This window comes from Telluria sp. GW821-FHT07G12, from assembly GCF_059418525.1.
In genome coordinates this window covers 284,231-341,901 of sequence record NZ_JBWKQA010000005.1, presented here as the reverse complement: position 1 = coordinate 341,901, position 57,671 = coordinate 284,231, and the positions used below count along the sequence as shown (strand labels likewise).

The window sequence follows — 57,671 nt, the reverse complement described above, 5'->3', positions numbered from 1 at the left end:
AGCGGCAAGGTCACGCCGGACATCATCGACAAGCTGCAGACCAATTCGCCGCTGGGCGCCGTGCTGGCGGCTGCGCTGCGCAACGTCGACGCCCCGCGCGACGTCATGAAAGAGTCGATCGAAGAGGCGGGCAGGGGCGTGGCCCACGTGCTCGAGCGCTTCCTGACCACGCTGGGCACCATCGCTTCGCTGGCGCCGCTGATGGGCCTGTTCGGCACCGTGGTCGGCATGATCGAGATCTTCGGCGCCCAGAACGCCTCCGGCACCAATCCGGCCCAGCTGGCGCACGGCATCTCAGTGGCCCTGTATAACACCGGCTTCGGCCTGGCGATCGCAATGCCGGCCCTGGTGTTCTACCGCCACTTCCGCGCGCTGGTCGACAGCTTCATCATCGACATGGAGCTGCAGGCGGTGAAATTCGTCGACGTCGTCCACGGTGCCCGCAAATGATCGACTTTCGCCGCGGCCGCAAGCGCGAGGATCCGGAGATCAACCTGATCCCGTTCATCGACGTGCTGCTCGTGGTGCTGATCTTCCTGATGGTCACCACCACCTACAGCAAGTTCACCGAGCTGCAGATCACCCTGCCGACCGCCGACGCCGAGAAGGCGATCGACAAGCCCTTCGAGATCAACGTCACCGTCGATGCCAAGGGTAATTACACCGTGAACAATGTGCCGGTGTCCTTCCACGGCGTGGCCGGCCTGGCCGAGGACCTCAAGCATGCTGCCGCGACCGGCCCGGACGGCCAGCCGCTGGCGAGCCCGGCCAAGGATCCGGTGATCATCGTGAATGCCGACCAGTTCGCCATGCACCAGATGGTGATCAATGTGCTGGAAGCAGCACGGATGGCCGGGTATGACAAGCTGACGTTTGCGGCGCAGAGCGGCGGGCAGAAGTAACAAGTGACTCGTCAAGCCGGGCATTGCCCGGCTCGACTTCCCGCGAAGGCGGGAATCCATGCTGAGTGTTCGAAGTTCGTACGTCTGAAGCGTTAAACAGCTTCCGACATACCGAATTCTGTTGCTCAGTATGGGTTCCCGCTTTCGCGGGAACGACGTTTACAAGCTAACGTTTTTCTCATGGCTTCATCCCTCGAATCCACACTCACCCGTGCCTGGCTGCGCCGCGGCCCCCTGGCCCTCGCCCTGTGGCCGCTATCTCTGCTGTTCCGCCTGCTGGCGGCCCTGCGCGTAGCGCTGTTCCGCACCGGCATCCTGAAGTCCGAGCGCCTGCCCGTGCCGGTCATTGTGGTCGGCAATATCTTCATCGGCGGCACCGGCAAGACCCCACTGACCATCTGGCTGGTCGAGCAGCTGCGCGCCGCCGGCCTGAAGCCGGGCGTCATTTCGCGCGGCCACGGCGGGGAAGGGGACAGCGGTCCGCGCGAAGTCGTGCCAGGCGCGAGCGCGCGCGAGGTCGGTGACGAGCCCCTTCTCATTGCAAACCGTACCGGCTGCCCGGTCGTGGTCGGACGACGCCGTGCCCAGGCCGGCCGCCACCTGCTGGAACGCCATCCCGAGGTGAACGTGCTGGTGACCGACGACGGCCTCCAGCACTACGCCCTGCAGCGCGACGTCGAGCTGGTGCTGTTCGATGGCCGCGGCGTCGGCAACGGCTGGACCCTGCCTGCCGGGCCGCTGCGCGAGCCGCCTTCGCGCCGGCGCGACTTCACGGTGGTGAACACACCCGAGCTGACGCCTGCGCTGGCGCTGGCGGTCGGCGGCCGGCCCTACCGGATGCAGCTGGCGGGCGAATATGCCGAGCAATTGCGCGACCCCCAGCAGCGCCTGCCGCTGTCCGCACTGGCCGGGACGATGGCGACGACAATCGCCACCAAGCGCATCGTGGCCGCCGCCGGCATCGGCAACCCGTCGCGCTTCTTCGCGATGCTGAAGGCGGCCGGCCTGCAGTTCCAGGAACTGCCGCTGCCAGACCACCACGACTTCCTCGACGACCCGTTCAAGGGCCTGGATGCCGAGCTCATCCTGGTGACCGAGAAGGATGCAGTAAAATGTCGGCAACTTGAACATCTGAACAACGACCCGCGCCTGTGGGTCGTCCCGGTCACCGCGCAAATCGATCCTGCGCTGGCCGCTCAAATCGTGGAGAAATGTCGTGGACGCCCGACTGCTTGATATCCTGGTCTGCCCCCTGTGCAAGGGACCGCTCGAATATGACAAGAAAGCGCAGGAACTGATCTGCCGCCCGGACCGCCTGGCCTATCCGATCCGCGACGGCATCCCGATCATGTGGGCCGACCAGGCCCGCAAGGTCGAGCCGTCGATCTGACGCCATGAGCTTCGTCGTCATCATCCCGGCGCGCCTGGCTTCGACGCGGCTGCCGAACAAGCCGCTCGCCGACCTGGGCGGCAAGCCCATGGTGGTGCGCGTGGCCGAGCGTGCGAAGGAATCGGGCGCGGCCCGCATCGTGGTCGCCACCGACCACGCCGACATCCTTGCCGCCTGCGCCGCGCACGGCATCGAAGCCTGCATGACGCTTGCCTCCCACCCGTCCGGCACCGACCGCATCGCCGAAGTCGCGCGCACCCTCGGGCTGCCTGACGACGCGGTGGTGGTCAACCTGCAGGGCGACGAGCCGCTGATCGACCCGGCCCTGCTGTCCGCCTGTGCTGCCCGCATCGGCCTCGACGTGCCGATGGCCACCTGCGCCCATCCTCTGCACGATGCCGCGGACGCCTTCAACCCGAACGTGGTCAAGGTCGTGCTCGACAAACTGGGCCGGGCTCTCTATTTTTCGCGCGCCGCTATTCCCTGGCACCGCGACGCTTTCGCACAAAACCGCGAACAATTGCCGTCTGGATATACTCCGCTGCGTCACATCGGCCTGTATGCCTACAGCAACGCCTTCCTCCAGCAATACCCCCAGCTGGAACCGTCGCCGCTGGAGACGATCGAAGCGCTGGAACAGCTGCGCGTCCTCTGGCATGGCGTGCCGATCGCCGTGCACGTGACCGACAGTGCGCCGGCCGCCGGCGTCGATACCCCGGAAGACTTGGAGCAGGTGCGTTCTTACTTCGCGTCTTGATCCGGTTAGAAATATCCTCGGATACGGTCTGCGCCAGCTCAAGCAGCCCCTGCGATCGCTCCCCCGCAGTGGCGTTGGACGCTGCTTTTGTGGTAACTTTCGTATCCAGCTAGTCAAATATGCATCAACACCTTTTAGGAAATCCTTCATGCGTCTCATTCTGTTAGGAGCCCCCGGCGCCGGTAAAGGCACCCAGGCGAATTTCATTAAAGAAAAATACAACATCCCCCAGATCTCCACCGGCGACATGCTGCGCGCCGCCATCAAGGCAGGCACCGAGCTGGGCCTGGCGGCGAAGAAGGTGATGGACGCAGGCCAGCTGGTGTCGGACGACATCATCATCGGCCTGGTGAAGGAGCGCCTGAAGGACGCCGATTGCGCCAACGGTTACCTGTTCGACGGTTTCCCGCGCACCATCGCGCAAGCCGACGCCATGAAGGAAAGCGGCGTCAACATCGATTACGTGCTGGAGATCGACGTGCCGGACGAGATGATCGTCGAGCGCATGACCGGCCGCCGCACCCACCAGCCTTCGGGCCGCGTGTACCACGTCAAGTTCAACCCGCCGAAAGTGGAAGGCAAGGACGACGTCACCGGCGAACCGCTGATCCAGCGTGACGACGACCAGGAAGAGACCGTCAAGAAGCGTCTGGCCGTGTACCACAACCAGACCGAAGTGCTGCTCGGCTACTACAACAAGTGGGCGCAGTCGGGCCTGCCTGGCGCACCGAAATACCGCAAGATCTCGGGCGTGGGCCCGGTCGATCAGGTGCGCGAAGCGGCCTTCGCTGCGCTGGCCGAGTAAGCCATTTCAAAGGAGTGCCAGAGAAACCCTCAGGGCAAGGCGCATCGTCGAAGACAGTACGTTAGTACGGCGAGACGATGCAACGCAGCCATGAGGGTTTGTCAGGCTCTCCTGGCGGCCTGCGGGCCGCCGCGAGTTATCGGGGCGCCGCACGTCGCGCCGCCCGTTGGCTCCGGATGACACATAGCCATCCGTCCAGGTTTTTGGATCAAGTTCGCAGGTTTGCGTAGTTCTGATCGAAGGACAAGGGGGGAGACTATATGGCATCCACACAGCTGGGCTTCGCCGTCGCTTGCGGCGTCATCGCGGTACTTTATGGATTGTGGTCACGCAGTTGGGTCCTGCAACAGGATCCCGGCAACGGCCGCATGCAGGAAATTTCGCTGGCCATCCAGCAGGGCGCGTCCGCCTATCTGGCGCGCCAGTACCGCACCATCGCGATCGTCGGCGTCGTTCTGCTGATCGCCATTTTCTTCCTCCTCGGCGGCATGACGGCGGGCGGCTTCCTGGCCGGGGCCGTGCTGTCCGGCGCCTGCGGCTTCATCGGCATGAACGTCTCGGTGCGCGCCAATGTGCGCACCGCCCAGGCCGCCTCGCACGGGCTGGACCAGGCCCTGCACGTCGCCTTCCGCGGCGGCGCCATCACCGGCATGCTGGTAGTCGGGCTGGGGCTGCTCGGGGTCTCGCTGTTCTACTGGCTGCTGATATCGCGGGCCGATCCCACGTTGACGCCGCACGACACCATACAGCCGCTGGTCGGCCTGGCCTTCGGCGCCTCCCTGATCTCGATCTTCGCGCGCCTGGGCGGCGGCATCTTCACCAAGGGCGCGGACGTCGGCGCCGACCTCGTCGGCAAGGTCGAGGCCGGCATCCCCGAGGACGATCCGCGCAACCCGGCCGTCATCGCCGACAACGTGGGCGACAACGTCGGCGACTGCGCCGGCATGGCGGCCGACCTGTTCGAAACCTATGTCGTGACCCTGGTCGCCACCATGCTGCTGGGGGCGCTCATGGGCGACGGCACTGCCGGAGCACGACCGGGCAGCGCGGCGGTCATCTTCCCGATGCTGCTGGGCGCGGTGTCCATCATCGCCTCGATCGTCGGCTGCTCGCTGGTCAAGAACCGGCCAGGGAAAAAAATCATGTCGGCCCTGTACACTGGGCTGTGGTGGTCGGCCGGGCTGTCGCTGATCGGCTTTGTCGCGGTCACCTGGCTGGTGTGGCCGGACGACGGCATGCGCTGGCGCATGCTGGGCTGCGCCCTGGTCGGCATCGTGCTGACCGGCTCGATGGTCTACATCACCGAGTATTACACCGGCACCGAGTTCAAGCCCGTGCAGCACATCGCCGAGGCCTCGACCACCGGCCACGGCACCAACATCATCGCGGGCCTGGGTGTGTCGATGAAGGCGACCTCCTACCCGGTGCTGATGGTCTGCGCCGCGATCCTGCTGGCCTATGCACTGGCCGGGCTGTACGGGATCGCGATCGCCGCCACGTCCATGCTGTCGATGGCCGGCATCATCGTCGCGCTGGACGCTTACGGCCCGATCACCGACAACGCCGGCGGCATTGCCGAGATGAGCGGCCTGCCGGACAGCGTGCGCGCCGTCACCGATCCGCTGGATGCGGTCGGCAACACCACCAAGGCCGTCACCAAGGGCTATGCGATCGGCTCGGCAGGCCTGGCGGCGCTGGTGCTGTTCGCCGACTACACGCATGCGCTGGAGGCGGGCGGCACCCACATCAGCTTCGAGCTCTCGAATCCGATGGTGATCGTCGGCCTGTTCATCGGCGGCCTGGTGCCCTACCTGTTCGGGGCGCTGGCGATGGAGGCGGTGGGGCGGGCCGCGGGCGCCGTGGTGGTCGAGGTGCGGCGCCAGTTCCGCGAGATCGTCGGCATCATGGACGGCACCGGCAAGCCGGAATACGACAAGGCGGTGGACATGCTGACCGCCTCGGCGATACGCGAGATGGTGGTGCCGTCGCTGCTGCCGGTGGTGGTGCCGGTGGCCGTCGGCATGCTGCTGGGCCCGGTGGCGCTGGGCGGCATGCTGATGGGGACCATCGTGACCGGCCTGTTCGTGGCGATTTCGATGACCACCGGCGGCGGCGCCTGGGACAACGCCAAGAAGTACATCGAGGACAACCACTTCGGCGGCAAGGGCTCGGACGCGCACAAGGCGGCCGTCACCGGCGACACCGTGGGCGATCCCTACAAGGACACAGCCGGACCGGCGGTGAATCCGCTCATCAAGATCATCAACATCGTCGCGCTGCTGTTGGTGCCGCTGTTGCCGGTCGGCGGCGGCTGGCTGGCGGTGAAGGCGCCGGAGCTGACGCCGCAGATGTTGCGCGCACCCGGTGCACCGCCGGCTGCCGCGGTGGCCGTCCGGACGCTCAGCGCCCCAGTGCCGCCGTCAGCGCTTGCCGCAGCGACGCCTGGTCCGAATCGCCCTGGTAGCGAACGCCGTTGATGAAGAAGCTCGGCGTCCTGGCGGCGCCGTCGTGGTGGGCGCGCTCGAGGTCGCCCTGCACGCGCGGGCGGTGACGGCGCTCCAGGACCTCGGTGCGGAAGCGCTCGATGTCGAGGTCCAGGCTTTCGGCCAGCACGGCCAGGTCCTGCTTGTCCATGACCGTGCGTTGCTGCTCGAACAGGATGTCGTGCATCTCCCAGAACTTGCCCTGGCTGGCGGCGGCTTCGGCCGCTTCCGCCGCCAGCTCGGCGAGCGGGTGGAGCTCGGCCAGCGGCAGGTGGCGGAACACGAGCCGCACGCCGCCCAGTTCGTCACCGAGCTCGGTCAGCGCGGCGTGCGCCCGGGCGCAGTAGGGGCACTGGAAGTCGCCATATTCGATCAGCGTCAGCGCCGCATCCTCGGCGCCGCGCACGTGTTCATCGGGGCCGATCTGGTCTACACGGTCCATCATTCCTCCTGTGTTCTCGACGGAGGAATGATGGCATGCGTGGGCTATCGCCGCCGCGAGTTTCGACCAGGAAATAACGAGCTTTCAAGAAGCCCTCAGGGCAAGGCGTATCGGCGAAGACAGTACGCTAGTACGGCGAGACGATGCAACGCCGCCATGAGGGCTTATTGGAAGCTCTAGAATACGCACATCTTGTCGGCTTCCTCGCGCAGCCATGGCCGGAAATCCGGATGCGCAATCGCGATCAGCGCCTGCGCGCGCTGTTTGGCCGACTTGCCGCGCAGCTGGGCCACGCCCCATTCCGTGACGACGTAGTTGACGTCGTTCTTGCTGGTGGTGGCGTGGGTGCCGGGCGAGAGCGTCGGCACGATGCGCGAGACGGTGCCGTCCTTGGCGGTCGAGGGCAGCACGATGAAGGACTTGCCCCCGCGCGAGCGGTTGGCGGCGCGCACGAAGTCGACCTGGCCGCCGGTGCCGGAATAGGGCAGGTGGCCGATGCTCTCGCTGCCGCACTGGCCCAGCAGGTCGACCTGCAGGCTGGCGTTGATCGTCACCAGCTTGTCGTTCTGGCCCGCGATGTAGGGATCGTTGGTGAAGTTGGACGGGTGCATCTCCAGCATTGGGTTCTGGTGCATGAATTCGTACAGCTTGCGCGAGCCGAGCGCGAAGGTGGCGACCATCTTGCCCGGCAACATGGTCTTCTTGCTGTTGTTGACGGCGCCGGATTCGACCAGGGTGAGGATGCCGTCGCCGATCATCTCGGTGTGGATGCCGAGGTCGCGCTTGCCCGTCAGCTGCATCACCACCGCGTCCGGAATGCCGCCGTAGCCGATCTGCAGGGTCGAGCCGTCCTCGATGTGCTCGGCGACGAGGGCGCCGATGGCTTCCTGCACCGGGCCGATCTTCGGCAGGCCGACTTCCAGGATCGGCTCTTCGCTTTCGACGATGGCCGTGACCTGCGACAGGTGGACGTGGCACTGGCCGTGGGTAAAGGGCACGTTCGGATTCACCTCGAGCACCACGGCGCGCGCCTTGGCGACCGCCGCCATCGTGTAGTCGGCGCCCAGGCTGAGGGCGAAGTGGCCGGAAGCGCTCATGGGCGAAGCCATGGCGAACACGACGTCGGCGGGCATCAGGCCGCGCTCGATCAGGGCCGGGATCTCGGAAAAATAGTTGGGAATGAAATCGCACCAGCCACCCTGGCCGCCGGCGCGCGAGGCGCCGCCGAAGAACAGGGCCGCGTGGCGCACGTGGGGCCGGCAAGCCTGCTCGAAGTAGCCGTACTTGCGCATCGCTAGGATCTGCGCGACCTTGATGTCATTGAAGCGCCGGTGCTGCTCGGACAGCGCATGCAGCAGGGTGGGCGGCTCGCCGACGCCGGTCGGCACGATGATCATGTCACCGTCGAGCAAGTGATCGAGGGCGTAGAGTGCGCTGCCGCGTTTCGACTGATACATCTCCTGCAGGTTCTGCATGGTCGTCTCCTGTCGTTTTTATGTGATGCGCTGATGCTGTCCAGCATAGCAAACTACCTGCCGAAGATGACAGGGAGCTGACAGCTTGTGCTAGAGTGAATCAGTTTTAAACCGACAACTTTTAGAAGCGGAGATCGTATGAAACGGGTGACTGGCATTGGCGGCATTTTCTTCAACGCAAAAGACCCGGCGACGATGCGCGCCTGGTACAAGCAGCACCTCGGCATCGATGTGATGGACTGGGGCGGGACCGCCTTCAGCTGGAGCGACGACGAAGGCAAGCCGACCGGCGGCATGACGGTCTGGTCGATCAACGCGGCCGACACCACGCTGTACGAGCCGAGCAAGTCCTCCTTCATGATCAACTACCGGGTCGCCGACCTGGCCGGCCTGCTGCAGGCCTTGCGCGACGAGGGCTGCCAGGTGCTGGAGAAGACCGAGGACGGCGAATACGGCAAGTTCGGCTGGGTCATCGACCCCGAAGGCAACAAGGTCGAGCTGTGGGAGCCGCCACCGGGCCAGTAAGCGTCTCATGCGAGGGGAGGGCAGCCGCGCGCCCTCCGCCCCCGCCGCATCCGATAATGGGCTCATCCAGCTAAACGAGGTGAGCCATGAGACAGATCCTCCTATCCGGCGCCATGGCGCTGTCCGTGCTGCTTGCCGGGTCGGCCCAGGCGCACCAGACCCAGGTCCAGCCGCAGGTGCAAAGCCCGCAGCAGACCCAACAGGCGCAGCAGGCCCGCCAGCAGGCCGAATCCTATCTGCGCAAGGAAGAGTCCGCCGCTACCGGCCGCCAGAACCAGAACACGGACCGCGCCAACCAGGATGCCGCCGTGGCCGACGAAGCGGCCGGCCACAGCGATGCCAGCCGGCCCGCGCGCGGCACCAGCCCGAACGCGGCCGCAAGCCCGAATACCACCCGTCCCGCCGGCGGCACGCCGCCGCCCAGCTACGGTCCGGTACTGAATCCGCGCCAGCGGCAAGCCACCGACCCCACGCGCAAGGACCCGGCCGAGGTCCACGACGAAACCGACACCCTGACCCGCGACGCCCCGCCGCAGCAAGCGCCGCAATCGCAGCAGCCGAAACCGAAGCAGCAGAAGCAGGCCAGGCAGGCCCCGCGCCGGCGCGAAGCCTGGCAGCCCGCCGGCCCGCTGGCGCCGCGTCCGCTGAACGGCAGCGAGGCCGCGGCGATCGGCTATGGCGCCGTCCCGGTGCCGGCGCCGGCGCAGCCGCCGCAGCCGGTGGTGCCGAGTACGGCGCCGCTGAATTCCTGTGTCGGCGGGGCTTGCCGCGACGCTGCCGGCGGCAGCTACAACCTGGGCACCACCGGTAGCGGCGTCAACAGCAGCGGGCGTCCGTGCACCCGCAACGGCGCCACCGTCCAGTGCTTGTAAATATGGTGTTTCACGCTGAAGCTCGCTACAATCCGATGGTTGACGTTTACGTAAACGTTAAAAGCCATAGTCAAAAACCGGAGGAGACAGCAGCATGCAGATTCAGAACAATGTATTCATCGTGACCGGCGGCGCGTCCGGCCTGGGCGCCGCCACCGCGCGCATGATCGTGGACGCCGGCGGCATGGTCGTGCTGGCCGACGTGCAGGCGGAAGCCGGCGAGAAGCTGGCCGCCGAGCTGGGCGCCGGCAAGGCGCGCTTCGTGAAGTGCGACGTGACCTCGGAAGGCGACGGCATGGCCGTGGTCGAAGCGGCTGCCGCCATGGGCACGCTCCGCGGCCTGGTCAACTGCGCCGGCGTGGCGCCGGCCATCAAGACCGTCGGCAAGGACGGCCCGCACCCGCTGGACGCCTTCCAGCGCGCGATCAACATCAACCTGGTCGGCACCTTCAACATGTGCCGCCTGGCGGCCGACGCCATGGGCAAGACCGAAGGTCTGGAGCACGGCGAGCGCGGCGTGATCATCAACACCGCTTCGGTCGCGGCCTTCGACGGCCAGATCGGCCAGGCTGCCTACGGCGCCTCGAAAGCCGGCGTGGCCGGCATGACGCTGCCGATGGCGCGCGACCTGTCGCGCAGCGGCATCCGCGTGATGACCATCGCCCCGGGCATTTTCGAGACCCCGATGTTGATGGGCATGCCGCAGGAAGTGCGCGATGCGCTCGGCAAGATGGTCCCGTTCCCCCAGCGTCTCGGCATGTCGGGCGAATACGCCCACCTGGCCAGGACCATCATCGAAAACACGATGCTGAACGGCGAAACGATCCGCCTGGATGGCGCGATCCGCATGCAGCCGAAGTAATCGTCGGAAACGAGCTTGTCGTGAGCAACTTGCTCATTTGATGTAGGATGCTCTGGATATCGGGCGTGCAGCCTCGGCCGCACGCCCTGTTTTTTTCCGGAGATCCGAATGCAATTGAAGTTCAAGCTGCTCGCCCTCGCGGCCTTCCTGGCCAGCGCCCAACACCTCCCCGTCCTCGCCCAGGACTCGCTTCAGAAATCCCCCGAAGCCGCAACCGGCTATGCCGAAAAGGCCGGCTGGGCCGCGCGCAAGTACATGGTGGCGGCCGCCAATCCGCTGGCGGTCGAGGCGGGCTACGAGATGCTGAAGCAGGGCGGCAGCGCGATCGACGCCGGCATCGCATCCCAGCTGGTGCTGACCCTGGTCGAGCCGCAATCCTCGGGCATCGGCGGCGGCGCCTTCCTGATGTACTACGACGGCAAGAAGGTGCAGGCCTTCGACGGCCGCGAGACCGCGCCTTCGAAAGCCGACGAGCATTTGTTCCAGCACCCGGACGGCACGCCGCTGTCGCGCACCGAGGGTGTCGTCGGCGGCCGCTCGACCGGCGCGCCGGGCGTGCTGCGCATGCTGGAACTGGCCCACCGCGAGCATGGCAAGCTGCCCTGGAAGACCCTGTTCGGGCCGGCGATCCGCCTGTCCGAGAACGGCTTCAAGGTCAGCCCGCGCCTGAACGGCCTGCTGGCCTGGGACCCGTACATCCGCAAGGACCCGACCGCGCGCGCCTATTTCTACGGCCCAGACGGTAACCCGCGCCCGGTCGGCTATCTGCTGAAGAACCCGGAGCTGGCGCGCACCCTGCGCGAGATCGCCGAGGGCGGCGCTGAAGTGTTCTACAAAGGCCGCATCGCGCGCGACATCGAGGCCAAGGTGAAGAGCCACCCGACCAATCCGGGCCTGCTCACCGCCGCCGACATCGCCGCTTATCAGCCCAAGCTGCGCGAGCCGGTCTGCAACGACTATCGCAGCTTTACCGTGTGCGGCATGCCGCCGCCGTCCTCGGGCGGCATCGCCGTCGCGCAGATGCTGGGCATGTTCGAGACCCGCGACATGAAGGCGCTGGCGCCGACCAAGGGCATCCCGAGCGCCGATGCCGTGCACGTGTTCTCGGAAGTCGGGCGCCTGGCCTATGCGGACCGCGACCGCTACGCCGCCGACACCGACTTCGTGCCGTTGCCGGGACGCGGCGTTCCGGCCCTGCTGGACAAGAACTACCTCGCCAAGCGCGCCAGCCTGGTCGGGCCGCGCTCGATGGGCAAGGCCGAGGCCGGCAATCCGCCGGGCGTCGAAACCGCCTGGAACTGGGGCCTGGACAATTCGATCGAAGCCCACTCGACCTCGCACATCGTGGCGGTCGACCAGTACGGCGCCGGCCTGTCGATGACCACCAGCGTCGAGGATGCCTTCGGCTCGCGCCAGATGGTCGACGGCTTCATCCTTAATAACCAGCTGACCGATTTCTCCTTCGACTCGAAGGATGCCAGCGGCCCGATCGCCAACCGCGTCGAGCCGGGCAAGCGTCCGCGCAGCGCGATGAGCCCGACCATCGTCTTCGACAAGAAGACCGGGCGCTTCGTCGAGGCCATCGGTTCGCCGGGCGGCCCGCTGATCATCAACTACGTGGCGAAAGTCCTGGTCGGTACCCTCGACTGGGGCCTGAACATGCAGGAGGCGATCGCGCTCCCCAACTTCGGCAGCCGCAACGGTCCGACCGAGCTGGAAGCGGGGCGCTTCCCGTCCGCGACCATCGAGCAATTGAAGGCACGCGGCCATGCCGTCCGCGTCTTCGAACAGACTTCCGGCCTGCAGGGCATCGAGCGCATGAACATTCGTGGCGTGTCGCTGTGGTTCGGCGGCGCCGACCCGCGCCGTGAAGGTGTGGCAAAAGGCGACTAAAGCCTTGGCAAAAGCCTAATTATTCCACTCGGTAGGGTCAGAGTTTGTTACTCTTGCCGAGTGGATATTAAACATGACTTCATAGGGCGCTCGCGGCAGCGCCTTTGCGCGTTGTTGATGCTGGCGCTGGCCTGCCTGCTGGGCGGGATGGCGCACGCCGCGCCGGCGCCGACCCTGCGTTTCGAGCATCTGTCGGTGGAGGACGGCCTGGCCCAGGAATCGGTGCTGGCGATCGTCCAGGACCGCGACGGTTTCATGTGGTTCGGCACTCAGTCGGGCCTGTCGCGCTACGACGGCTACCGCTTCACCAACTTCCGCAACGTGGTGGGCGATCCGAAGTCGCTGGCCAACAACTGGGTGCGCGTGCTCTACGCCGACCGCAAGGGACGGCTGTGGATCGGCACCGACGGCGGCCTCGCGCTCTACCATCCGGAGAGCAGCAGCTTTTCCAACTACGTGCCCGACGAGCCGGCCAAGCGCGGCAACGGCAACCGTCACATCCGCGCCATCGTCGACGACGGCAAGGAGGGCCTGTGGCTGGCCACCGGCGACGGCCTGCAGCACTTCGACATCGCGACCAGGCGCTTCGCCACCTGGCACCACGTGCCCGGCGTGGCCGACAGCCTGGTCTCCGACAAGCTCACCTCGCTGGCGCTGGCGCCGGACGGCCGGCTGTGGGTCGGCACCACCAGCGGGCTGGACAGCCTGGCGCCGGACCTGATGCGCTTTACCCACCACCCATCGCCGCAGGGCGGCAAGTTCGACGCGGTGCAGGCCCTGCTGCTGGACGCCAGCAAGCGCCTGTGGATCGCCAGCCAGGGCGGCCTCGAGCGCCGCGCGCTCGACAAGCCGGACAGCGTCGCACGCTTCGACGAGGCGGAAGGCATGCCGCATGGCGATGTCGGCATCCTGTACCAGGACGCCGCAGGCCAGATCTGGGTCGGCACCCACGACCGCGGCCTGTACCGCTGGCTGCCGGCGGCCGGCCGCTTCGAGCATTATCCGCACCGCATCACCGACCAGTACAGCCTGGGCGACAACCAGGTCTCGGCCCTGTACGGCGACCGCGTCGGCACCTTCTGGGTCGGCACCTGGTCCAACGGCGTCTCGCGCGCCGACCTCGGCGGCGGCGGCTTCGCCCGCATCAAGCGCGGCCCGGACCTGCCGTCCACGCTCAACGACAACAAGGTGCGCGGCATTGCCTGGGACGGCGCCGGCAAGCTGTGGCTGGCCACCAGCGGCGGCCTCCATCACTTCGATCCGGCAAGCGGGCAGGAAAAGACCTGGCGCTTGACGCCGGGCGAGTCCGATGTAGCGGCCGAAACGACAGCCTACGCCGTGACCACGGCGCCGGACGGCACGCTCTGGCTGGGCGCGCAGAACGGCCTGATCCGCTTCGATCCGAAGACCGGCAAGATGACGCGGCGCCAGCTGGTGCCGGGCGACATCGACGCCAACTTCGTGCGCAACCTGATGGTGGCGCATGACGGCGTGCTGTGGATCGCCACCCGCGGCGGCCTGCACCGGCTCGACCCGAAGACCGGCAAGCTGGACACCTGGCAGCACGATCCGGCGGTGGGCGCGAGCCTGGCCGACAACGTGGTGCGGCCGATGCTGGAAGACCGCCAGGGCCGGCTGTGGATCGGCACCTTCGATGGCCTCGACCTGCTCGACCGCACGACCGGCAAGTTCCGCCACTTCCGCCACGACCCGAACGACACCACCAGCCTGAGTCACGACGAGGTCCACTACCTGATGGAAGACCGCCGCGGCACCCTGTGGGTCGGCACCGCCGTCGGCCTGAACAAGATGGTGATCGGCAGCGACGGCACCCCGCGCTTCCAGCGCTACACCAGCGCCGACGGCCTGGTCGACGATGCGGTGGCGTCGATGCTGGAAGACCAGGACGGCCAGATCTGGGTCAGCACCTCCAGCAATATCGCGCGCCTGGATCCGGTCAGCGGCAGCTGGCGCCTGTTCGACGCCGCCGACGGCACCATCGAAGGCGCCTATTTCGACGCCTCTGCGCTGCGCGCGCCGGATGGCACCCTGTACTTCGGCGGCATGAACGGCATCACCGCCTTCCATCCGCGCGCGTTGCACGACAACCTGATCGCGCCGCGCGCCGTCATCACCGGCCTGCGCATCTTCGGCGACCCGGTGCAGAAACGCCATCCGGGCCTGGCCTCGTGGCCGATCGAACGCGCGGCCGGGATCACGCTGCCGGCCTCGGACGCCGTGTTCACGCTGGAGTTCTCGGCGCTGCACTTCGCGGCGCCGCAGCGCAACCGCTTCGCCTACCGCCTAGCCGGCTTCGACCAGGACTGGACCGCCGCCGACGCCGGCAAGCGCTTCGCCACCTATACCAACCTCGATCCGGGCCATTACACCTTCCAGGTACGCACCGCCAACAAGGACGGGGTCTGGAGCGACGCCCCGGCCAGCTTCGAGATCACGGTGCTGCCGCCGTACTGGAAGACATGGTGGTTCCGCGGCCTGGTCGCGCTGCTGGTGGTCGGCATCGGCTACGGCATCTTCCGCATCCGCGTGGACGGGCTGCGGCGCCAGAAGGACCTGCTCGAGCACCAGGTCAGCGCGCGCACCGAGCGCATCGAGCAGCAGAACCGCCTGCTCGAGCACCAGACCGCCGAGCTGCGCGAGCAGCAGCGTCAGGTGCGCCGCCGCACCGACGAGCTGGCGCGCGCCAACGGCGCCCTGCAGGAAAACGAGGAGCGCCTGTACCTGGCCAAGCAGCGCGCCGAAGACGCCACGCGCCAGAAGTCCGAATTCCTGGCCAACATGAGCCACGAGATGCGCACACCGCTGGCCGGCGTGATCGGCATGCTCGGCTTCGCGCTGCGCGACGGCCAGCTGAAGGATTCCACCCGTGAGCAGATCCTGCGCGGCCAGGCCAACGCCCAGTCGCTGCTGGCGATCATCAACGACCTGCTGGACTTCTCGAAGATCGAGGCCGGCAAGCTGACCATCGAGAACATCGACTTCGCCCTCGACGAGACCATCGGCCAGGTGGTGACCCTGTTCGAGGAGCAGGCCGGCGCGCACAGCGTGGGCTTCGCGGTCCACCTCGACCCGGACCTGCCGCGCTTCGTGGTGGGCGATCCGACCCGCTTGCGCCAGGTGCTGGTCAACCTGGTCGGCAACGCCTTCAAGTTCACCGAGAGCGGCACCGTCACAGTACGTGTCGAGCGCCGCCCGGAAGACCAGGCCAACGCCTGGCAGCACATGATCCGCTTCTCGGTCGAGGACACCGGCATCGGCATCGAAGCGGAAGCGTTGCCGCGCCTGTTCCAGCAGTTCGAGCAGGCCGACGCCACCACCACCCGCCGCTACGGCGGCACTGGCCTGGGCCTGGCGATCTGCCGCCAGCTGGTCGAGCTGATGGGCGGCTCCATCGGCGCCGCCAGCACGCCGGGCGAGGGCTCGACCTTCAGCTTCGTGCTGCCGCTGGCCGACGGCGTGCAGCCGCCGGTGGTGGAGCAGGCGCCGCTCGAGCCGCACACGCACCGCCTGCGCGTGCTGTGCGCCGAGGACTACCCGACCAACCAGATCATCGTGCGCACCATGCTGGAAGAGCTTGGCCACCAGGTCGACGTGGTCGACAACGGCGCGCTTGCGGTGGCGGCCTGCGCGCGCACCCGCTACGACCTGATCCTGATGGACGGCCGCATGCCGGAGATGGACGGCGCCACCGCCACCCGCCTGATCCGCGCCGGCGGCCCGATCGAGGCGCCGGTGCTGGACCAGGGCCTGATGATCGTGGCCCTGACCGCCAACGCCAGCGAGGAAGACCGCTCGCGCTACCTGGCCTGCGGCATGGACGCCTTCCTCACCAAGCCGATCGACGATGCGCACCTGCACTTCCACCTGAGCCGCGCGATCGAGCGCCAGCTGCAGCGCGGCGTGGCATTGCAGCCGATGGTGCCGCCCGAGGCGCGCGGTCCGTCCACGCCCAGCACCGCCGAGCTGGATGCGATGTTCGGCGTGGTCAGCGGGCCGCCGCCGGCGCCGCTTACGCAGCCGGCGATACCGGGCGCGCCGCAGCGCTACGGCCGCCGCGCCACCGACCTGAAGGGCCGGATGCGCGCCGCCTTCGCCGCCGACCTGCCGCGCCGCCGCGGCGAGCTCGACGCAGCCCTGGCAGCCGGCGACCTCGACACCTGCGGCCGCCTGCTGCACGGCATGCGCGGCAGCGCCGGCTACCTGGGCGAGGCCGAGCTGCACCAGTTGTGCACGGAGCTCGAACGCGACGCCGACAGCGGCCGCATCGAGCAACTGAAGTCGCGCCTGCCCAAGTTATTGAACATGCTTGCACGTTTCGAAGAAACCACGGCGTGAATCGTGCGCACCGGGTCGCTCTGTATAATTTGCTTCATAACAATAGTGAGATTGGCGGAGGCGCGGTGAAAGTTCTGATAGTCGACGACGACGTGGTTTCACGCATGATGCTGATGCACATGATCGACAGCGCCGGCCGCTACGACGTGCTGGAAGCCGAAGACGGCGAGGAAGCCTGGCGCCAGCTCGACGCCGGCACCCGCCCGGCGATGCTGTTCTGCGACCTGCGCATGCCGCGCCTGTCCGGCATGGAGCTGCTGGCCCGGGTCAAGGCCGATGAGCGCTTCGCCGGCCTGCCTTTCGTGCTGGTCTCGGCGGCTTCCGACGGCGCCACCATGGAGCAGGCGCTCGGCCTGGGCGCCGACGGCTACATCGTCAAGCCCTTCGACGGCGACAAGGTGCGCGGCTTCCTGAACAACCTTTCCGGGGAGGAAGAAAACCCGGACGAAAGCCCGGAGGCCACCATGCGCCGCCTGGGCATCGACGCCACCCGCCTGCTGCTCTACCTGGGCGGCCTGCACCGCCAGCTGGCGAGCGCCGGCGCCGACCTCGGACAGCTGCTTGCGGCCGGCCAGCTCGATGCCGCGCGCGCCCATCTGGGCCGGCTGGCCGAAGGCTGCCGCACCCTCGGCCTCATGAAAGCCGCCGCCGCGCTCGAGACCCAGGCCGCCTTGCCGCTGCCGGCCGCCGCCACCGCGAGCGAGCTCGAATTCGCCGGCGCCGCGGTGCTGCGCCAGACCGAGGCCGCCCGCCGCCTGGCACCCTTGTAGAGCGCGTCACCGCACAGACCGCTTTTGGCAGCCTGTGCCAATTGCGCGCCGTCCATGAGTGATTTCTTATTACAATGCGCCGGATGAGTGTATTTCCATGGACAGTACGGTGAACGATTCCCTAGGCTTTCTCACGGGCGGCGGCCTGATGGGGGAGCGCATCGCCGCGCATGACTGGTCGGCAACCGATCTGGGCCCGATCGGCGCATGGCCGGCCGCCCTGCGCACGACCCTTGGCACCGTCCTCAATTCGAAATTCCCGACGTATCTGTGCTGGGGGCCGGATCTGGTCGGCTTCTACAACGACGCCTACCTGCCCATCGTCGGCACCAAGGACGTGCTCGGCCTGCCGTTCCGCGAGGCCTGGGGCGAAGCCTGGGAGACGGTCGGGCCGATCGCCGAGCGCGCCTACGCGGGCGAAGCCAGCTACTACGAAGACCTGCCGGTGACCAGCGAGCGTCTCGGCTATCCGGCGCAGCACCATTACACGTTTTCCTATAGCCCGGTGCGCGACGAACAGGGCCGCGTCGGCGGCATCCTGTGCACCGTGTTCGAGACCACGAACAAAGTCCGGGCAATCGACGAACTGCAGCACCTGAACGAAAGCCTGAGCCACCAGGTGGCCGCGCACGCCGCCGACCGCGACCGCCTGTGGCGCATCTCGCCGGACGTGATGGCGGCGGCCTCGCTGGCGACCGGGCGCTTCCTGACCGTCAACCCGGCCTTTACGGAAAGCTTCGGCTGGACCGCCGAGGAGGCGACCACGCGGCCCTTCATGGACATGGTCCATCCGGACGACCGCGAGGACGTGGCGCGCCACATGCTGATCCTGGCCGCGGGCACGCCCCTGGTCAACTACGAGACCCGGGTGCTGCACAAGGGCGGCTCCTACCGCTGGGTACAGTGGACGATCTCGCCGGAAGGCGAACTGCTGTACGGCGTGGCGCGCGACATCACGGCCGAGAAGCACCAGGCCGACGCCCTGCGCCAGGCCGAGGATGCGCTGCGCCAGTCGCAGAAGATGGAAGCGGTGGGCCAGCTGACCGGCGGCCTGGCGCACGACTTCAACAACATGCTGGCCGGCGTGGCGGGCCATCTGGAGCTGATGAAGCTGCGCCTGCGCATGGGCCAGACCGGCGACCTGCCGACACGCATCGACGCCGCCCTCGGCGTGACCCAGCGCGCCGCCGCGCTGACGCACCGCCTGCTGGCCTTCTCGCGCCGCCAGGCGCTGGACCCGAAGCCCACCAGCGTGAACGCCCTCGTCGAGTCGATGACCGACCTGGTCAAGCGCTCGGCCGGCCCGGCGATCACCCTGCGCACCCATCTGCAGCCGGCGCTGTGGACCACGCTGTGCGACCCGAACCAGCTCGAGAGCGCGCTGCTGAACCTGGCCAACAATGCGCGCGACGCCATGCCGGAAGGCGGCGCCATCGTCATCGAAACCGAGAACGCCGTCATCGCGCCGCTGCAGGCGGGCCGCTACGGCGACCTGAAACCCGGCGAATACGTGCTGGTGACGGTGCGCGACAGCGGCGCCGGCATGCCGCCGGACGTGCTGGCGCGCGCCTTCGATCCCTTCTTCACGACCAAGCCGATGGGGCAGGGCACGGGCCTCGGGCTGTCGATGGTGTACGGCTTCGCGCGCCAGTCGGGCGGCCATGTGCGCATCGATTCGAATCCGGGGCAGGGCACCGAAGTGCGCCTGCTGCTGCCGCGCCTGATGGCCGAGATGCCGGCGCCGCAGGCCGTGGACGGCGACGCACCGCTGCCGGCCGCCAGCCGCAAGGGCCTGGTGCTGGTGGTCGACGACGAAGCCGACATCCGCAACGTGATGGCCGAAGTCCTGCGCCTGCAGGGCTATACGGTGATGGAGGCGGCCGACGCCCCGCAAGCCCTGCGCCAGCTGCAGGAGCGGGGGCAGGAGCGCGGCCGCGGCGGTCGTCCGGACATGCTGGTCACCGACGTCGGCCTGCCGAACGGCATGAACGGCCGCCAGCTGGCCGACCAGGTGCGCATGCTGTGGCCGCAGATTCCGGTGCTGCTGGTGACCGGCTACGCCGAGAGCACGGTGATGCGCAACGAGACCCTGCCGGCGCAAATGGAGCTGCTGACCAAGCCCTTTGCCATGACGGCGCTGGCGGCGAAAGTCGGGGCGATGCTGGCGGCGGGGCCCGGCGCCGGCGCGGCGCAGGCTGCGGACACCGGCGCGGCCGACGAGGTGCCGGCCTGAGCGGATCTGCGCCGCCGGCTGCGCGGAGCATCCTGTTCTCCTCGCCCATGGTGCGCGCGCTGCTGGCCGGGACCAAGACCCAGACGCGGCGCGCCCTGCGTACCCCGCAAGACGCAACACGCAATCGCTTCGGTCAGCCCGGCGACCTGCTGTGGGTGCGCGAAACCTTCTTTGCCTTCGGCCGCTGGGAGACCCGCTTCAACGCGGCGAAGCAGCGCGAGGAATGGTATTTCACTGACATGACCCTGGCCGCCGGCCATGCCTGGCGCTACGCCGCAGACGACGGTGTTGGCGCCGATCCGCATGCGCGGCGTGAGGCAGGGGCTGCGCCGGCCTGGCACAAGCGGCCTGCATTGTTCATGCCGCGTGCGGCCAGCCGGATACTGCTCGAGATTGTCGACGTGCGCGTCGAGCGCTTGCAGGCGATCAGTGTGGCGGATGCGCTGGCGGAGGGGCTTCCAGCCGGCGCGGAGCGCGATCCGGTGCTGGCTTATCGCGGCATCTGGGAAGGCATCAATGGACCGGAGAGCTGGAAGGCGAATCCGCTGGTGTGGGTAGTGGAGTTTGCGAAAAGACCACTTGCGCCGACCTTGAGTCAGAATATATGATTCGTATATGGATCATATACGGAGGATATAGATGGGCATCGTCAACATCGAAGAGGATCTGCATGACCAGATCCGCAAGGCGAGCGGCGTCTCCTGCCGCTCGATCAACGCGCAAGCCGCGTTCTGGATCAAGATCGGCATGCTGGCCGAGCTGAATCCGACCCAGAGTTTCAACGAGATCATGGCGCGCGAACTGAGGGCCGCAGGGGTAGTGACACCGGCGCTCAAGGTGGCCTCATGACCAAGCGGCCGGAGGAGATCGTCCTGATGGCCGAGGCGGGGCGCCTGCTCGCGGACGTGTTCGGCTACCTGGACAGTCTGCAGCTGATCGGCATGTCGACCATGGCGGTCAACGACCTGGTCGACGCCTATATCGTGGACACGCTCAAGTCACGCCCCGCCAGCAAGGGGCAGTACGGCTATGCCTATGCGCTGAATTCTTCCCGCAACAACGTCGTCTGCCATGGCGTTCCCTCGCCGGACGAGATCCTGAAAAGCGGGGACATCGTCAACTTCGACATCACGCTGGAGAAGAACGGCTACATCGCCGATTCCAGCAAGACCTATCTGGTGGGCGAGGTGTCGCCGGCCGCCAAACGGCTGGTGCAGGTCACCTATGAGGCCATGTGGAAGGGCATCAAGGCGGTGCGCCCGGGCGCGCGGCTGGGCGACGTCGGGCATGCGATCGAGCGCCATGCGCGCCGGCACGGCTATTCGGTGGTGCGCGAGTACTGCGGGCACGGCATCGGCCGCGAAATGCACGAGGAGCCGCAAGTCCTGCACTGGGGCAAGCCGCAGACAGGGCTGATGCTGCGCGAAGGGATGGTGTTCACCATCGAGCCGATGCTGAACCAGGGCCGGCATTCGGTGCGGACCGAGGACGATGGCTGGACGGTGGTGACGCGCGACGGGCAGCTGTCCGCACAGTTCGAGCACACCGTGGCGGTGACCCGGCACGGGGTGCGGGTGTTGACCTTGCGAGGCGAGGAAACTGCTGGGTTGCTTTCTTGAGAAACGGCAGTTGATATGAGCTAGATCAAACCCTTCTTGGGTTCGCTTCAATATCGTCAATAGATTCGCTTGAGGCTGCTTAACACAGTCGACAGCGTAATTGTTGAGGTAGAACAAAGCTACCAAGGAGTTTGAGATGGATCATGCAACTCTAGGCAGGCGAGCGTTCATCGAACGCTCCGCGTTTGCATTGGGCGCAGCCTTTGTGCCCATGGAAGTATTCGGGCAGTCGCTGTTGATGGTGCGTCCCGAATGGCAGGCCTTCAAGACCACGCCGCGCTACGACTCGCTGCTCAAGGCGGTCAGGCTGATGAAGGCGAATACCAATCCAAAGGATGCGAAGAGCTGGGCATACTGGACCAACGTCCACATCAATTATTGTCCGCATGAGGTCGCCTATTTCCTGGCTTGGCATCGTGGCTACCTCTACTATTTCGAACGCCAGCTGCGCACCGTCTCCGGCGACAGCCAGCTCGTGCTTCCCTACTGGGACTACTATACCAACCCACAGCTGCCGGCCGAGTTCACGAATCCGAACAACAATAATCCGCTCTATGTCGAGCGGGTCAACACGAATGTCCAGCAGGCCCTTAGCATGGCACCTTTCGCGGGTACGTTGCTCAACTTCCAGCGCGGCCAGGACAACGCCTACGAACCGACTTTCGAGGATGCTCCGCACAATCCGGTGCATAACCTCATCGGCAACGCGATGGCGGACATGATATCCCCCAACGATCCCATCTTCTGGTTGCACCATGCGAATGTCGACCGGCTATGGGTCGCATGGGTCGCCGCCGGCGGTGGACGCAAGATGCCGGCGAGGACCAATTCGTACTGGTCGGGCAAGCACGTCTACACGAACTCCATCAGCATGTATCGTTCGCAAACCATCGACACCCGATCGATCCTGGGCTACCGGTATCAGAACGAAACCATGCCGAGCGCACTCCCTCTGGCGCAGGTAACAGGCGAACCAAACGATGCACGGCTGTTCCGCGTGCAGGCAAGCATGAGCAGCCTGCCCGGCGCGATGCCCTCTATCGGCTCCTTCCAGCTGTCGACGCCACGCCAGACCAGTGACACCACCTTTGCACTGGGCGGTGCCTTGAATGTCGGGCTTTCCGAACGCTCGGTGAGCGTACAGTTGCCGGTCAGCGCGGAGCACAGCCAGGCGCTGGCCGCCATCGCGAAAAACAAGCAGGCAAGCATTGCCGGCGTGGCGCAGACTTACCGGTCCGCGCATCTGGTGCTGGACGGTATCGAACTTTCCGAGGAGGGCAGGAAAGGAGGCTATTTCTACAAGGTTTACTTGAATATCCCGTCGAGTAAGCGCTCTGGAAGCGAGAAGGGCGCCGTCTATCTCGGTACGCTCGGCCCCTTCGAAATCCATGCGGCGGCTCACCATGGCAGCGAACATGGCCCTTTGGGTCTTCGCTACAAGGTCAAGCGCGCCTTTGCCGGGGCAACGGCGACGGAACTCGGCATGATGTCCGTGTCTTTCGTGCGCGTCAGCGGCACCAGCACGCCCAAAGGAGGGGTCATCGGTATTGGCGAAGTACGCCTGGAAGCCGCCACCGACGCCGATGGATCGTAGAGCTTGTCAAGGCAGCCATGACGGAATCCTTGTCGAGCAATGCGATGGAACTGGATGGCGCCGACTGGTATGCACGCGCCGAAAGCGTCATCGGCGCGGACATCTGCTGTTTCGACGCAGTTCCCGCGTTTCTTGCGAGCGAACTCGACGCCTTATACCAGCATTTCAATTCGTCGCTGCAGCATTTCGCGTTCCGCGCTCGCGCCGAGGGCGCCCGCGCCTATGTCGCAAGGCGTGACGGGCGCTTTCTTGCCGTTTTCCTTTTTCATGTGGAGAAAGGAAGAATCCAGGTGCTCAACGAGATGGTGGCGATTCCAGTCGAGGAGATCGAGCGGTTCGCGCGCTTTGCCTTTGCCCGTTTTGCGGAAGCTTCGACCATCAGCTTTTCCCTCATCGGCGTTGATGTCGCGGCACTTTCCTTACCTTTCCAGCAGTATGGCCATTCGGAAGATATCGTGGTCAGTCTCCCGGAGTCTGCCGATGCCTACCTGGCCAAGCTGGGATCGAAGACCCGGCACAACATCAGGCACCAGCTAAAAGCGCTTTCCCGTGATCGGCCGGAGCTGTGCTTCCAGACCTTCGAGCAGGCGGAAATCGAACCGGAGACATTGAGCGCGCTGTTCGCACTGAAACGCAGGAACACGGACTCGAAAGGCATCGAGTTCGGCATGTCTTGCGAAGAAGCCGACTGGATGATGCAGCAGGCCCAGGCAGGAGGCCTGCTGCTTGTGGCCGTGGCAGGAGAACGGATTTGCGGCGGCAGCTTGAGCCTGAAGCTGGGCGACCATTATTTTGCCTATGTGACCGCCTTCGAGCCCGAATTTGAAAAATATAGTCTGGGAATGTTGTGCTGCTATCTTGCGATGCTGGAAAAGATCGCCCGCAAGGCAAAGGAAGCGCATTTGAGCTGGGGGCGTCAACAATATAAATTCAGACTGCTCGGGATCCAGCGCGATATGGCGAACGTCGACCTCTACCGGTCGCGTCTTGCATACTGGCGGCATGCTCCCATCCGTGCGCAACGTGCCGCCATCGGCTATGCGGAGGAGTGCAAGCGTATCCTGCTGGATAACGAGCACCGCTCCGGCATGGTCCCGGGTTTGTTCCGCACGGCCATCGGCGCCATGCGTTTTATGAAGCGTACGCGTGTCCGCTATCGGGATCGCTTGAAACCACCGGCATGAGCTCACCCAAGGATCCAGACATGGATCCTTTTTTTTGCATACCCTCCGAATAGATTTCGGCCGATTCCTAACTGATTAGACGTAGAGCAGTTTGATTTAAATCAAATGTCATAAATTGAACCGCGCTTTTTCTTCAAACAGAACCCGGTGCACACGAGCTGAAATTCGCTGTATTGCGCAGATCTCGCTATGTCGTTTGATCTAAATCAAGTACGGATGAACTCGCTTCCGCCATCCATCCTGGATAGCTACCATAAGTACATAGATTACTGGTAAGAGCGAGGCAGGCATGGCACATACGATCGTTGAGGACATGCGTGGCCGCCTTCCGGAAATCAGACCCGAGTTTCGTTGCTACCGGCAGGGTATTCCGGATGTCTTAGCCAGAAAAATTGATTTGCTCTATGGCGCCCTGTTTTCCTCGCCATTGCAACTCCGGTTATCGGGGAAATTACACGACGAAACCTGGGTGTATCAATCGGCATCTGCCGCATCCATACATTCAATTTTCCTGTTCGAATGTGATGGACCTGAAATCAAGGTATTGAACGAGCAGATCAGGACAAATCCTTCAGAGATCGAACGCTTCGTTGAGTATCTTTTCGACCTGCACCCGGCAGTGAGCAGCCTTGTTTTCTTCGGCATCGATACGGGCACGCTCGCAATCAGACATCCCTATCAACGCTTTTTTTGCGCGGAAGACATTGTCATTTCCGGATATGACTCAGAGCAGGCTTATGTGGAAAACCTTGGCAGAAGCACGAAAAGGAATATCCGGCGAAGAAGCGCAGCGCTGGTAGAGCAGTATCCGACTTCCCGGTTCGTGGTGATCGACGCGGATGCCATCACTCCCGAGCTGGTCGAACGCGTCATCATGTTCAATCGCGCCAGCATGGCGCGCAAGAGCCGGACCTCCACTTATCAAGACGAAGATGTGCATCGCCTGGCGCTTCTTGCCGCTCACGGCGGCCTGGCCGGCACGGTACGCGTCGAAGGCGAAATCGTTGCAGCGACTGTCTGCGCGCGGATCGGGAACTGCTTCTACATGCTTACCACCGGATATGATTTCAGGTTGGAAGGTTTCAGCCTCGGTCTTCTGTGCTGTTATTGGACCGCCCGTGAATGCCTGCGGCGCGGCGCCCGGGAGATCAACCTCATGGGCGGGCGGCTCGACTACAAGTACAGCTTGGGAGGCAGATCGCGAAAATACGATGCGCTGTGCGTTTACCGATCGCGCGCAGGCATGCTGCGTAACGTCCGCAGAGTCGTCGACACGGCTGCGAACGGTCTCTTTCTCGAAGCAAAGTTTGCACTGCTCGATTGCGAACGCAAGGATGGCGCCGCGGCGCGCCTGGTTGCGCGCGGTGTTCGCGCATGGCGTTCCGCGAAAACCCATCGCCGCCAGGGGCTGACATGAATGCCGGCCTCGGCATGTGCGCTCACCAGGACGCGCAGGCATGTTCGGAAGACGTGTATGAAAACGTGATTCCGGACTTCGTGCCAGCCGAACTGGAGCGCTTGTACGGCAACACGTTTTCCTCTTTTCTTGCCGAGCACGTTCAAGAGGCCGATACCTGTACATATGTCGCCTGCAAAGCCGGCGTGGCAGACACCATCCTGCTTTTCAAGATGCGTAAGCGCAGGATCCAGGTGCTGAATGCGGCGATCCACATCGCACCGGAGCAGATCCGGCGCTTCGCGTCGTTCATCCTTGCGCGCTACCCTACCATACAGGTGATCGGTCTGACGTCGGTGACGTCGGGACTGCTGGGTAATGAATACCCGATCCAGCGCTTCCGCATTTCCGAAGATTACGTGCTCTCCCTGCCGTCCACGGTGGCAGCCTACAAAGCTGGTCTCGGCAAGGCGACGGCATCGGGTATGCGCGCCAAGCAGAACAGGCTCATGCGCGATATTCCCGAGGTCTCGTTCCAGGTCCGCTCCGGTACCGATATCGACGACAGCATGCTCCAGGCGATCTTCTGCCTGAAGAACGCAGGCCGGCGTGGACGGCTGGACGAGGAGCAGCAAGCCTGGCTGCGCAAGGTCGTGCGCACACATGGCTTCCTCGGCGTAACGCTCATCGATGGCTGCGTTGGCGCCGCAGCCTTGTCCACGCGTATCGGTTCGAGGCTCTTCCTGCATGTGCTGGCCCACGATCGGGCTTTCGACACCTACAGCCTTGGCATGCTCAACACCTATCTGGCTGTGTGTGCGGGCATTCAGGATGGCGCTCGCGAATACCACTTTCTGTGGGGAAGCGGCATCTGGAAGCGGCGGCTCGGGGCGGCCGAACGACAGCTGGAAAATATCTTCGTATATCGCTCACGGGCGGCTCGCCTCGCTTGCTCCCGGCTGGTGATCGCCAACCTGGTCTCGGCGCACTGGCGGCGTCTGCGCCTTGGCATGCTCGCGGCAAGCGAAGCGGAAAGCCGCTACGCCTGGCTGGTCCGGCCTTGCTTGAACGGCTGGTATCGCTTCAAGGGAGCACTGGCATGAAAGTTCTGCTGGTTCATAACCGCTACCAGCAGGCCGGCGGTGAAGATGCCGTGGTTCGTGCCGAAAGCGCCTTGTTACGCAGTCATGGCCATGAAGTGCGCTTGTACGAACGGAGCAACGACGAATTGCTCCGCATGCCGGTGTTGAAGGCGGGGGCCGGGGCCGTGTGGTCGCGCAGCGCGTCCAGCGAGATCGATGCGGTGTGCGGGACCTTCCAGCCGGACGTGGTGCACGTCCATAACACCTTCCTCATGATTTCGCCTGCCGTGTACTGGATCGCTGCGCGCAGGCGAATTCCTGTCGTGCAGACCTTGCACAACTTTCGCCTCTTGTGCCCTCAGGGCACTTTCCTGCGAAATGGGGCCGTATGCCAGGACTGTCTCAAACACCAGCCCTGGCGCGCGATTCCCCGGAAGTGCTATCGGGGATCCGCAACCCAATCGTCGTTGCTGGCCGGCCTGCTTGCAGCCCATTCCTGGCTCGGCACCTATCGCGACAAAGTGACGCGCTACATCGCGCTGAGCGGTTTTTCACGCACTTGCTTCATCGATGGCGGCTTGCCTGCCGAGAAGCTGCGCATCAAGCCCAACTTCGTCGATTGCGCCATCGAGCCGGCCTGGGATGGCCGCAGGGGCGGCCTGTACGTCGGGCGGCTGTCGGAAGAAAAAGGCGTGGCGACTCTGCTCGAGGCGATCCGCATCCTGGGCAGTAATCCGCTTACTGTCATCGGCGGCGGACCAGGTGCTGACGATGTCGCGCGGGCCTTGGGGGAACGCTATCTCGGCGTGCAGGACAGCGAGAACGTCGCATGCCGAATGCGCGCGGCGGCCTACCTTGTATTGCCGAGTATCGGACATGAGCAGATGCCCATGACGCTGCTGGAAGCATTTGCGAACGGCTTGCCGGTCATTGCGAGCCGGCGCGGCGCACTGGCCGACATCGTCGAGCACGGCGTGACCGGTCTTCTGGCCCGCCCAGGTGACGCCGCGGATCTTGCCGCGACTATCGCATGGGCGGAAACACATCCTGACGACATGGAGGAAATGGGGCGCGCGGCGCGCACCGAGTGGGAGAGGAAATACACCGCATCGATCAACTACAACATTCTGGTGGATATCTATGAAGACGCAATCGCAGCAGCGCATGGAAGAGGGAGCATTACGCAGGGGGAGCAAGGTGCTCGGGACCTGGATTGACGCCCTGGCATGGGACGAAGCGGTCGAGCAGGTGGTCGATTGGGGGGCCTTGCACGCCTCGCGCTACATTTGCGTCTGCAATGTGCATTCCGTCGTAACCGCGACCGGCGATGTCGAGTTCCGGCAGGCGCTCGGTGCTGCCGATCTGGCAACCTGCGACGGCGCGCCGATCGCCTGGAGCTTGCGGCGGCTCGGCTTTCCGAAGCAGGAACGCATCGCCGGGCCCGACCTCATGTGGCGCTATCTGCGCCGCGCCGAAGCGCTGGGACACCGGGTCTATCTTTATGGGAGCACCGACCAGACCCTGCGCCGGCTTAGAGACCGCCTGGCCCTGGAGTTCCCCGGAATGGTGGTGGCCGGTACGCACGCTCCCCGGTTCGGGCCTTGCTCCCGCGCCGATGACGAAGCCGACATTGCAGCGATCAATGCCAGCGGGGCCAATGTCGTGTTTGTGGGACTCGGTTGCCCGAAGCAGGAGAAATGGATGGCGTCCCATCGCGAGCACATCCATGCCGTCATGGTCGGCGTGGGCGCCGCCTTCGACTACCACGCGGGAACACGGCCTCGCGCACCGGTCTGGCTGCAGGATCATGGCCTGGAATGGCTGTATCGCCTGGCCACCGAACCGCGGCGGCTGATGCGGCGCTATCTGGTGACCAACACCTTGTTCATGGTCGGGATCTCGCTGCAGCTGGTACAAGGAAAACTCGCCACGAAGCGCCGCCAATGGCATGGCGACGTCGAGGCAGGTGAAGCCTATCAGGACCTGCATTGACCGGAGAGCCCCATGCGGATTTGCATTCCCCAGATTCTTGGCCATCGTGGCGCTGGCTTAGGCAATGAACTATTTCCTTGGGCCAAGGCCTTTTTGGCGGGACAAGCTCTGGGAGCGCGCGTGATGCATCCCGCCTGGGGGCTCAACAAGCGTGGATACTACCGGGACTTCGGCACCAGCCGGCTGGACTGGCTGCAACAGCGCGCGATCAAGAGCGTCCTGCCGGTGGTCCACTTCGACGAAGCCGCTTACCGCGCTACCGGCAAGCTCGCCTACGGTGACGCGGTGGCACAATTCGTGGCAACCGAAGAGCTCGACCGGCGCGGCCGTTTCGTTTTCCTTGCCAGCGGCATGTGGGGCGGGTTTCAGGCCATCCAGCAGGCGCGTATCTTCGTTCTTGCGGAGCTTCTGAAAGCACGCCAGGCCGTAGCGAACCTTCACGCCACGCTGACCCGCGTCCGGCCGGGCAGGGCGCTGGTGGCGGTGCATATTCGGCGCGGCGATTTCCTGCAAGCCGACGCTGTCGATGGCTACCGTGGACGTTTCAATGTCGCGCTCCCGCTCGCCTGGTACATCGCAACATGTTCGGCTCTCAAGCGGGATTTCGGCAACCGCATCGAATTTCTCCTTATCACGGACGCGCCAGCGGGAGAACTCCAGGAGTTCATTGATGCCTTTCATCCTTTGACGACCTTTCATCTCCGCCAGACCGCCTGCAGCGACCTGTTGGCGATGGCTTTCGCCGACGCCCTCGTTTGCTCGGTGTCCTCGTACAGCATGTGGGGAGCGTTTCTGTCGCGGGCACCGTATATCTGGTGCGCGGCGAACCTGCAGGATCATGACGGGTATGGCTCGCTTTGGGGTGACGAGCCGGCCCAGCAGGCGCCGGCGGGGGCTACCGCCATCAACCTGCGGCGCTGCCGTACTTGCACGAAGCAGGGACGCGGGCCTGGCAGCGGACGGGGAACGCCGGTCGGCTGGTCGGGCGAGGTGCCGCCGGCGTTTATCGACAGTCTGCTAGCGCGCCTGGACGAGCGCGCCGAAGAGCGGGACTTGATCCTGTACGGTGTCGTTCCGCCCGAGGTAAGCGAAGCGTTGGCACCGTCCAGTGCGCCGCTGAGCTGTCAGCGGCCATGATGCGCTGCGCCAGCGCGCTGGTGCAGGATGAAAACCGAGTTCTTGTCCTGGCCCGACCAGGATTTCCAGCCGGTGTAGCCGTTGGTGACACCGGCCGACTTGCCATCCCAGTAGCGCTGGAACACGTTCACGTTGGTGCTGGTGTAAGTGTTGTAGTTGAAGGTGCCGAAGGTTTTCAGGTTGGCGCCTGTCTCCATGTTGTAGGTCTGCTCGCTGCCGGTGGTCTTGAACGTGTTGTTCGTGACTTGATTGTTGCGGATGTTGCCGCTGTCCTGGCCGAACACCAGGTGGGTGATGGCGTTGGACGCAAACGTGTTATTCGTGATCACGTTATTGAAGGCGTTGTGCAAGGTCATACCGCGGGTGTTGTTCGAGATCGTGTTCTTGTTGACCGTCACGCCGTTGGCGAAGTCGTCCAGGTAGATGCCGATGCCTTCGGTACCCTTGACGTTGGTGACGGTATTGCCTTCGATCTTGAGCGTCAGCGGCAGCTGGTCGCGGGCGCCGGTATAGATGCCGGCGCAGTCGGTGAGGCGGACGCAGGCACCGTCGACGACACTGCCCAGCAGATTGGTGCGGCGGTTATGCAGCACGCTGATGCCGTGGTAGGCCGAGTTGGTCACACGCACATTCTGGATCAGGTTGTCCGAACCGTCGCCGAAGAAGATGCCGCCGTCGCTCGGCGTGGTCATGCCCACCGTGCCGCTGTTGCTGACGGTCGTGTTGGTCACCTTGGCGCCGACGATCGAATACCAGCCGTCGATACCGTTGCGGCGCGAATTGGTCACGCTGCTCTGGTCGACCGTCAAGCCATTGCTGCCGCTGGCCCAGATACCGTCCATTTCGCTGTTGACGATGTCGGTGTTGAGCACTTTCAAGGTTTTCGCGGTGTTGGCGCTGATACCGTTATTGGCAGCAAAGATCTTGATGTTGTTGACCGTGATGCCGCTCGAGTTATCGGCATTGATACCGTTGGCGCTCGGCGAGGCCCAGGCCCGGCCCTCGGGACTCAGGCCGTCGGCGGTCCAGATGTACAGGCGACCGTTCTGCACCGCCCATTCGCCGGCGGTATCGAGCATCCACAGCTTGCCTTCGACGTAGAAGGGCTTGGCGGTGCTGACGCTATTGGTGCTCAGCGCCTGCATCTTGGCCACCGACTGGTTGTCCAGGTAGACCATGTTGGCGCCGCTCAGATCGCTGCTGGGCATGCCCGAGGTCGAGGTGGCCCAGCCCGAGTTCGGCCAGTGCGCCTTGCTCATCGGTGCGCCGCTGATCGCGACCTGGACCGGAGTGAAGGCGATCGGAGCGCTCCAGATGTTGCCGCTGTACTTGGTCCAGCCGGTAACCGCGTTACCCGGGGAGATGGTCGCCTTGCCGCAGGTGCCGGCGGTGGTGACGGTCACGTTCGACTTGCCGTTCAGCTCCAGCGTGCCCTGGTAGGTTTTGCCGCACTCCAGGCTCACGGTGGTGCCGTTGGCGATGCTGGTCGGCAGGCGCAGCAAGGCTTGCGGTCCGGGTCTGGGCTTCAGGCGCGGAACCGGCGCGAGATTCAGCGCGGCCAACGCCAGCAGGGCTGCCGCTGTAGATCGGTTTGCTGTCACCTGCCGATTGTAGCGGACATGAAAAAGCCCCGGGACGCAAAGCGCCCCGGGGCCGATACTCAGGCGACGAACTTATCGCTTACAGCTTGCCGTTCATGGTCGAGTTCTTGTCCTGGCCCGACCAGGATTTCCAGCCGGTGTAGCCGTTGGTGACGCCGGCCGACTTGCCATCCCAGTAGCGCTGGAACACGTTCACGTTGGTGCTGGTGTAAGTGTTGTAGTTGAAGGTGCCGAAGGTTTTCAGGTTGGCGCCTGTCTCCATGTTGTAGGTCTGCTCGCTGCCCGTGGTCTTGAACGTGTTGTTCGTGACCTGGTTGTTGCGGATGTTGCCGCTGTCCTGGCCGAACACCAGGTGGGTGATGGCGTTGGACGCAAACGTGTTATTCGTGATCACGTTATTGAAGGCGTTGTGCAAGGTCATACCGCGGGTGTTGTTCGAGATCGTGTTCTTGTTGACCGTCACGCCGTTGGCGAAGTCGTCCAGGTAGATGCCGATGCCTTCGGTGCCCTTGACGTTGGTGACGGTATTGCCTTCGATCTTGAGCGTCAGCGGCAGCTGGTCGCGGGCGCCGGTATAGATGCCGGCGCAGTCGGTGAGGCGGACGCAGGCACCGTCGACGACACTGCCCAGCAGATTGGTGCGGCGGTTATGCAGCACGCTGATGCCGTGGTAGGCCGAGTTGGTCACACGCACATTCTGGATCAGGTTGTCCGAACCGTCGCCGAAGAAGATGCCGCCGTCGCTCGGCGTGGTCATGCCCACCGTGCCGCTGTTGCTGACGGTCGTGTTGGTCACCTTGGCGCCGACGATCGAATACCAGCCGTCGATACCGTTGCGGCGCGAATTGGTCACGCTGCTCTGGTCTACCGTCAAGCCATTGCTGCCGCTGGCCCAGATACCGTCCATTTCGCTGTTGACGATGTCGGTGTTGAGCACTTTCAAGGTTTTCGCGGTGTTGGCGCTGATGCCGTTATTGGCAGCAAAGATCTTGATGTTGTTGACCGTGATGCCGCTCGAGTTATCGGCATTGATGCCGTTGGCGCTCGGCGAGGCCCAGGCCCGGCCTTCGGGGCTCAGGCCGTCGGCGGTCCAGATGTACAGGCGACCGTTCTGCACCGCCCATTCGCCGGCGGTATCGAGCATCCACAGCTTGCCTTCGACGTAGAAGGGCTTGGCGGTGCTGACGCTATTGGTGCTCAGCGCCTGCATCTTGGCCACCGACTGGTTGTCCAGGTAGACCATGTTGGCGCCGCTCAGATCGCTGCTGGGCATGCCCGAGGTCGAGGTGGCCCAGCCCGAGTTCGGCCAGTGCGCCTTGCTCATCGGTGCGCCGCTGATCGCGACCTGGACCGGAGTGAAGGCGATCGGAGCGCTCCAGATGTTGCCGCTGTACTTGGTCCAGCCGGTAACCGCGTTACCCGGGGAGATGGTCGCCTTGCCGCAGGTGCCGGCAGTGGTGACGGTCACGTTCGACTTGCCGTTCAGCTCCAGCGTGCCCTGGTAGGTTTTGCCGCACTCCAGGCTCACGGTGGTGCCGTTGGCGATGCTGGTCGGCAGGCGCAGCACGGTGGTCGACGGCTGGGTCGGCGCCGGCGTCGGCGTGGTGGGCGTGGTCGTGCCCGAGGTATCGCTCGAATAGGCGCAGGTCTTGCCAACGCCCGGGGCCGGATCGCCGAAGACCGAGTTGCCGCAGACGACGGACGTGGTCACCGTCTTGTACGCCCATTTGTCAGTGGTGCCATAGCGTACCTGGCGGGTACCGGGCACGGAACAGGTGCCGTTTTCGGTAGCGCATTGGGTCCAGGTGGTGGTGGTGGTGGCTGGCGGGGTCGTGGTAGCGACCGGCATGACGGCGCAGGTCTTGCCGACGCCCGGGGCCGGGTCGCCGAACACGCTGTTCGTGCACTGCACGGGGCCGGTCATGGTCTTGTAGACGTAGCCGGTGCTGGCGCCGTATCGTACCTGCTGGGTACCGGTGAAGGAGCAGGTGCCGTTTTCGGTTGCGCACTGGGTCCAGGTCGACGTCGAGATCGTTGCGGCATAGGCCGGCGCACCGGCAGCGGAGCTGGCGCTTGCATTGTCCTGGGTCGAACCTGCGCCGCAGGCAGCCAGGCCGGTAGCCAGTGCCGAGGCGACGATGAGGCGGGAGAAGGTGGTCGATTGGTTGGTGCAAAAATCTTTATTCAGTTGCATATTGAATCCTGATTAGCCCTAACAGTAATCACTCTTGCAAGAAGAATGCTGAATGGAAAATTTGATAGATTGCACATGATGCGTTTGCGTCGATGCGCGGCGAACTTCTATCGAAATCTTGATCGCTGTTGAGTTTCCTCTGAAACATCACGTTTGGATCAATTTTGTTTCCGATGGGCGAATAATACGTGCGGAAAACATTGAACGCTATAAAAAGTTCCCGTGTTCAATAAGAAAAAGTTGTAACAGGAGGAATTTCGATAACGTTCAATTATTTTTCAGGCTGTTAAATTTCTTAAGGTAATTCCAGACGAATATAAGTTTCTCTGAAGCTGTTGTTTCAGGTCAACAGACGTGAAAATCTTGCCGAAAAATGAGATCCAATGCGGATCGAACTGATCAATAGCGGGGAATTAACTGTTTGAAAACTGAAGCGAAGGGCTGTGACCGATCGAGCCTGCGGTGCGCGCAGATCGATGGAGGGAGGAGGAAAGCACAAGCAGACCAGGGTGCCCTGTTATGGGCGGGGTAGTACCGGTCAGGAGTAGAGAGAACTTTCGGCTAATTGACGGTTGCTGAGACGGTTTTCCTGCGGCACCCGGCTTGCCACATAAGCGAAAAAGTCATCAAGCTGCCGCCATGCGCCGAGCTGATCGATTTCAATGCTGTGCGCCCAGAGGTGAAATACACCGCCACGCTCACAACAGTAATTGAACAAGGCATATACGCGTTCTATCCAGTTTTCCGTGAGCAGAGCAAGGTAGAGTCCATGGGCACGTTTGTCCCAGCGCCCGGATTGCAGGAAGTTGCGAAGATAAACTGATCTCGAATGCGGGTAAAACTGGATGGTGGTGGGCACCTCAAAAGGACAAGTACCGGGGTCGATACACAGGTTGGTCGTAGTTCTCGCATATATGAAGCCAGCGGCTTCCACCATAGCGAGGTGAGGCTGCAAAAATTTTCCACCAGGATAACAAAATCCTTTAATTGCATCTCCGACAATATCTTCCAAATGGGATTTGCCTGAAATGATTTGATCATTCGCATCCAGCAAGGACATATTTCTCAAATAGCAATGATCACGCGTGTGCGAGCCAATTTCAAAACCTGACGCCAGTGCCAATAATTGTGATTTGCTTAAGACAGGCGGGCCCTCGCGATTAAAAATCGGAACAAAAAACGTGCCATTCAGACCATGCTTGCACAAGAGTTCGGCCATTTTCATATCCAATGGATTGCCGTCATCTATCGAGCAAGTGAATACTGCTGTCATGTCAACTCCTGCCGCTCAATGCATGTCCCAGCTTACTGCCGTCACATCGCTTTGTCCTGTCCTGCACGCTGCGTCGCTGCATAGCGGCACGCGTCAGCCAGTCCCTGGCACGCCCTGCTGAACGTAAATTCGCCGACGAGCGAATGGCTGCGCCTGGAAAAGGCCGTATATAAATCGGGATCGCTCAATAGCGTGGACGCTCGATCCGCCCAGTAGCCGACATCGAGATCGCACACATAGCCGTTCTCGCCGTCGAGCACAAGTTCTCCCGCTACGCCGGCGTGCGGTGAAACGAGTACCGGCAATCCTGCAGCACAGGCTTCGTTGGTCACGACCCCCCATGGATCCCAACTGGTGGGAAACAGGAAAACCCGGGCCGAACGGTACAAGGCCGGCAGAGCTTCCTGGCTTGCAAATCCATGGAAGACGGCGTCGACCAAGCCTGCGTTGGCAGCAGCATGCCGCTTGACTGCCTGTTCTTCCTTGCCCGAGCCGACGAACAGAATGCGGGTCTTGCGGCCGAGCTTGCTGGCTACGTCAACCGCCACGTCCAGGGCGAAGCAGGGATTTTTAATCCGCTCGAGCCTGCCGCAAAATATGAAATCGAAGCTGCCGTGCCGGAATGGCTCGGTGTCCGAAAACCTGGCGTTCTCCACGGAGAGACAGGCTCTGAAGCAGCGGTTTGCGGCGATACCATAACTCGCGTACAGCTTTTGTCCGCCGCTGCTGGCCCAGACAAATGCGCTCGAGCGGGCATAGACCAGATGCCTGATCCTGCGGTGCACCAGCGACAGGGTTCTTTCCGAATCGAGCGTGCCGTCCGTCATGGCGACATGCGGAATGCGCTTCAGCCATGCGTATAGGAACGCATACAAGTGGGTAGGATTGAACCCCGAGGTGATGACAATGTCCGGCTGCAGCTGGCGCAAGGCTGCGATGACGTCCGGGTTGTTATGGATGAACCGGTCCCTGAACTTGACGACGCGTTCGCGCAGATAAGTACAGCGGAATTCGATGGCCGGTAAATTCCATTCCCGGTTGGGCTCGCGTCCGCAGCAGAAGACGACATGCAGGCTGACGTCTGGCATGGCCGCCAGTTCGTTCAGTGCGGGGATACGGTAGGGCACCGGGCCATTGGTCACGAGCACGATATTCATCAGCTTATCGTCCTTTCATGACTGCCCTGCTGGCCCTGACCGAGGTGGCGAGGATTTTCAGGTAGGGCCAAAGCCAGTAGGCCGGCCACAAAGGCCCGGCGTGGCGCCGGCACAGCACCAGCCAGGGTTTCCAGGGCAGTCCCTTGGGGCCGAGCGCCTGCCTCAGCCTGAGCCGCAGCGGCTGGGCGGGATCGGAAAAGCTGCCGGCTACCGTGTGGTCATTGACACAACGTCCGGCGAAATGCGGCATGACCCACATCGGTATGCCTGCCTGCTTCGCACGCAAACCGTAATCGGTGTCGCCGATGGCATGAACGAATCGCCCGTCGAGATTGCCGAGGATCGCCGCGGCATGCCGGGACACCAGGACGCAGTTGCCGTTGAAGGTATCGCAGGACTGGATTTCCCCGTTCACCGGAATGATCATGAGGCTCAACGGGCGCAAACGGCTGCGCTGGCGTTCCCCGCCATAGCTGGTCCGCCACTGATCGTCGCATGTCGAACCGATCACGATGCCGGCTCGCCCGTGGCGGCCGAGGCAGCGTGCATGCGTGTCGAGCAGCTGCTGCAGGGCATGCGGGAACATGAAGGTATCGTCGTTCAGCCACAGGTAGAAATCGTAGTCGCCCTTGAGCGCCTGGTCCCATGCCAGGCGCATGCCACCGTTCCAGAACAGCTTGCCGTCTCCCTTGAACAGGCGGGTTGCCGGATGCAGCTCGAGAATGGCCTCGGCGCTGCCGTCGGTGCTGTTGTCGTCGGTGACGAAGAAGTCGAGCACGGTGTTGCGCGCCACAGTCTGCGCCAGCACGCAGCCGATGGCCTCGAGTGTCTTCGGCCTCCGGTTGAAGCAGGAGAGGACAACCGCAAGCCTGCACGCGGGGAAGCTGCCGGCGCGGTCCAGAACAGGGTGTTCCATGGCCTTTCCTTTCATGGACCGCCGGTGCGGAAAGGCGCCGGCAAACGCGGCGCCGCGAAACGTGGAACGGTGCGTGATGAGGCGATCGGCATCTGCGCCTGCCGGTGGCTACGCAGATAGCCGATCGCCAGGCCAAGCAGGAGTCCGCTGTCGTAATTGGCCCAATACGGAATGTAATAGGCGTACAGCGCCGACAGTGTGGCTAGCAGAAAATGCGCCCAGTAGCGATCGGCTTTGCGGGTATGGACGAAGGCCGCGCGCCAGACGCTGCCGAACACCCAGAGGGTGGCCAGCAGCCCGATGCTGCCGCCTCTGAATAAGATGTGCAGGAAATGGTTGTGCGGAACCATATCCTGCTTCGTGCCGTCGTCGAGCTCGCTCGGGCTGAATCCTCCGCCATAAGCCTGGCCTACAAGGTAAGTCGGTATACCGGCGCCAAGCCATTTGGCCATCAATTCGTCCCAATAGACGACGCGGCCGACCATGGTGCCTTCGTTCATGCTGACGGCCTGGTCGGCTGAACTTCGGACCGAGGCAAGGACGCTGTTGTCCGCGGGAAGCGCAACCACGAGAACCAGCGGGAGCAGCACCGCGCCCAGAATAGGCAGAGCGCGTATCCGCGTGCCGCCGCCGGCCTTCGCCAGCACCAGGCAAGCGACGCCGACGAACATGCTGATCCATACCGACCGGTGTTGCAAGACTGCGATGGTGGCCAGCTGGACGGGGAGCAAGGGCCATAGCGGCAGCGGCAGGCGGCTACGCATGATGCGGAACAGCAGGCCCAGGCTACCGATTGCGATCACCAGGGTGGAGGCCGAGCTGATGACCCTGAAGCGCACACCGGTCGTATCGTAAGCCATGATTTCCTCGGCATACCGTGGATCGAGGGCGGAGTGCGCCCAACGGTAGATGGCGAGCATGCACAGGCAGGCTGCACAGCCGATCCACAGGTCGACGATCCGCGACACCATGCGGTCGGACCAGCGGACGGAGCCAAAGAAAACAAGGGTGATCCAGAGATAGAAGTGCCCGCGTGCGTCGACCCCGGCTGAGGTTCCATACGATTTCACACCCCACACGGCGAGCCCCAGCTGAATGAGTCCGAGCACCCACCATGGCCAGGGGATCGCGCGCGGACTGGCGAACAGGCAGAAACGAATCATGCATGCGCTTGCCAGGATGAGGAAGAACAGGTCTTCAGGATACAAGGACAGTCCAAAATTGACGACCAGCGGCAGGCGCAAGGCGTCCAGGAAGACCAGCGCGAGAAGCAGGGCCGCGGCATGGACCGGCATGGCCGCGAGCCATCCGGCAGTGCCAGCCAGGAGGGCAAACACGATCATGCACAGCAAGGGCGTGAAAATTGCATTCGACATGATTCATGTCACCTTGCGCCGGCTGGCTTCAATGACCGCGGCATAGAGCTCGAGGTAGGCCGGCACCACGGCGTGCGGCGACCACAATTGCTGCGCCCTGTCGCGTGCTGCCGTCCGGAGGCGCGCGCGCAGCTCGGGCGCGCCGAGTACCCAGGCGATCCCGCGTGCCAGGTCCGCGGCGTCGAAAGCTTGCGCAAGATAGCCCGTTGCCTGGTGCTCGACAACTTCTGGCAGGCCGGTGCAATGAAAGGCGACGACCGGACAGCCGCAGGCGTGCGCTTCGGTGGCCGATTGCGGCAGGTTTTCCAGCCGCGAAGGCGTGACCATGACGTCCGCCGCGCTGTACAGCAATGCCAGCGTCGTGTCGTCGCTGACATGCCCCATCCATTTCACTGGAAACGGCACCGGCAGGGCGCGCCGCGGTTCGCCTTGCCCGAATACCACGCAAGACAGCCGTGTGCCGCCTGCCGCCAGCACGTTCAAGGCTTCCAGTAAAAGATCATAGCCCTTGTTCACGTCCCGGGTCCCGCCGAGCGCGCCGAACAGCACGATGTCCTGGTCGGCAGGAAGGTTCAGCGCATGGCGGCTATGGACGCGGTCGAGCGGCTTGAATACATCCGTTTGCAGCACGTTGGGAATCACCGCTACCGGCCAGTCCTTCATCAGGAAACTCTGCTTGACGCAATTGGCGAGCCAGTTGCTGGGCGCTACCACCTGTACCGGTTTCTTCCATGCGCTGCGCTTGCGGTTCCAGGTGTACCGGTCGAGATCCAGGCCCCATGCGCCGGGCGGACGGTTGTGCGGAAAATAGCCGGTGCGCCAGCGTGCATCGGGTCCATCGTCGCTGATATGCTCGGCGCCGCACAAGGCCCACATGTCGTGGAAGGTCCACACCAGCGGTTTGCGGATCTTGCCCATGTCCTCGATGGACAAGGACTCGCCGCCGACCCAATGCATGTTGACCAGGTCGACGTCGCTGCCATTGATGCGTGCCGCCATGTTCGAGGGAAGCAGGTTCAGCGAGTGGATGCCGGGATTGCCGCTCCGCTGCAGCGCCGCGAGCCGGCCGGCGATCCTGGGCCGTAGATAGCGCTTCGCTTTTTCGAATACATTGGCAGGGCCGCTTACTCCCCAGTCGTCGGTCTGCTTGTCCGCGACCGTCATGCGCGTGTCCGTGGAACACGAGCGCAAGGCGCGGTAAAGCCGGTAGGCCGCACGGCTGGCGCCGCCTACGCTGTCCGAATTGCTGAGGATTTCGATACTCGTCATGGGATTTCCCCGGCCGTTCATGTTTGTGCCACCGGGCCGCGATCCAGGGCAGGCATGGGACGCCATGTTTTTTGCCAGCCAGTGTGATTCGAGCCGTGCGAATTGAGGATCGTGGTCAGCCAGTGCGATACCAGCAGGTCGCCATCGAACTTGCTCCGGTAGCGCACCAGCGCCGCCTGTGAAAAGCGGTCATAGATGTCCGGCCTGCCCAACAGCTCGATCAGCAGCGCGGCGGCGGTGTCGACGTCCTGCAGGGGCCAGTGGTAGCCCTCCACGCCGTGGTCGAAGATCTCGGTAATGCCGCCGACGGCAGGTGCCAGGATCGGGCGGCCGGCAGCCAGCGCCTCGATGAGCGTGATCGGCATGTTTTCGATGCGTGCCGCGTGCGCCAGCACCCGATGGCGCACGATCATGTTGCCGGCGTTCCTGCAAAAGCCCGCGAAGCTCACTTGCTCTTTGATGCCGAGTTCAGCAGCCTGCTGCTGCAGCCTGTCGGCCTCCGGGCCGTTGCCGACCAGAGTGAGAGTGTAGCGGTGCCCGAGCTGCGCGGCCCTTGCCAGGACGCGCAGCAGGAAGGCGTGGTTTTTCCGCGGCTCGAGCGTGCCGATGGAAATGAGGTCGGCGTCGAAGCTGGTCACGGGATCGGATGCGGGTGAATCGGCGATGAAATTTGGAATGACGGTGTGCGAGACACTTTCCAGTTCGGGCATCCTCCGCAAGGTCAGCTTGCGCATGAATTCGGACACGAAGATGATCTGGTCGACCCCGGCGAGGGCCTGGCGCTCCGTGCGGAAAGCGAAGTTCCAGAGCGGTCCATGCACCGTCGTCTCGCCTTTCTGGAACATCTCCTCGGCCACCGACACGTTGTAATGGATGACGATGACGACCCGGCAGTCGTGCGTGGCTTTGAACTGCAAGGCAGCCAGGGCACTTAGCGGATCCTGAGCACACAGCGTGATCGTACGGCCCAGTGCTGTGTAGCGGGGCAGGACGCCGGCAAGCTTGCGTTCGAGTGTCTTGGCTTCGACCCAGGCGTCGAAGATCGCGGCGCGTTCGCGGTCGATTGTGGCTATCATCCGCGCCGCCATGGCCGCGCCTTTCCTTGCGATCCCGCGCCGGGGATAGGGCGCTACAAGTTCGGCGTCGATCTCATGGCATCGGGCCTGGTGCAGCATGTCGTTGAAATGCTTCTCGACGCCGGTCGGACCTTTGCCGTCCAACAGGCTGACGATAAAAAGAGCATGTTTCAAGGCTGTCTCCTCAGATATTCAGAAACTTTTTGATCGGCAAAGCCAGCCGTTCGACGTTCACCAGGCTGCTCATGCTGTTTGTCAGGAAGCCGGCGCCGAAGTGCTGGGCAAGCGCCAGCGATGCGAGTGCCGCCATGCCGGCCACCCCCAGCAGTCTCGGCAACACAGGGAGAGGCCCAAGGGCATAGTCGGTCAGCGCCGCGACCACCGCCACTGCGAGGCCAAACAGTGCCGGAAAGCAAAGGGTGCGCAGGTAATCCTGTAAGCTGGCGCCGGTCAGCCGCAAGGTCGACCTTGTTAACAGCATCCAGCGCAGGATGTAGGTGGCGAGTACCGTCCAGGCAGTGAAGACCAGCGTGTAGTGCGAAGCGAACCACAGCGCGGGAACGAAGAGCAGCGCCGTGCAGGCCTGATTGCGCAGTTCCGCGCCGACCCGGTTGCCGGCCATCAGGATCGGACCTTGGATGGCGAGCAGAGCATTGACCAGGACCGCCAGCGCGAGCGGCGTCACGAGCGGAATCGCGGCCTCCCATGCTCCCCCGTATACGCCCAGTATCAAGGTCCGTGGAATTACCGCCGCCGTAGCGAACAGCGGTACGCATACCAGTGCGACGGCGGCGCTGGTCTCCAGATAGATGCGGCGTACCCGCGGAAGATCGTCCTGATGACGCGAACAGGCAGCGAACAGAACGCCTTGGAAGCCGGTTGCGATGATGCTCATCGGCATGTTCAGCAGGCTCAAGGCCCGGCTATACAGGCCGAGTTCAGCAATGCCGAAAGCCCGCCCGACGAAAGCCGTGTCCAGGTTGCTGATTGCCCAGCTGCTCAGATTGGCGGCAGTAACCTGCATGCCGAATCTGGCGATGTCCGGTGTCTCGCAACGCAGGCATGGCCTCATCGGCACAGGCGCGTCGCGCAGCAGGAGGAAGGTGCTCAGCAGAGACTGTGTCAGCTGCGCCGCAACCAGGCTCCATACCCCGAAGCCCAGCCATGCGCCAGGAATGCCGACAAGCAGATAGCCGCTCAGGTAGCTGGCAATGCCGACTTGCTGCACTTTCTTGAAGTCGAGCGACCGGCGCAACATGGCGGCCGCCGTCTGGCCCGGGCAGTCGATGATGAAGAGGCAGAACAGCGCGCGCAGTACCTGCGCGGCTGCCGGCTTGCCGAAGTAGGCGGCAATGGCGCCGGACGAGATCCAGCCGAGTACCGTCAACAACACCGCGAATGACATCTGGAGGGTGAAGATGAAACGCAGCTCGCGCTCCGACAGGGTCGCCCTCTGCACCAGCGTGGCCCCGAAGCCGAGGTCGGCGACCAGCCTGCCCAAGCCGACGATCATCCATGCCAGCGCGACGATGCCGAAAGGCTCCGGACCCAATAGGCGCGCAAGGAGCACGCCGACAAGGAATTGCGCCAGGCCCCGGGTCAGGTTGCCGAGGTAATTCCAGCGTAGCGCGTGCCAAGCGGAGATGGCCATGGGGCGTCCTTATCCGGACGTCCGGCCGGTCCAGGCTATCCGTGCCGGTGCGACACTATAGGAGTAGTCGGGGATATGGCGCCGGAGCTTGCTGTCGTTGAAGATGACGCCTTCCGGCGAAATGCCGGCCTGGTTCAAGCGGCTCACTGAGGCCGCGATTTCCTCTTCGGTGGTCACGCCCGCGCGCGCCACCAGGAACACTGCGCCTGCATGGGCGCCGATGATGGCGGGATCGGCCACGGCGAGTACGGGCGGCGCATCGATCAGCACCAGGTCATAGTGAACGCTGACGGACCTGAGCCAGACGTCGAGATCGCGCTGCATGAGGAATTCGTGACGCCCGGCGGCGCCGGAACCGGTCGGGATGAAATCGAGGTTCTCGAGTACCTGCCGGCGTATGCCTCGTCCAGGCTCGTCGGTGGCAGCGATTGCCTCGTACAGTCCCTCGTTGTGGCTTTCCCCGAAATAGCGATGCAGGTGTCCGTTGCGCAGATCCATGTCGACCAACAAGACCTTTTTGCCGCTGGCGGCGACGATGGCAGCGGCGTTCGCGGCGACAAAGGATTTTCCCAGATGGGCAGTCGGTCCGGTGATCATCACGATGTTGTTTCGCAGATGGGGCATGGCGAATTGCAGCGCGGCACGGAAGCTGCGCAAGGCTTCAATGGCCGGATCCCCCGGCGCAACGCTGGCCAGCAGTGGCAACGCGTCAGTGCGTGCGCCAGCCTGGCGGCTCAGGCGTTTCTGCTGGCTGCTGTGCGGGATGTCTGCCAGAACCACCTTGGCGTGCAGCGAAGTTTCGATGCGTTGCGCACTGTCAACGCCATCTTTCCATGCCCGGCGCACGAATGCAGCCGCCGTGCCAAGGAGGAGTCCGAGCAGGCCCGCAATGCCGACGATCATCGGGCGATTCGGTTTGACCGGTAGGTCCGGAACCGCAGCGGCATCGATAAGCTGGACATTGCTCAGCTTACTGGCGGCCAGAATGCGCAGCTGCTGTGCGGTGTTGGACAATTGGGCGTAGAGGTCGGTATTGACCTTGATATCGCGGGTCAGATTCAGTTCCTGTTGCTCCAGCCCGGGCAGCGAGCGGATGGCGCCGCCGCTGCTGTCGAGTTCCCGTTCGACCGCCGACAACTGCTCATTCAAGGCGAGCATCGCGGGGTGCTGGTCGCTGAGGTGGGTCTGCAGCTCGCCACGCTTTTGCAGCAATTCGAAGCGTTTAGCGGCGGCCGCGGCCGATTGTTGCAGCTTGACCTTGGCTTCCTCGCCAAGATTGACGGTCCCGTTCCGGTGGCGGAAGGCGTTGTAGGCGGCTTCGGAAGCTTGCAGCTCGCTTTTCAGCAGCGGCAGCCGCTGTTCGAGAATGGCGAGCGATTTCTGTGCCTGCTCGGTGTCATGCGCAAGATTCTGGCGCGTGTATTCTTGCGCGATCTGGTTCAAGGTTGCGCTGACCTGGACCGGGTCGTCTCCTTGAAGCGTCACCTCGATGATGCCGGACTGCTTGCCCATCTCGTTGACGCCCAGCGCTTTCTGGATGGCGTTGACGACCGTCTGTTCCGGCACCCGCACAAGGAAGAATTGTGCACCAGGCCTGCCGTCCAGGCGGCTGATAGCGATATCGACGGCGCCGAGCGCGGTGGCTACTGCCATCGTACGGCCTACCGTCCCGGTCCATGCGCCGGAGAGGCCGTCGTCGACACGGAACTGCCCACCGCCCAGGGCCGTGACCACGAACCGGTGGTTGAGCAGGGCAGGGGGAACCGTAAAGGTTTGCACGTCGATCCGTTCGTCGCCCCAGGTATAGCCGCCGCGGCCGAACAGTCCAGGTTCCGGAAAGCCGTCTCGCGCCATCATGCTCACCAGCCCCGGTAGCGGGAAGCGTTTGGGTTCGGCGATGATGTCCAGGTGCAGCTTGCGTACGCTTGGAAGGATGACCTTACGCGACCGCAACACCTCAATTTCTCCCATGGTCGTCTTCTTTGTCTCGAACAGGGACGCGACATCGCTCAGGACGTTCTTGGTGGCGTTCGGACTCGGCTCCTCGACGCGGACAACGAGATTGGCTTCATAGATCGGGCTGCGGCTGGCCGCATACAGCGTTCCCGCCAGGCCCAGCACCAAGGCGACCGAGATGATCAGCCAGCGACTGTCGAACAGTACCCTAAAATAGGTCTTCAGTTCATCATTTGAACCGTCGATGGCCAGCTCAGCCCCCGCTCCGGCTGCGTGCTCACCCATCCTGGCATTGCTACGCAATCTGGCGTGAAGAGTGCTGTCGTTGGACGTCATGTCGGTCACCATATCGATCGTCGGAATACTGGGAATGCAGGAAAGCCTGGTAAGCCAGTCGCAGGCCGCGGTCCAGCGGTGTCGAAGCGACCCATCCCAGCGACTTCAGTTTAGATACATCGAGCAGCTTTCGCGGCGTACCGTCGGGCTTGGTGCTGTCGAAGACGATCTCGCCGCGGTAACCCACGGTGTCACCCACCAGTCGGGCCAGATTCTCGATGGTGATGTCTTCGCCGCTGCCCACATTGATATGCGACTGCATGGGATCGGTATGCCGGCAGTAGGTCTCATGCTCGAGTTGCATGACGTGCACGCTGGCCGCGGCCATGTCGTCGACGTAGAGGAACTCGCGCATCGGTTTGCCCGTACCCCAGATGACGACTTCCCTGGCACGCGCCAGCTTGGCCTCATGGAAGCGCCGAAGCAGCCCGGGAATCACGTGGCTGTCGTGCGGATGGAAATTGTCGCCAGGGCCATACAGATTGGTCGGCATGACACTGCGAAAATCCGTCCCGTACTGGCGGTTGTAGCTTTCGCACAGCTTGATGCCGGCAATCTTGGCCATGGCATAAGGCTCGTTGGTCGGTTCCAGCGAGCCGCTCATCAGATAATGTTCCCGGATGGGCTGCTCGGCCATCCTTGGATAGATGCACGACGAGCCCAGAAACAGGAGTTTCCTGACGCCGGCACGCCATGCTTCATGCACGACGTTCGCCTGGACCATGATGTTTTCGTAAATGAACTGGGCAGGGTAAGTATTGTTCGCATGGATGCCGCCCACCTTCGCCGCCGCCAGATAGACCTGATCGACCGCTTCGGTCTGGAAGAAGGCACGCACCTGCGCCTGGTCGGTCAGGTCGAGCTGAGCATGACTGCGCGTAATGATGTTCCGGTATCCCCTGGTCTGCAGCACCCGTTTGATGGCCGAGCCCACCAGGCCGCCATGCCCGGCGACGAAAATGCGGTCGTGAACGGCATTCATGGCTTGCTCCCACCAAGTTCTTCATCGAGTCCACGCGATATGAGCAGGCGCTTGCGCCGCGCATTCTGCAAGTCATGACCGACCATCTCACGGGCCATGGCTTCGACGTCCGTGCGTGGCCGCCATCCCAGTGCCTCATGCGCCTTGCCGGGATCGCCGAGCAGCGTTTCGACCTCGGTCGGCCGAAAATACCTCGGATCGACGGAAACGATGGTCTGTCCAACGCAGACACCGTCGCATTTGTCGCCATGGATGGCGCTAACCACGCCCTGTTCATCGACGCCTTCGCCGCTCCAGGCAATCGTCATTCCGAGCTCCGCAGCGGCGATTTCCACGAACTGCCGTACCGAATACTGCCGGCCGGTAGCGATCACGAAGTCCTGCGGCGTTTCCTGCTGCAGCATCAGCCACTGCATCTCGACGTAGTCGCGGGCGTGGCCCCAGTCGCGTAGAGCGTCCAGGTTGCCAAGGTGGCAGATCGATTCCATACCCTGGGCGATATTCGCCAGCGCCTGCGTAATCTTGCGGGTGACGAAAGTCTCGCCGCGACGCGGGGATTCGTGGTTGAACAGGATGCCGTTGCAGGCATACATGCCATAGGCTTCGCGGTAATTGACCGTGATCCAGTAGGCATACAGCTTGGCGACCGCGTAGGGACTGCGCGGATAGAAGGGTGTGGTCTCGCGCTGCGGGCTTTCCTGCACCAGGCCGTAGAGTTCGGACGTGGAGGCCTGGTAGAAGCGGGTTTTCTTTGCGAGTCCCAACACACGTATGCCTTCCAGCAAGCGCAAGGTGCCGATGCCGTCGACATCCGCGGTGTACTCCGGACAATCGAACGACACTGCGACGTGGCTCATCGCACCCAGATTGTAGAGTTCGTCCGGTTCGACCTCACCGATGATGCGGGTAAGGTTGGGCCCATCGCTGAGGTCTCCGTAGTGCAGGCGGAAGGACTGGGCGCCATCGCGATATTCCCTGCACAGGTGATCAAGCCGGCTCGTGTTTGAACACGAGGATCGACGTTGTATCCCATGGACTTCATACCCTTTTCGCAGCAATAACTCGGCAAGGTAAGAACCATCCTGTCCCGTTATTCCAGTAATCAACGCTTTTTTCATTTTTTTCCCGCAGATAAAATCCGGCAAACGACACGGCCTGGACGAATGGATGAGTTATCGATTCCTATCGCTTCTTATTTCCGCAGGGATAATGTCCGCTAGAATCGATCGGTTTAAGTTAAAGCGAAAACTCAAAATTCGTTTGATCTAGATCAGGAGTTAACTCATGAATCCAGTTTGACGATTTTTTAAATACGATGTATCGCGCAGGCGTCGTTAAGCAGGATTCAGTGCGGCCGCTGTTCAATATTGTAAGGAAATGATTTAGAAAAAATGTTGAGCTGTTGAACTCTTTTTCGACCTGTTCAATATTTATAGGAAATGCGTAATAGTCGAATAGAGTCTTTAAACAACAGTGATAAATTTTTTCGTAAATACATCGGCAGATGGCGTAAATTATCAGTTCAGTCCGCTATAAGCTCGACCTCTCTAAATGACTCAGATGTTGTAAATTTAATATTTGTTTGTACAAATATTGAGCGGCTTGCTAACAGGATGAGCAAGCCGAAAGCGCGAGTGCGCTGTAGAACACTAGAGTAATTTAAAGAAAAAACGGGAAAGGCTGCACAGAAAAATGATAAATTTAATCGTGGCAAGTAGTTTTTTCTTACTTCGAGAAGGCCTGAAATCCATCTTTTCGCCGCATAAGGAGCTGCGGGTTGCAGGTGAAGTTTCGTACATGGAAGACGCGCTTGCAGCGCACGCACTGGTGAAAAACTGCGTGACAGTCATCGTGTCGCCCTTGATATGCCGTAATCAAGCGGAAACTTTCAGCTTGGCGTCGGAATGGAAAAGCAGGCGCCTTATTGCCATTACCTTAGGCAAAGATATTGCGGATGTGCAAGCTGCTTTGCAGATTGGCGCAAGGGGAATTCTATCCAGAACTTGCCCGCAGGATCACATATTGCAGGCAGTTCGGGTCGTTGCTGCTGACGAGCTCTATGTATCGCAGGAGATGGCGCTACTTATTGCGGCCAATGCTAAGTCCTTCAGTGGTGTCAATTCTCTAACCAGGCTAACCGAGCGCGAACTTGAGATACTGAAACGTATCGCAATCGGAAGACGGATGTCGACAATTGGCGCTGAGCTGAACATCAGCGTGAAAACCGTTAGTTCGCACAAGTCGAATATTCTCGAAAAGCTGTCGCTGAACTCGGATTCGGACTTGGTGCTGTACGCGATGAAAAACGACTTATTTGACCTGTTTGTCGACCATGCCAAACGGAACAAAAAATTGCACAGCAAAGCAAGAGTCAAGACAGTTCAGATGCCAGATGGAAAAGCTGGATGTCCATGAAGGACCATCATGAAACCCAGTCCGGAACACGAACTGATCGACGACATCGTCACAGGAATATATCCGGACCCGAAATTAATCCGTGAACGATATATTTTGACTCAATCCTTGCTTCTGCTGGTGTTCATCGCCAAGCACAAGCCGGGCAAGCAGCGCGACCACTCGGCGGCAGTGATGAAGGCAGCCATCAGGAAAATGATGGAGCAGCCCGACATGGGCGACTAGGCTTTGCAAGCGCAAAGCAGTGAGGAAGTGGTCCCCCCGACAGGAATCGAACCTGTATCCCACGCTTAGGAGGCATGTGTACTATCCATTGTACTACGGGGAGGACTCTGCGATTCGGCGAGCGGACCCTGCAAAACAGGCCGGGATCGTGAACCGCCCGCAATTATAGCCGAGGATTGGGGGTTTATTGGAAGTGTGGGCCCCGTAGTCGGTACAATGCGCCTTTCTTTCATTGCCGCACACGATCATGGCTGTCATCTCCCTATCCTCCGCGCAACTGGCTTTCGGCCACGTCGCGCTGCTCGACCATGCCGACTTCTCCATCGAGGCCGGCGAGCGCGTCGGTCTCATCGGCCGCAACGGCACCGGCAAGTCATCGCTGCTGAAAATCATTTCCGGCCGTTCCAAACTCGACGATGGCCTGCTGGTCATGCAGCAGGGCCTCAAGATCGCCTACGTCGAACAGGAGCCCAGCTTCGATCCTGCCATGACCGTGTTCGACGCCGTCGCCGGCGGCATGGGCGAGCAGAAGTCCATGCTGGCCGAGTACGAATCGCTGACCGGCCAGTTCGGGCAGGGCAATGACGATGCGGTGATGGAGCGCATGCACGAGCTGCAGGTCAAGCTCGATGCGACCGACGCCTGGAACATCGGCAACAAGGTCGAGACCACGCTGGACCGCCTGGGCCTGAACGGCGAGGCGCAGATGGGCACGCTGTCGGGCGGGATGCAGAAGCGCGTCGCGCTGGCCGTGGCGCTGGTGTCCGCGCCCGACGTGCTGCTGCTGGACGAGCCGACCAACCACCTCGACTTCACTTCGATCCAGTGGCTGGAAGGCCTGCTGCGCGAATACCGCGGCTCGGTGCTGTTCATTACCCACGACCGCCGCTTCCTCGACAACGTCGCCACCCGCATCATCGAGCTCGACCGCGGCCGCCTGCTGTCCTTCCCCGGCAACTTCAGCACTTACCAGGAGCGCAAGAAGGAGCTGCTGGCGATCGAGGAGATCGAGAACGCCAAGTTCGACAAGGTGCTGGCCCAGGAAGAAGTGTGGATCCGCAAGGGCGTGCAGGCACGCCGTACCCGCGACGAAGGCCGCGTGCGCCGCCTGGAAGCGCTGCGCCTGGAGCGCGCTGCGCGCCGCGACCAGCAGGGCCAGGTGAAGCTCGATGTCGGCAGCGGCGAGCGCTCCGGAAAGATCGTGGCGGAACTGGAAAACGTCTCCAAGCGCTACGGCGACAAAGTCATCATCGAAGACTTCACCGGCATCGTGCTGCGCGGCGACAAGGTCGGCCTGATCGGCCCGAACGGCGCCGGCAAGACGACCTTGCTGAAGATCATCCTTGGCGAGGAAACGGCGGACAGCGGCATGGTCAAGCTGGGCACCAAGCTGAACGTGGCCTACTTCGACCAGATGCGGGCCCAGCTGAATGAGGAAGCGAGCCTGGCGGACACCATCTCCCCGGGCAGCGACTGGGTCGAGGTCAACGGCCAGCGCAAGCACGTGATGAGCTACCTGGGCGACTTCCTGTTCGCACCGGAGCGCGCGCGTTCGCCGGTGAAATCGCTGTCCGGCGGCGAGCGCAACCGCCTGCTGCTGGCGCGCCTGTTCGCCAAGCCGGCCAACTGCCTGGTGCTGGACGAGCCGACCAACGATCTCGACATCGACACGCTCGAGTTGCTGGAAGAACTGCTGGCCGAGTACAGCGGCACGGTCTTCCTCGTCAGCCACGACCGGACCTTCCTGGACAATGTCGTCACCGAGGTGATCGTTTCCGAAGGGCAGGGGATGTGGCGCGAATACGTCGGCGGCTACAGCGATTGGGAGCGCGTGAAATCCGAGGCTGCCCGGGCGGCGGCGGCTGCACCGGCCGCTGCTGTAAAGACGAGTTCGGCTAAAACGAATGAAATGTCATCCAGCGCACAGAACGCATCCAGCAAGAAGGTAAAGTTGAGCTACAAGGAACAGCGAGAGCTGGAGGAACTCCCGCAGCTCATCGCCAGCCTTGAAGACGAGCAGTCGGCGATCACGGCCCAGCTGAATTCGCCAGACTTTTACAAGACCAATCCCGCCGATGCGCGCAGAATGAACGCACGTTTTGCGGAGATCGAGGACTTGCTGCTTGATACCCTGGATCGCTGGGAGCGCCTCGAGGCGCGCGCCAAGGGGGAGTAGCATGGCTCGCTAGGATGCGCAGGCCGGGGCCTGCCGAAGATGGAGAGACATGACTGAACATGAAGATCGCATCGCTCCACCTGCCGCGGCAGCCCTTCCGGCGGATGCGCCCATGTTCAACCGTGCGGCATGGGCGCGCATCCTGCCTTTCGCGGCCTATCTGTTCTTCATCGTCGCCGGCGACGTCCTCGAACGCCTGGGCGTCGCGGCTTCCAGCCTGCTCTGGCTCTACCCCCTCAAGATCGCAGCCGTCGCGCTGCTGCTGGCGCTGTTCTGGCGCCAGTATCACGAACTCCGTCCTTTCCGCCTCGGCGCCACACAAGCGCTGACCGCGCTCGCCACCGGCGTGGTGGTGCTGGTCCTGTGGATCAGCCTGGACGCGGGCTGGATGATCATCGGTTCCCCCTCCGGCTTCGACCCGCACAGCGGCGGCCAGATCGACTGGCTGCTGGTCGCCATCCGCATCTTCGGTGCGGCCCTGGTCGTGCCCGTGATGGAAGAACTGTTCTGGCGCTCCTTCCTGATGCGCTGGATTGCCGCACCCGATTTCGAGTCGGTTGAGCTATCTCAACTCGGCCTCAAAAGCTTCATCATCACCGTCCTGCTGTTCGGCTTCGAGCATAACCTGTGGCTGGCCGGCATCGTCGCGGGCGCAGCCTACAGCTTGCTGTACACGCGCCACCGCACGCTGTGGTCGCCCATCCTCGCGCATGCCGTCACCAACGGCTTGCTGGGACTCTGGGTAGTTCGGACCGGCAACTGGTCGTACTGGTAAATCCGTCCAGCGCATTTAACTTTAAGAAGACAAACAATCATGTTGAATCCACGCGTGCGTCCCCTTGTCCTCCTGCTCCTGTCCGCCTTCGCCGCCGTCCCCGCCGGGGCCGGTCCCAACGATGCGCTGCACGTCTACGGCGGCGTTGCCTACGGCCACGACGACAACCTGCTGCGCATTCCCGATGGCCAGCCTGCGTTCGACAACACGCGCGCCGATTCGTGGTGGACGCGTGAAGGCGGTCTGATCTTCGACAAGACTTACAGCCGCCAGCGCATCACGCTCGTCGCCAAGCTGTCGAAGACCAATTTCGACCACTTCAAGCAGCTCGACTACGACGGCAAGGACTTGCAGGCCAACTGGGCCTGGCAGCTGGGCAATCACCTGGAAGGCCGGATCGGCACCACGATGCAGCAGGTGCTGGCGCCGTACACCGATTTCAGCAGCAGCGAACGCAACCTGCGCCGCGTGCGCACCAGCTATGCGGAAGGCGCCTGGCGCTTCCATTCGGCGTGGCGGGTGCGCGCCGGCTTCCAGACCGACAAGTACACCTACGAAGCCATCAGCAACCGCTTCAACAACCGTACCGAGGACGCCACCGAGCTCGAGCTCGACTACCTGCCGCGCAGCGGCAGCACGGTCGGCCTGGTGGCGCGTCACGTGAAGGGCAAGTACCCGTTCCCGCGCCCGGTCGGTCCCTTCACCTTCAACGACAGCTTCACGCAGGACGAGCTGAAGGCGCGCGTGAAATGGATCGCGACCGGCTCGACCACGCTGGAGGCGCTGGTCGGCTACACGCGGCGCAACCAGGCCTCCTTTGGCGACGGCCGGACCAGCGGCCTGGCCGGCAGGATCGACGCGACCTACCAGCCGCGCGGCAAGATGATCTACAAGGCTTCGGTCTGGCGCGACTTCGCCCCGCTCGAGAGCACCCTGGTCAGCTATACCCAGAATACCGGCGCCAAGGTCGGCGCCCAGTGGGACGCGACGGCCAAGATCTCGGTCAATGCCGACGCGATGTACGAGCGCCGCAACTACAACGCGCGCCGCGAATTTTCCGGCTCCGACAACCTGCGCGACTCGGTCCGCACGGAAACCCTGCGCGCGACCTGGCATCCGCGTCCCATGCTGCAGGTGCAGGGCGGGGTGGCGCACCAGACGCGCAGCGGCTCCGCAGCCCTCGGCACTGGCAGCTTCAAGTCGAACAGCGTGACGCTGACGGCCAACGCCCAGTTCTGAGCAGTCCTTCCAGGCTCCTATGACGGTCAATGACATACCACTGATATCGTTTTTCCAGCGGGTGCTCGATCCCCTGATCATCATGGGAACGCTGTACCTGTCCGCGCTGGTGTTCCACGAACCGTTCTCGGGCTACATGCTGGTGCTGATGATCCTGGCCTTCTTCATCTCGTCGGCCGTGTACCAGCACATCGATCCCTACCGCACCTGGCGGAGCGGGCGCATGTGGGCGTATGCGCGCGATACCGTGTTCGGCTGGGCGGTGACCTTGGCCGTGCTGTGGTTCCTCGGCTCGTCGAGCGGGCTGAAGTACTACTACGACGAGCGCGTGCTGATCGGCTGGGCGATCGCCACCCCGGCGATCCTGCTGACCAGCCACATCGCAGCGCGCCTGGCCAATTCGCCAGGCCGCAGCAAAGAGGTGCGCTCGGTGGTCGTGGTCGGCGTCAACGACGTCGGCCTGAAGTTCGCGCGCGTGGTCGAGAAGCACCCGAACCTGTTCATGGCGGTGCGCGGTTTCTTCGACGACCGCACCGACGAGCGCATTCCTGCCGGCATGCATTACCCGATGCTGGGCAAGACCGACGAGCTGGCGCAATACGTGCGGGAACACGGCACCAAGATGATCTTCATCAGTCAGCCGATCTCGGCCCAGCCGCGCATCCGCAAGCTGATCGACGAGCTGCAGGACACCACGGCCTCGGTCTATTTCCTGCCGGACGTTTATATCTTCGACCTGATGCAGGCGCGCTTCGATAACGTCGGCGGCATGCCCGTGATCGCCATCTGCGAGACGCCCTTCATGGGCCTGAACAGCACCATCAAGCGCGCGTCGGACATCGTGCTGGCCTCGTTGATTCTGCTGCTGCTGGCGCCGCTGATGCTGGCGGTGGCGATTGCCGTGAGGCTGAGCTCGCCGGGTCCGGTGATCTTCCGCCAGCGCCGCTACGGCCTGTATGGCGACGAGATCATCGTCTACAAATTCCGTTCGATGACGGTGATGGAAAACGGCGCCGCCGTGGTGCAGGCGCAGAAGAACGACGGCCGCGTGACGAAGATCGGCGGCTTCCTGCGCCGCACCTCGCTGGACGAGCTGCCGCAGTTCATCAACGTGCTGCAGGGACGCATGAGCATCGTCGGCCCGCGCCCGCATGCGGTTGCGCACAACGAGCAGTACCGCAAGCTGATCAAGGGCTACATGTTGCGCCACAAGGTCAAGCCGGGCATTACCGGTTGGGCCCAGGTCAATGGCCTGCGTGGTGAAACCGCCACGCTGGACAAGATGGAAGCGCGCATCCAGTACGACCTCGACTACCTGCGCAACTGGTCGCTGTGGCTGGACCTGTGGATCGTATTGAAGACGGTCAAGGTGGTGCTGACGCGCGAGAACGCCTTTTAAATTCTAGGCGGAAATGGAGTCTTCTTAAAGACGACTTAAAGGAGCGCATTCAATCGGATCGGCGCTTGCGGGGCCGGTTGGGCTGCGTAGAATAATTGATGAGATTGCAATATTTTAAGGGGCATACCAGATAAGGTCTGCTACCTGAAAGGCAAGCAAGAACATGAAAAAAGCGCTGATCACAGGAGTGACCGGACAGGACGGTTCGTACCTCGCCGAGCTGCTGCTCTCGAAAGGTTACGAAGTACACGGGATCAAGCGGCGCGCTTCGTTGTTCAACACGGAGCGCATCGATCACATCTACCAGGATCCCCACGTCGAGAACAAGAATTTCTTCCTGCATTACGGCGACCTGTCGGATACCTCGAACCTGAACCGCATCATGTGCGAGGTCAAACCGGACGAGGTCTATAACCTGGGCGCGATGAGCCATGTGGCGGTGTCCTTCGAGTCGCCGGAATACACGGCGGACGTCGACGGCATCGGCACCCTGCGCCTGCTGGAAGCGATCCGCTTCCTTGGCCTGGAAAAGACGACCCGCTTCTACCAGGCCTCGACGTCCGAACTCTACGGCCTGGTGCAGGAAAGCCCGCAGCGCGAGACCACACCCTTCTATCCGCGCAGTCCCTACGCGGTCGCCAAGCTGTATGCCTACTGGATCACGGTCAATTACCGCGAAGCCTATGGCATGTATGCCTGCAACGGCATCCTGTTCAACCACGAATCCCCGCGTCGCGGCGAGACCTTCGTCACCCGCAAGATCACGCGCGGCCTTGCGAATATCGCGCAGGGCCTGGAGCAGCAGCTCTTCCTCGGCAACCTGGACGCGCTGCGCGACTGGGGCCATGCCCGCGACTATGTCGAGATGCAGTGGCTGATGCTGCAGCAGGACAAGCCCGAAGACTACGTGATCGCCACCGGGCGCCAGTACTCGGTACGTTATTTCGTCGAGCTCGCCGCGCGCGAGCTGGGCATCGAGCTTGCCTGGCAAGGGGAGGGCGTGCACGAACGCGGCGTGATCGCTTCCATCACCGGCGATAAAGCGCCAGGGGTTGCGATAGGGCAACCGATCGTCGCGGTCGATCCCCAATACTTCCGCCCGACGGAGGTCGATACGCTGCTGGGGGACCCGGGCAAGGCGCGCACGCGCCTGGGCTGGGAACCGCGCACCAGTTTCGAAGCGATGGTGCAGGAAATGGTGGCATGCGACCTGGACAAGGCGCGCCGCCACAAGCTGCTGGCATCGCATGGTTACGACGTTGCAATTTCATTGGAGTGAACGTTGAATACTCAGCCTCGCATCTACGTCGCCGGCCATAACGGCCTGGTCGGCTCGGCCATCGTGCGCACCCTGCGCGCGCAAGGCCACACGAACATCGTCACCCGCAGCCACAAGGAACTGGAGCTGACCGACCAGGCCCAGGTCCGCGAATTCTTCCGCACCGAGCGCATCGACCAGGTCTACCTGGCCGCGGCGAAGGTGGGCGGCATCCACGCCAACAACACTTATCCGGCCGACTTCATCTACGACAACATGATGGTGCAGGCCAACGTCGTGCACGAAGCCAGGGTCAACGGCGTGCAGAAGCTGCTGTTCCTGGGCTCGTCCTGCATCTACCCCCGCATGGCGCCGCAGCCGATCAAGGAAGAGTACTTGATGAGCGGCATGCTGGAGCCGACCAACGAGCCGTATGCGATGGCGAAGATCGCCGGCATCAAGCTCTGCGAAAGCTACAACCGCCAGTACGGCACCGATTACCGCAGCGTGATGCCGACCAATCTCTACGGCCCCGGCGACAACTACCACCCGGAAAACAGCCACGTGATCCCGGCTCTGATGCGGCGCTTCCATGAAGCCAAGCTGAACAATGCGCCGGAAGTGGTGATCTGGGGCAGCGGCAAGCCGATGCGCGAGTTCCTGTATGTCGACGACATGGCCTCCGCCTGCGTCCACGTGATGAACCTCGACCACGAGACCTATACCAAATACACCGATCCGATGCATTCGCACATCAACGTTGGCACCGGCGAGGACGTCACCATCGCCGACCTGGCGCGCCTGGTGGGCGACACCGTCGGTTACCGCGGCCGCATCGGTTTCGATACCAGCAAGCCGGACGGCACGCCGCGCAAGCTGCTGGACGTGTCGAAGCTGAAGCAGCTCGGCTGGCAGGCCAGCACGCCGCTGCCGGAAGGCTTGCAGCGCGCCTACGCCGCCTTCGTCGAGCTGACGGAAGCGGAACAGAATCGGGCCGCGGCCTGAAACCGGGAGCCGCACGCAAGCCTACGGTTGAGTGTTAGGCGACGAACAGAGGCGCAAGCGTGCGGCACCCAGAATGCATCAGTAGCAGACTGATCTCTAGAAGATTTTTGACCCTTCTGCATAAAAAGAGTTCCACCAACCCGAGGAAACTAAAGTGAATACACACCACCTGGCTGCCATGAAAACGACATCTGCTCCCTCTACTCCGAAGCGCGTGCTGTGCGCCGCGCTGATCCTGGTTGCGGCAAGCTTGAGCGCATGCGGCGACAAGGCGAAGGAAAAGAAACCGGGACAGGCCCTGGCCAGCGTCAACGGCGAGGAAGTCACCGTGCTGCAGCTGAACGAGGAGCTGCAGCGCGCCGGCGTCACGGCAGCCCAGCAGGACACCGCCAGCAAGCAGCTGCTGCAGGTCCTGATCGACCGCCAGCTGCTGCAGGAGGCGGCGGCCAAGGAAAACCTGGACCGCGATCCCAAGGTCATGCAGGCGATCGACCGCGCCAAGTCGCTGATCATCGCCCAGGCCTACCTGCAAAAGCGTGTCGGCAATCCAGCCAAGCCCTCGGCAAAAGAGGTGGAAGATTACTTCAACGCGCATCCGGAATTCTTCTCCAACCGCAAGCAATTCAGCATGAGCGAAATCGTCATCGCCGCCAGCGATCTCACGCCTGAAGTGCGCGCCGCCGCCGACAGCGCGAAGTCGCTGGAAGAGGTCGCGGTGTGGATGGACGCGCACAAGATCAAGTACGGACGCACCCAGATCACCCGCAGCACCGCCGACGTGCCGCCGCAGCTGTCGTCCAAGCTGCTCGGCATGCCGAAGGGACAGCTGTTCGCGGTCAAGGAAGGCCAGCGCGCGATGTTCATTTCGGTGACCGAGGTCAAGGACGCGCCGGTTTCGCTGGCGGTTGCCGCCCCGCAGATCGAACAGTTCCTGGTCAACAAGAAGAACAAGGAACTGGCGTCGGCCGAGCTGCAGCGCCTGCGTTCCAGCGCCAAGATCGAATACATCAACAAGTCGATGATGCCGGATCCGAAAGCCGCGCCAACCCCGCCGGCCGGCGGCGCGCCGACCAGCGCGGTGGCGGGCGCGGACGCGGCGCCGGTCGCCGACCAGAATGGCGGCGCGCCGAACGCGGTGGCGCCGGCCGCCGGTGCCGGCGCGACCCAGGCGCCAGGCGCCGACAGCAGTACCGACAAGGCGGCGCTCGACCGCGGTGTCGCCGGGCTGAAGTGATACGTTCAACATTGATCAAAAAGAGGGAACAAAAATGAAACGACTCGTACACTGGATGATCGCAGCAACCCTGGCACTCGCCGCCGGCTTCAGCAGCGCCGCCGACGTCGTGCTGGGCCCGGGCGACGTGGTCAAGGCTTCCGTCTATGGCAGCCCGGACCTGGCCACCGAGACCCGCGTGTCGGAAGCCGGCAGCATGACTTTCCCGCTGCTGGGCGAGGTGCAGGTCGGCGGCCTGACCACGCAGCAGGCCGAGAAGAAGATCGGCGGCCTGCTGGAGAAGGGCGGCTACCTGAAGAAGGCCCAGGTCAGCCTCCTGATCACCACGCTGGCCAGCCAGCAGGTGTCGGTGCTGGGCCAGGTCAACCGACCGGGCCGCTACCCGATCG

General features: G+C 63.2%; 48 protein-coding genes and 1 tRNA gene (2 of these 49 running past the window's edge). 34 read left to right on the top strand and 15 right to left on the bottom strand.

Features of this window, described 5'->3' with window-relative positions:
• From AC07PE_RS20135 to AC07PE_RS20105, 7 genes are all read left to right on the top strand, one after another.
• Window positions 1-450: the 3' portion of a MotA/TolQ/ExbB proton channel family protein gene (locus AC07PE_RS20135; RefSeq protein ID WP_036237285.1), read on the top strand. 156 nt of this gene lie to the left of the window's left edge; only the last 450 of its 606 coding nucleotides appear in the window; the start codon falls outside the window, past its left edge; its stop codon occupies window positions 448-450.
• The gene (locus AC07PE_RS20130; RefSeq protein WP_498767990.1) at window positions 450-902 is read left to right on the top strand and encodes an ExbD/TolR family protein; all 453 of its coding nucleotides are present in this window, start codon (window positions 450-452) and stop codon (window positions 900-902) included. Before AC07PE_RS20135 ends, AC07PE_RS20130 begins: the two co-directional genes overlap by 1 nt.
• A gap of 180 nt (window positions 903-1,082) precedes the next feature.
• Entirely contained in the window at window positions 1,083-2,138 is a 1,056-nt protein-coding gene (gene lpxK, locus AC07PE_RS20125) for a tetraacyldisaccharide 4'-kinase (RefSeq protein WP_498767723.1), read from the top strand.
• Window positions 2,119-2,292: a Trm112 family protein gene (locus tag AC07PE_RS20120; protein WP_498767721.1), complete on the top strand. Its 174-nt coding sequence runs from the start codon at window positions 2,119-2,121 to the stop codon at window positions 2,290-2,292. Before lpxK ends, AC07PE_RS20120 begins: the two co-directional genes overlap by 20 nt.
• Before the next feature lie 4 nt (window positions 2,293-2,296).
• A complete protein-coding gene (kdsB, locus tag AC07PE_RS20115) occupies window positions 2,297-3,049 on the top strand; it encodes a 3-deoxy-manno-octulosonate cytidylyltransferase (RefSeq protein WP_498767719.1) in 753 nt (250 codons plus the stop codon).
• Between the two features lie 148 nt (window positions 3,050-3,197).
• Entirely contained in the window at window positions 3,198-3,854 is a 657-nt protein-coding gene (adk, locus tag AC07PE_RS20110; RefSeq protein ID WP_498767717.1) for an adenylate kinase, read from the top strand.
• A gap of 260 nt (window positions 3,855-4,114) precedes the next feature.
• Window positions 4,115-6,331 (top strand): sodium-translocating pyrophosphatase, encoded by a 2,217-nt coding sequence (locus tag AC07PE_RS20105; protein ID WP_498767715.1) that lies wholly within the window; start codon window positions 4,115-4,117, stop codon window positions 6,329-6,331.
• Here the strand turns inward: AC07PE_RS20105 and AC07PE_RS20100 are convergent.
• Together AC07PE_RS20100 and AC07PE_RS20095 are read right to left on the bottom strand one after the other, a co-directional pair.
• Complete coding sequence (locus tag AC07PE_RS20100) at window positions 6,255-6,779, bottom strand: DsbA family protein (RefSeq protein ID WP_498767713.1); 525 nt, start codon at window positions 6,777-6,779, stop codon at window positions 6,255-6,257. The two genes, AC07PE_RS20105 and AC07PE_RS20100, sit on opposite strands and share 77 nt — an antisense overlap.
• 176 nt (window positions 6,780-6,955) lie before the next feature.
• On the bottom strand, window positions 6,956-8,254 hold the full coding sequence (locus AC07PE_RS20095) for an acetyl-CoA hydrolase/transferase family protein (RefSeq protein WP_498767711.1): 1,299 nt from the start codon (window positions 8,252-8,254) through the stop codon (window positions 6,956-6,958).
• A 138-nt stretch (window positions 8,255-8,392) separates the two neighbouring features.
• Here AC07PE_RS20095 and AC07PE_RS20090 point away from each other — a divergent pair, with 138 nt between their 5' ends.
• The 17 genes from AC07PE_RS20090 to AC07PE_RS20010 all read left to right on the top strand — a co-directional run bounded on the left by AC07PE_RS20090 (window position 8,393) and on the right by AC07PE_RS20010 (window position 29,769).
• Entirely contained in the window at window positions 8,393-8,779 is a 387-nt protein-coding gene (locus AC07PE_RS20090; RefSeq protein WP_498767709.1) for a VOC family protein, read from the top strand.
• Window positions 8,780-8,865: 86 nt separating this feature from the next.
• Complete coding sequence (locus AC07PE_RS20085; protein ID WP_498767707.1) at window positions 8,866-9,651, top strand: hypothetical protein; 786 nt, start codon at window positions 8,866-8,868, stop codon at window positions 9,649-9,651.
• A 94-nt stretch (window positions 9,652-9,745) separates the two neighbouring features.
• A complete protein-coding gene (locus tag AC07PE_RS20080) occupies window positions 9,746-10,513 on the top strand; it encodes a 3-hydroxyacyl-CoA dehydrogenase (protein ID WP_498767705.1) in 768 nt (255 codons plus the stop codon).
• Between the two features lie 108 nt (window positions 10,514-10,621).
• Window positions 10,622-12,406: a gamma-glutamyltransferase gene (gene ggt / locus AC07PE_RS20075; protein WP_498767703.1), complete on the top strand. Its 1,785-nt coding sequence runs from the start codon at window positions 10,622-10,624 to the stop codon at window positions 12,404-12,406.
• A 117-nt stretch (window positions 12,407-12,523) separates the two neighbouring features.
• Window positions 12,524-16,762 (top strand): hybrid sensor histidine kinase/response regulator, encoded by a 4,239-nt coding sequence (locus tag AC07PE_RS20070; protein WP_498767701.1) that lies wholly within the window; start codon window positions 12,524-12,526, stop codon window positions 16,760-16,762.
• Between the two features lie 65 nt (window positions 16,763-16,827).
• On the top strand, window positions 16,828-17,532 hold the full coding sequence (locus tag AC07PE_RS20065; protein ID WP_498767699.1) for a response regulator: 705 nt from the start codon (window positions 16,828-16,830) through the stop codon (window positions 17,530-17,532).
• Window positions 17,533-17,641: 109 nt separating this feature from the next.
• The gene (locus AC07PE_RS20060; RefSeq protein ID WP_498767697.1) at window positions 17,642-19,765 is read left to right on the top strand and encodes an ATP-binding protein; all 2,124 of its coding nucleotides are present in this window, start codon (window positions 17,642-17,644) and stop codon (window positions 19,763-19,765) included.
• A gap of 47 nt (window positions 19,766-19,812) precedes the next feature.
• Complete coding sequence (locus AC07PE_RS20055) at window positions 19,813-20,373, top strand: hypothetical protein (RefSeq protein ID WP_498767695.1); 561 nt, start codon at window positions 19,813-19,815, stop codon at window positions 20,371-20,373.
• Between the two features lie 31 nt (window positions 20,374-20,404).
• Window positions 20,405-20,614, top strand: a complete 210-nt coding sequence (locus tag AC07PE_RS20050; RefSeq protein ID WP_498767693.1) for a ParD-like family protein — start codon at window positions 20,405-20,407, stop codon at window positions 20,612-20,614.
• Window positions 20,611-21,384, top strand: coding sequence for a type I methionyl aminopeptidase (map, locus tag AC07PE_RS20045; protein WP_498767691.1), 774 nt, complete (start codon window positions 20,611-20,613; stop codon window positions 21,382-21,384). The genes AC07PE_RS20050 and map overlap by 4 nt, the downstream gene beginning before the upstream one ends.
• Before the next feature lie 136 nt (window positions 21,385-21,520).
• Window positions 21,521-22,978, top strand: a complete 1,458-nt coding sequence (locus tag AC07PE_RS20040) for a tyrosinase family protein (RefSeq protein ID WP_498767689.1) — start codon at window positions 21,521-21,523, stop codon at window positions 22,976-22,978.
• Window positions 22,979-22,995: 17 nt separating this feature from the next.
• Window positions 22,996-24,162, top strand: coding sequence for a GNAT family N-acetyltransferase (locus tag AC07PE_RS20035; RefSeq protein ID WP_498767687.1), 1,167 nt, complete (start codon window positions 22,996-22,998; stop codon window positions 24,160-24,162).
• 289 nt (window positions 24,163-24,451) lie between these two features.
• Entirely contained in the window at window positions 24,452-25,579 is a 1,128-nt protein-coding gene (locus tag AC07PE_RS20030; RefSeq protein ID WP_498767685.1) for a GNAT family N-acetyltransferase, read from the top strand.
• Window positions 25,576-26,661, top strand: a complete 1,086-nt coding sequence (locus AC07PE_RS20025) for a GNAT family N-acetyltransferase (RefSeq protein ID WP_498767683.1) — start codon at window positions 25,576-25,578, stop codon at window positions 26,659-26,661. The genes AC07PE_RS20030 and AC07PE_RS20025 overlap by 4 nt, the downstream gene beginning before the upstream one ends.
• Window positions 26,658-27,857, top strand: a complete 1,200-nt coding sequence (locus AC07PE_RS20020) for a glycosyltransferase family 4 protein (protein WP_498767681.1) — start codon at window positions 26,658-26,660, stop codon at window positions 27,855-27,857. Before AC07PE_RS20025 ends, AC07PE_RS20020 begins: the two co-directional genes overlap by 4 nt.
• Window positions 27,781-28,632: a WecB/TagA/CpsF family glycosyltransferase gene (locus tag AC07PE_RS20015; RefSeq protein ID WP_498767680.1), complete on the top strand. Its 852-nt coding sequence runs from the start codon at window positions 27,781-27,783 to the stop codon at window positions 28,630-28,632. Before AC07PE_RS20020 ends, AC07PE_RS20015 begins: the two co-directional genes overlap by 77 nt.
• A 120-nt stretch (window positions 28,633-28,752) precedes the next feature.
• Complete coding sequence (locus tag AC07PE_RS20010) at window positions 28,753-29,769, top strand: O-fucosyltransferase family protein (RefSeq protein ID WP_498767678.1); 1,017 nt, start codon at window positions 28,753-28,755, stop codon at window positions 29,767-29,769.
• Here AC07PE_RS20010 and AC07PE_RS20005 read toward each other — a convergent pair.
• The 12 genes from AC07PE_RS20005 to gmd (AC07PE_RS19950) all read right to left on the bottom strand — a co-directional run bounded on the left by AC07PE_RS20005 (window position 29,757) and on the right by gmd (AC07PE_RS19950) (window position 46,674).
• A complete protein-coding gene (locus AC07PE_RS20005; protein WP_498767676.1) occupies window positions 29,757-31,370 on the bottom strand; it encodes a right-handed parallel beta-helix repeat-containing protein in 1,614 nt (537 codons plus the stop codon). The two genes, AC07PE_RS20010 and AC07PE_RS20005, sit on opposite strands and share 13 nt — an antisense overlap.
• Window positions 31,371-31,449: 79 nt before the next feature.
• On the bottom strand, window positions 31,450-33,564 hold the full coding sequence (locus tag AC07PE_RS20000; protein WP_498767674.1) for a right-handed parallel beta-helix repeat-containing protein: 2,115 nt from the start codon (window positions 33,562-33,564) through the stop codon (window positions 31,450-31,452).
• Window positions 33,565-34,102: 538 nt separating this feature from the next.
• Window positions 34,103-34,837, bottom strand: a complete 735-nt coding sequence (locus AC07PE_RS19995; protein ID WP_498767672.1) for a polysaccharide deacetylase family protein — start codon at window positions 34,835-34,837, stop codon at window positions 34,103-34,105.
• Window positions 34,838-34,878: 41 nt separating this feature from the next.
• Window positions 34,879-35,994, bottom strand: a complete 1,116-nt coding sequence (locus AC07PE_RS19990; RefSeq protein WP_498767671.1) for a glycosyltransferase family 4 protein — start codon at window positions 35,992-35,994, stop codon at window positions 34,879-34,881.
• A 4-nt stretch (window positions 35,995-35,998) separates the two neighbouring features.
• A complete protein-coding gene (locus AC07PE_RS19985; RefSeq protein ID WP_498767669.1) occupies window positions 35,999-36,910 on the bottom strand; it encodes a glycosyltransferase family 2 protein in 912 nt (303 codons plus the stop codon).
• An 11-nt stretch (window positions 36,911-36,921) separates the two neighbouring features.
• On the bottom strand, window positions 36,922-38,286 hold the full coding sequence (locus AC07PE_RS19980) for an O-antigen ligase family protein (protein WP_498767667.1): 1,365 nt from the start codon (window positions 38,284-38,286) through the stop codon (window positions 36,922-36,924).
• 3 nt (window positions 38,287-38,289) lie between these two features.
• Window positions 38,290-39,555, bottom strand: coding sequence for a glycosyltransferase (locus AC07PE_RS19975; RefSeq protein ID WP_498767665.1), 1,266 nt, complete (start codon window positions 39,553-39,555; stop codon window positions 38,290-38,292).
• Window positions 39,556-39,572: 17 nt separating this feature from the next.
• Window positions 39,573-40,805, bottom strand: coding sequence for a glycosyltransferase (locus AC07PE_RS19970; RefSeq protein WP_498767663.1), 1,233 nt, complete (start codon window positions 40,803-40,805; stop codon window positions 39,573-39,575).
• A 10-nt stretch (window positions 40,806-40,815) separates the two neighbouring features.
• Entirely contained in the window at window positions 40,816-42,282 is a 1,467-nt protein-coding gene (locus tag AC07PE_RS19965) for a lipopolysaccharide biosynthesis protein (RefSeq protein WP_498767661.1), read from the bottom strand.
• Between the two features lie 9 nt (window positions 42,283-42,291).
• The gene (locus AC07PE_RS19960) at window positions 42,292-44,574 is read right to left on the bottom strand and encodes a GNVR domain-containing protein (protein ID WP_498767659.1); all 2,283 of its coding nucleotides are present in this window, start codon (window positions 44,572-44,574) and stop codon (window positions 42,292-42,294) included.
• Window positions 44,534-45,556, bottom strand: coding sequence for a GDP-L-fucose synthase (gene fcl, locus AC07PE_RS19955; RefSeq protein ID WP_498767657.1), 1,023 nt, complete (start codon window positions 45,554-45,556; stop codon window positions 44,534-44,536). Before fcl (AC07PE_RS19955) ends, AC07PE_RS19960 begins: the two co-directional genes overlap by 41 nt.
• Window positions 45,553-46,674, bottom strand: coding sequence for a GDP-mannose 4,6-dehydratase (gene gmd / locus AC07PE_RS19950; RefSeq protein ID WP_498767655.1), 1,122 nt, complete (start codon window positions 46,672-46,674; stop codon window positions 45,553-45,555). Before gmd (AC07PE_RS19950) ends, fcl (AC07PE_RS19955) begins: the two co-directional genes overlap by 4 nt.
• Window positions 46,675-47,263: 589 nt before the next feature.
• Between gmd (AC07PE_RS19950) and AC07PE_RS19945 the strand changes: the two genes are divergently transcribed.
• Window positions 47,264-47,971: a LuxR C-terminal-related transcriptional regulator gene (locus AC07PE_RS19945; protein ID WP_498767653.1), complete on the top strand. Its 708-nt coding sequence runs from the start codon at window positions 47,264-47,266 to the stop codon at window positions 47,969-47,971.
• 9 nt (window positions 47,972-47,980) lie between these two features.
• Window positions 47,981-48,196, top strand: a complete 216-nt coding sequence (locus AC07PE_RS19940; RefSeq protein WP_498767651.1) for a hypothetical protein — start codon at window positions 47,981-47,983, stop codon at window positions 48,194-48,196.
• A 28-nt stretch (window positions 48,197-48,224) separates the two neighbouring features.
• Here the strand turns inward: AC07PE_RS19940 and AC07PE_RS19935 are convergent.
• Window positions 48,225-48,299 (bottom strand) — tRNA-Arg (locus AC07PE_RS19935).
• Window positions 48,300-48,443: 144 nt separating this feature from the next.
• Between AC07PE_RS19935 and AC07PE_RS19930 the strand changes: the two genes are divergently transcribed.
• From AC07PE_RS19930 to epsE, 8 genes are all read left to right on the top strand, one after another.
• Window positions 48,444-50,372 carry an ATP-binding cassette domain-containing protein gene (locus AC07PE_RS19930; RefSeq protein ID WP_498767649.1) on the top strand — a complete coding sequence of 643 codons (1,929 nt, stop codon included), beginning with the start codon at window positions 48,444-48,446 and terminating at the stop codon, window positions 50,370-50,372.
• A gap of 49 nt (window positions 50,373-50,421) precedes the next feature.
• The gene (locus AC07PE_RS19925; RefSeq protein ID WP_498767647.1) at window positions 50,422-51,147 is read left to right on the top strand and encodes a CAAX prenyl protease-related protein; all 726 of its coding nucleotides are present in this window, start codon (window positions 50,422-50,424) and stop codon (window positions 51,145-51,147) included.
• A gap of 39 nt (window positions 51,148-51,186) precedes the next feature.
• The gene (epsL, locus tag AC07PE_RS19920; protein WP_498767645.1) at window positions 51,187-52,386 is read left to right on the top strand and encodes an XrtB/PEP-CTERM-associated polysaccharide biosynthesis outer membrane protein EpsL; all 1,200 of its coding nucleotides are present in this window, start codon (window positions 51,187-51,189) and stop codon (window positions 52,384-52,386) included.
• Between the two features lie 19 nt (window positions 52,387-52,405).
• The gene (locus AC07PE_RS19915) at window positions 52,406-53,785 is read left to right on the top strand and encodes an undecaprenyl-phosphate glucose phosphotransferase (RefSeq protein WP_498767643.1); all 1,380 of its coding nucleotides are present in this window, start codon (window positions 52,406-52,408) and stop codon (window positions 53,783-53,785) included.
• Window positions 53,786-53,948: 163 nt separating this feature from the next.
• A complete protein-coding gene (gmd, locus tag AC07PE_RS19910; protein ID WP_498767641.1) occupies window positions 53,949-55,064 on the top strand; it encodes a GDP-mannose 4,6-dehydratase in 1,116 nt (371 codons plus the stop codon).
• A 3-nt stretch (window positions 55,065-55,067) separates the two neighbouring features.
• On the top strand, window positions 55,068-56,048 hold the full coding sequence (gene fcl / locus AC07PE_RS19905) for a GDP-L-fucose synthase (protein WP_498767639.1): 981 nt from the start codon (window positions 55,068-55,070) through the stop codon (window positions 56,046-56,048).
• A gap of 178 nt (window positions 56,049-56,226) precedes the next feature.
• Complete coding sequence (locus AC07PE_RS19900) at window positions 56,227-57,282, top strand: EpsD family peptidyl-prolyl cis-trans isomerase (RefSeq protein WP_498767638.1); 1,056 nt, start codon at window positions 56,227-56,229, stop codon at window positions 57,280-57,282.
• Window positions 57,283-57,316: 34 nt separating this feature from the next.
• Window positions 57,317-57,671: the beginning of a polysaccharide export protein EpsE gene (gene epsE, locus AC07PE_RS19895; protein ID WP_498767636.1), read on the top strand. The gene runs 434 nt beyond the window's last position; 355 of the gene's 789 nt are visible here — the first part of the coding sequence; it begins with the start codon at window positions 57,317-57,319; the stop codon falls past the right edge of the window.

What these genes read in the sequence shown, in the direction of transcription:
- fcl (WP_498767657.1), bottom strand. Translation starts at nt 45,556, where the DNA reads ATGAATGCCGTTCACGACCGCATTTTCGTCGCCGGGCATGGCGGCCTG.
- AC07PE_RS20000 (WP_498767674.1), bottom strand. Translation starts at nt 33,564, where the DNA reads ATGCAACTGAATAAAGATTTTTGCACCAACCAATCGACCACCTTCTCC.
- AC07PE_RS20020 (WP_498767681.1), top strand. Translation starts at nt 26,658, where the DNA reads ATGAAAGTTCTGCTGGTTCATAACCGCTACCAGCAGGCCGGCGGTGAA.
- kdsB (WP_498767719.1), top strand. Translation starts at nt 2,297, where the DNA reads ATGAGCTTCGTCGTCATCATCCCGGCGCGCCTGGCTTCGACGCGGCTG.
- AC07PE_RS19985 (WP_498767669.1), bottom strand. Translation starts at nt 36,910, where the DNA reads ATGGAACACCCTGTTCTGGACCGCGCCGGCAGCTTCCCCGCGTGCAGG.
- AC07PE_RS19900 (WP_498767638.1), top strand. Translation starts at nt 56,227, where the DNA reads ATGAAAACGACATCTGCTCCCTCTACTCCGAAGCGCGTGCTGTGCGCC.
- AC07PE_RS20105 (WP_498767715.1), top strand. Translation starts at nt 4,115, where the DNA reads ATGGCATCCACACAGCTGGGCTTCGCCGTCGCTTGCGGCGTCATCGCG.
- ggt (WP_498767703.1), top strand. Translation starts at nt 10,622, where the DNA reads ATGCAATTGAAGTTCAAGCTGCTCGCCCTCGCGGCCTTCCTGGCCAGC.
- AC07PE_RS20070 (WP_498767701.1), top strand. Translation starts at nt 12,524, where the DNA reads ATGCTGGCGCTGGCCTGCCTGCTGGGCGGGATGGCGCACGCCGCGCCG.
- adk (WP_498767717.1), top strand. Translation starts at nt 3,198, where the DNA reads ATGCGTCTCATTCTGTTAGGAGCCCCCGGCGCCGGTAAAGGCACCCAG.
- gmd (WP_498767655.1), bottom strand. Translation starts at nt 46,674, where the DNA reads ATGAAAAAAGCGTTGATTACTGGAATAACGGGACAGGATGGTTCTTAC.
- AC07PE_RS20030 (WP_498767685.1), top strand. Translation starts at nt 24,452, where the DNA reads ATGGCACATACGATCGTTGAGGACATGCGTGGCCGCCTTCCGGAAATC.
- AC07PE_RS20085 (WP_498767707.1), top strand. Translation starts at nt 8,866, where the DNA reads ATGAGACAGATCCTCCTATCCGGCGCCATGGCGCTGTCCGTGCTGCTT.
- AC07PE_RS19925 (WP_498767647.1), top strand. Translation starts at nt 50,422, where the DNA reads ATGACTGAACATGAAGATCGCATCGCTCCACCTGCCGCGGCAGCCCTT.
- lpxK (WP_498767723.1), top strand. Translation starts at nt 1,083, where the DNA reads ATGGCTTCATCCCTCGAATCCACACTCACCCGTGCCTGGCTGCGCCGC.
- AC07PE_RS19975 (WP_498767665.1), bottom strand. Translation starts at nt 39,555, where the DNA reads ATGACGAGTATCGAAATCCTCAGCAATTCGGACAGCGTAGGCGGCGCC.
- AC07PE_RS19930 (WP_498767649.1), top strand. Translation starts at nt 48,444, where the DNA reads ATGGCTGTCATCTCCCTATCCTCCGCGCAACTGGCTTTCGGCCACGTC.
- AC07PE_RS20055 (WP_498767695.1), top strand. Translation starts at nt 19,813, where the DNA reads ATGGTGCGCGCGCTGCTGGCCGGGACCAAGACCCAGACGCGGCGCGCC.
- AC07PE_RS20050 (WP_498767693.1), top strand. Translation starts at nt 20,405, where the DNA reads ATGGGCATCGTCAACATCGAAGAGGATCTGCATGACCAGATCCGCAAG.
- AC07PE_RS19965 (WP_498767661.1), bottom strand. Translation starts at nt 42,282, where the DNA reads ATGGCCATCTCCGCTTGGCACGCGCTACGCTGGAATTACCTCGGCAAC.
- AC07PE_RS19960 (WP_498767659.1), bottom strand. Translation starts at nt 44,574, where the DNA reads ATGACGTCCAACGACAGCACTCTTCACGCCAGATTGCGTAGCAATGCC.
- AC07PE_RS20095 (WP_498767711.1), bottom strand. Translation starts at nt 8,254, where the DNA reads ATGCAGAACCTGCAGGAGATGTATCAGTCGAAACGCGGCAGCGCACTC.
- AC07PE_RS19915 (WP_498767643.1), top strand. Translation starts at nt 52,406, where the DNA reads ATGACGGTCAATGACATACCACTGATATCGTTTTTCCAGCGGGTGCTC.
- AC07PE_RS19990 (WP_498767671.1), bottom strand. Translation starts at nt 35,994, where the DNA reads ATGAATATCGTGCTCGTGACCAATGGCCCGGTGCCCTACCGTATCCCC.
- AC07PE_RS19940 (WP_498767651.1), top strand. Translation starts at nt 47,981, where the DNA reads ATGAAACCCAGTCCGGAACACGAACTGATCGACGACATCGTCACAGGA.
- gmd (WP_498767641.1), top strand. Translation starts at nt 53,949, where the DNA reads ATGAAAAAAGCGCTGATCACAGGAGTGACCGGACAGGACGGTTCGTAC.
- AC07PE_RS19980 (WP_498767667.1), bottom strand. Translation starts at nt 38,286, where the DNA reads ATGTCGAATGCAATTTTCACGCCCTTGCTGTGCATGATCGTGTTTGCC.
- epsL (WP_498767645.1), top strand. Translation starts at nt 51,187, where the DNA reads ATGTTGAATCCACGCGTGCGTCCCCTTGTCCTCCTGCTCCTGTCCGCC.
- map (WP_498767691.1), top strand. Translation starts at nt 20,611, where the DNA reads ATGACCAAGCGGCCGGAGGAGATCGTCCTGATGGCCGAGGCGGGGCGC.
- AC07PE_RS20090 (WP_498767709.1), top strand. Translation starts at nt 8,393, where the DNA reads ATGAAACGGGTGACTGGCATTGGCGGCATTTTCTTCAACGCAAAAGAC.
- AC07PE_RS20025 (WP_498767683.1), top strand. Translation starts at nt 25,576, where the DNA reads ATGAATGCCGGCCTCGGCATGTGCGCTCACCAGGACGCGCAGGCATGT.
- AC07PE_RS20100 (WP_498767713.1), bottom strand. Translation starts at nt 6,779, where the DNA reads ATGGACCGTGTAGACCAGATCGGCCCCGATGAACACGTGCGCGGCGCC.
- AC07PE_RS20080 (WP_498767705.1), top strand. Translation starts at nt 9,746, where the DNA reads ATGCAGATTCAGAACAATGTATTCATCGTGACCGGCGGCGCGTCCGGC.
- AC07PE_RS20040 (WP_498767689.1), top strand. Translation starts at nt 21,521, where the DNA reads ATGGATCATGCAACTCTAGGCAGGCGAGCGTTCATCGAACGCTCCGCG.
- AC07PE_RS20035 (WP_498767687.1), top strand. Translation starts at nt 22,996, where the DNA reads ATGACGGAATCCTTGTCGAGCAATGCGATGGAACTGGATGGCGCCGAC.
- AC07PE_RS19995 (WP_498767672.1), bottom strand. Translation starts at nt 34,837, where the DNA reads ATGACAGCAGTATTCACTTGCTCGATAGATGACGGCAATCCATTGGAT.
- AC07PE_RS20015 (WP_498767680.1), top strand. Translation starts at nt 27,781, where the DNA reads ATGAAGACGCAATCGCAGCAGCGCATGGAAGAGGGAGCATTACGCAGG.